Below are 53,046 nucleotides of genomic sequence, written 5' to 3' on the forward strand. Positions count from 1 at the left end.
GCTGAAGGCCGTGACCGGGCCGAGCTTGGCGACCACGCGGCGGCAGGCGCGCGGGGCCGGCTGGCTGGTTCCGCCCGTGGCGGTGCAGGTCGCGCCTTCGCAGCGCCAGGCGGCGCCGTCGACGATGACGCGGCCGGCGGGGGCCTTGGCGGCGTCGGCCAGGGTCAGGCTGGTGGCCGGGGCGTTGGCGAAGGCGGGGGTGGCCGCGAACAGAATGGCGGCGGCGAGAAGAGCACGCATGGACAGGTCTCCGGTATGGGTAGGGCGCACGCCCTTGTGACGCCATAGTCCGTTTTTTTTAAAAACTGTCAATGCAGTTTCGAGGTAACGGATCGACGTTTACTGACCCACGTTTACTTACCGACGATCATGTTTCAAGTGGGGCGTTTCCTCGGCCATTTTCATGGCGGCGACGGCCTCCTCGACCGTATCGACGCTGATGTAGGCGTCCAGGAAGCTGGCGGGCGTCATGCCTTCCTCGACGCTGTGGCGGATCAGGGCGAAATAATTCTCCCAGAAACCGTTCAGGTTCAGGAAGATGACCGGCTTGGCGTGCAGGTCCAGGCGCTTCCACGACAGCAGTTCGATGGCTTCTTCCAGGGTGCCGATGCCGCCCGGCGCCACGACGAAAACGTCGGATTGATCATACATCAGCTGCTTGCGCTCGTGCATCGAGGTGACGACCACGGTCTCGACGTCGTCGAACAGGCGTTCGCGGCTGCGCAGGAAGGCCGGCATGATGCCGACGACGCGACCACCGGCCTCGTGCGCCGCACGCGCCGAGGCGCCCATCAGGCCCACGCCGCCGCCGCCATAGACCAGCCGCCAGCCCGCCTCGGCCGTCGCCTTGCCGAAGGCGCTGGCGGCCTGGACGTACTGCGGACGGGCGCCATCGGACGAGCCGCAGAACAGGCAGACAGAGCGGCCGTCGAAGGGGGCGATGGTGGCGGGCGGCAAAGACATGGGGCCTCGATACAGGAAGGAAGACAGGGCGGCGTCAGCCACGCTATCTGAGAGACACAGGCATATCGCTACGCGGGGCAGGATGAAACGTCGGATTGTCGTCGCATGGGCCGGCGCCGCACTGGTGCTGGCGGGCTGCAACGCTCCCGTGGAGCGTTCGCAGGACGAGGAAGCCCGTCAGGACGGCGGCTGGACGGCGGCGCCGCGCATCAGCGCTGTCGAACGCCAGGGCGCCGGTCTGGTCGTCCGCGGCGATGCGTCGCCGCGCGCGCGCGTCGTGCTGCGCGGGGATCAGGAAGCGGCCTTCGCAGCTGGGGCGGACGAATCCGGGCGATTCGAGTTGCGCGTCGGCGCCCTGCCGTCGGCCATGCTGCTGACGCCCGAGGTCCAGATCGGTCAGTTTCCCGCCCCGGGGCCTGAGCAGCTCGTTCTTGCCAACGAGGAAGCGATGCTGGCGGCATTGCTGATCCAGGGTGGGGCCAGCCGTCGCCTGTCACCCGGACCAGCGCTGGATTCGGTCGACGGCGACGGCCATGGGCTGGTGGTTTCGGGAAGGGCCGGGCCAGGCGCGCGCATCTCCGTGTCGGCCGAGGGCGGCGCGGCGGTGGAAGTCGTCGCCGATTCGAGCGGGCGCTGGACGGCGGCTCTGCCCGGCGTCGGGGATCGGGCCGCGAACATCACGGTGGGCGGCGCCTCTTTCGCCTATCCGGGTCCGGCCGCGGGTGAGGGCGTCGGCCGGATCGAGCGGTCAGGCGGCGGATGGCGGCTGACGCGGCTCCTGTCGCCGTCGGCGCGGCAGACCAGTTGGTTTCCCGACGCCTGATGGAGACAGAGGCGCATCATTAACGACCAATTAACCAAACCGGTCGATCAACGGGGCGTCTTCTTTTCTTTTGAGGACACCCACCATCACCGAACGACTTCAGCCCGGCGCGAAATGCGTCGGGCTTTTTTCTGCATCCCTGAAGGGGGATGGCTTCTTATCGATGTTTGGGAAAAACCCCCGAGTGGCTCCGCGGGTAGGATTCGAACCTACGACCAGCCGATTAACAGTCGGCTGCTCTACCACTGAGCTACCGCGGAACATCCCCTCGGGGGAGGCCGCCGTATAGCAGCGCCTTTTTGATTCATGCAACGGCTAAAACGCAGAAAACGCCGAAATTTATTCAACGGGTCAGGCTAAAAGGCTCGGCATGAATTTGATCCCTGTCTCCGATCCCGCCGATCCCTGCATTTCCGCCTTTCGCGATGTAAAGGAGCGCGACCTGACCGGCCGCCAGGGCCTGTTCGTCGCGGAGGGGGAGGTGGTGCTGCGGGTGCTGGCCTCGCCCGCCTCGCGCTGCGCGCCGGTGGCCGTCCTGATCGCCGAGAAGCGGCTGGAGGCCCTGCGTGACGCGCTGGAGCGGCTGCCGGAGGATGTGCCGGTCCATACGGCGCCGCAGGCGGTGCTGGACGCCATCGCCGGCTTCCACCTGCATCGGGGGATACTGGCGCTGGGGCGCAAGCCTGAGCCCCTTGGGCTTGAGGCCTGGCTGGACGTCTTGCCCGACCGCGCCGTGGTGGTCGGGGCCTGCGGCATCGGCAATCACGACAACATGGGCGGCCTGTTCCGCAACGCGGCGGCGTTCGGGGCGGCGGGGCTGCTGCTGGACGAGACCTGCTGCGATCCCTTTTACCGCAAGGCGATCCGCGTCTCGGTCGGGGCGGTGCTGCGGACGCCCTTTGTCGAGGGCGTGACGGCGGCGGCCATGGTCGAGGCGCTGGAGGCGCGCGGATTCGAGGTCCTGGCCCTGACGCCCTCGGCGACCGAGACGCTGTCCGAACTGAAACCGGCGCCGCGCTCGGCGATTCTGTTGGGATCGGAGGGGCCGGGTCTGCCGCCCGCAGTCATCGCCCGCTGCCGGCCGCTGGCGATCCGGATGTCGGGCGGATTCGATTCGCTGAATGTCGCGACGACCAGCGCGGTGGCGCTGCATCATCTGACCACGGCCAAGGCGCGCTAAGGGCGCTTTGGCGCCCCGGAGCGGGGAGGGAGTGGATTGTAGGGTTAGCTCGCGATGGAGGCCTGACCGGGAATCGAACCCGGGTGCAAGGATTTGCAGTCCTCTGCGTCACCACTCCGCCATCAGGCCGTTGGGCCCCCAAATCTGTGGGCCGCACCATCGCGAGGGGCGTCAGCTATCAGATCGCATTGTCGGCTGCAACGCACGGACCTATAAGCGCCGCAGATTTCTTCGCTTTGCTGAACTTAAGGACCTCGGAACATGGATTTCGCCGCAGCGCGCAAGGTCATGGTGGACTCACAGGTCCGCGTGAACGACGTCACGGACCGTGACCTGCAGGCCGCCATGGGCGCGGTCGAGCGCGAGCGATTCTGCGCCGCCGACCGCGCCTTCGCCGCCTATGCCGACAATGAACCGGAAATCGCTGGCGAGCGTCGCCTGATGCTGCCGCGCGATCTGGCCAAGCTGTTGCAGGCGCTGGACGCCCGCGCGGGCGAAAAGGCCCTGGTCGTCGCCGGGCCGTACGCCGCCGCGGTTCTGGCCCGCATGGGTTTGACGGTCACGGCCCAGGAATCGGACGCCGCCGTGTTCGAGGTCACGGGCGCGGCCCTGGCCGACGAAGGCGTGGCCACGGCGGTGGCGCCGCTGAATCAGCCGCAGGGCGAGGGTTATGACCTGATCGTCAGCGAAGCCGCCGTCCCGGCGCGTCCCGAATCATGGCTGGCGGCCCTGCGTCCCGGCGGCCGCCTGGCCGTGGTCGAGCGCTCGGGGCCGGTGGGCAAGGCCGTGCTCTATGTGCGGGGTCGCGACGGGGTTTCGCGTCGGGAGCTTTTCGATGCGACGCCGCCCGTATTGACAGAACTGGTTCCGGAGCCGTCTTTTGCACTCTGACTTGTTGAGTGAACGCGACGGAGTCCTGCGTCGCGAGCGTGAAGAAAACTTAACTGGCGCGGGGCGAGAGTAGCCGCCAACTACGCCATATAGGCACTAGGGGCGCGCCGTCGGGGGCGTCAGGCAGGAACAGGTTCATGTTGAAACGCTCGCGCTCGCTCGCGTCAGTCGCTCTGGTCGCTCTCGCCATGGGGGCCGGCGCGGCTCCGGCGTGGGCCGATACGCTGCAGGAAGCGATCGGCCTGGCCTATCGCACCAATCCGACGCTGCTGGCCCAGCGGGCTAATCAGCGCGCCCTGGACGAAACCATTGTTCAGGCCCGCGCCGGCCTGCGTCCGACCATCAGCGCTTCGGGCGGCGTCAGCTACACGCGCACAGACATCGACGGTCTGGGCGTGACGGAAAGCGACGGCGCCACCGCCAGCGTCAGCCTGGCTCAGGATATCTGGACCGCCGGCCGCACGGCGCGCGGCATCGACGCCGCCGAGGCCAATGTCCGCGCCGGTCGCGAGAACCTGCGCGAGATCGAACAGCAGGTGATGACCTCGGTCGTTCAGGCCTACGCCGACGTGGTGCGTGATATGGAGATCCTGCGCATCCGCCAGGAGAACATCACCGTCCTGCGTCGTCAGCTGGATGAATCCAACGCCCGCTTCGAAGTGGGCGAGATCACGCGCACCGACGTGGCGCAATCCGAGGCGCGTCTGGCCCAGTCCGACGCCGATCTGGCCAATGCCCAGGCGCAGCTGTCGGTGTCGCGCGCGGCCTATGCCGCCGTGGTCGGCCAGGCGCCGGCGAACCTGGATGCTCTGCCGATCCTGCCGGGGCTGCCGGCCGATTTCGACGGCGCTCTGGACGTGGCCCTGGCTGAGAACCCGGGCGTGCGCGCGGCCGGTTACGCCCTGCAAGCGGCGGAAGCCAATGTGGCGGCGGCGCGGTCCGAATACCTGCCGTCGGCGCGTCTGTCGGCCTCCTATGGCGGCACGGCCAACGACCTGTCGGGCTTTGACCTGACCGACCGCACCAGCTTCACGGCCGGCGCGACTGTGTCGGTGCCCCTGTTCACCGGCGGTCTGAATCGCTCGCGCGTGGCCCAGGCTCTGGAGCGCGCCAACGCGGCCCAGATCAGCGTCGAGGGCGAGCGTCGCGACGTGCTGCAGACCGTCAGCTCGACCTACGCCCAGACCATTGCCGCCAGATCGACCCTGCAAGCGGGCCAGGAAGCGGTGCGCGCCGCCTCGGTCGCCGCCGAGGGCGTGCGTCAGGAGGCCCAGGTCGGCCTGCGCACCACGCTGGACGTGCTGAACCAGGAGCTGGAGCTGCGCTCGGCCCAGGTGACCCTGGCCAGCGCCCATCGCAACCAGTACGTCGCTCAGGCCCAACTGCTGGCCGCCATGGGGCGTCTGGGCGGGCCGAACCTGGATCCGTCGATCGACGCCTACGACGCCGAGAACAATTACAACTCGGTGCGCAACCGCGGCGGCCTGCCGTGGGACGGCGTGGTCGAGACGCTGGATCGCCTTGCTTCGCCGGGCATCACGCCCGCCGCCGACGCCGAGGACGCGCCGATCGACACCCAGCTGAAGGGCGAAATCGTCCGTACCGCGCCGGGCGCCTGAGCCGCGTTTTAGCGTGACAGGCGAAAAACGTCCGTTGATTCCGACGGGCGTTGGTGCGACGACAGGGCAGGGGTTGGGCGAGTCTGCTGGTTCGATCCCTGATCGTCGTGCGCCGCTCGGCGCCGGCCCGGCGGTCGTTGAGTTCAAGCTCCAAAGTCGCCCCCAAGGTTCGCCCAAGGTTCGCCATGACCGATCAGACCGCTCAAGAACCGACGATGGAAGAAATCCTGGCGTCGATTCGCCGGATCATCTCCGAGGACGACGCGCCGGCCGAGGCCGCTGCTGCTGCGCCGGAACCCTTCGTGGAAGCTGCGCCCGAGCCAGAGCCGGTCGTCAGCGTCGCCGAACCCGAGGCGCCCCTCATCGTCGAGGATGACGTTCTGGAACTGAGCGAACCCTATGAAGCGCCGGCCGCTGAGCTGATCGGCGATCTGGACGTCGCCGAGGCGGCGCCGTTCCCGGCCGTCGTCGAGCCGGAACCCGCGCCCGCCCTGGAATACGACTCCCTGGTCGGAGAAAGCGCCGCCGCCAGCGCCGCCTCGGCCTTCGCCGGCCTGGCCGCCACCTTCCAGAAGCCGGAAGCGCCCGTCGCTGCCGCGCCGCAGGACCTGCCTTTCGTCAGCGGCAACACGGTCGAAGCCATGGTTCAGGCCATGCTGCGCCCGATGCTGAAGGATTGGCTGGACGCCAACCTGCCGGGCATCGTCGAGGCCCAGGTACGCAAGGAAGTAGAACGCATCGCCCGCAACGCCGGCTAGCCCTTCGCTTCACCAGACACTAAGTCACAGAGGGCGGCTCCGGCGGGGCCGCCCTTTCGCGTTCAAAAATCACCCTCAAGCAGCGACGCGCCGCGCGTGGAGCGCTAGGGAAAGAAAAACAGACGCCCTCATGCAGCGACGCACCGTGTGCGGAGCGGTAGGGCCACAAGAATGATGATGACCATGCTCGAGAAGACTTTCGAACCCCAGGCCGCCGAACCGCGCCTCTACGCCCTGTGGGAAGAGAGCGGCCTGTTCGCGCCGCGCGCCGCCAAGGCCACCGACGGCGCCGCCGACGCCTATTCGATCGTCATTCCGCCGCCGAACGTGACCGGTTCGCTGCACATCGGCCACGCGCTGAACAATACGCTTCAAGACATTTTGGCCCGCTATCACCGGATGAAGGGCAAGGCCGTGCTGTGGCTGCCCGGCACCGACCACGCCGGCATCGCCACCCAGATGGTGGTCGAGCGCCAACTGGCCGCCGCGGGCAGCCCCGGACGTCGCGACATGGGCCGCGACGCCTTTGTCGACAAGGTCTGGGAGTGGAAGGCGGAATCGGGCGGCACCATCGTGCGCCAGCTGCGCCGGCTGGGCTCGTCCTGCGACTGGTCGCGCGAGCGCTTCACCCTCGACGAGGGGCTGAACGCCGCTGTCCGCAAGGTCTTCGTCAAGCTGCATCAGGATGGCCTGATCTATCGCGACAAGCGGCTGGTGAACTGGGACCCGCATTTCCAGACCGCCATTTCCGATCTGGAAGTCGAGCAGCGCGAGCAGGACGGCCACTACTGGCACTTCGCCTATCCGCTGGCCCCCGATGAAGACGGAAAGCCCGTCACCTATGAGCATCCGGTCGCCTTCGACGAGGACGGCAAGGCCACCGAGTTCGAGACCCGCGGCTTCATCGTCGTGGCCACGACCCGGCCTGAAACCATGCTGGGCGACACCGGCGTGGCGGTTCACCCCGAGGATGAGCGCTATGCGGATCTGGTCGGCAAGGACGTCATCCTGCCGATCACCGGTCGTCGCATTCCCATCGTCGCCGACGACTACGCCGATCCGACCAAGGGTTCGGGCGCGGTGAAGATCACCCCGGCGCACGACTTCAACGACTTCGGCGTCGGCAAGCGCGCCGGTCTGGCCGCGCTGAACGTGATGGACGCCTTCGCGCGCATCACCAATGACGACGTGCCGGAAATCCCCGCCGATCTGGTCGGTCTGGATCGCTTCGCCGCGCGCAAGGCCATCATCGCCCGCGCGGAGGAAGAGAACTGGCTGCGCGAGATCGAAAAGACGAAGCACGTCGTTCCGCACGGCGACCGCTCGGGCGTGGTCATCGAGCCGTGGCTGACGGACCAGTGGTACGTCGACGCCCACACCCTGGCCCAGCCGGCGCTGAAGGCGGTGGAGGAGGGCGCGACCGTCTTCGAGCCCAAGAGCTATGAGAAGATCTATTTCGAATGGCTGCGTAACATCGAGCCGTGGTGCATCTCGCGCCAGCTCTGGTGGGGACACCGCATTCCGGCCTGGTACGGCCCAAACGGCGAGATCTATGTCGCCGAGACGGAAGAAGACGCCCGCGAACAGGCGATGTCGGACTATGATTCCGAGGTCGTGCTGCATCAGGACGAGGACGTTCTCGACACCTGGTTCAGCTCGGCCCTGTGGCCCTTCTCGACCATGGGCTGGCCCGAGAAGACCGAGGATCTGCAGCGCTTCTATCCGACCAGCGATCTGGTGACGGCGGCGGACATCATCTTCTTCTGGGTCGCCCGGATGATGATGATGGGCCTGCACTTCATGGACGGCGAAGTCCCGTTCAAGCGGGTCATCATCAATGGTCTGGTCCGCGACGAGAAGGGCCAGAAGATGTCGAAGTCCAAGGGCAACGTCATCGACCCTCTGGGCATCATCGACGAGCTGGGCACCGACCCGCTGCGTTTCACCATGGCCATTCTTTCGGGCACGCGCGACATCAAGTTGTCGAAGCAGCGTATTGAAGGCTATCGCAATTTCGGCACCAAGCTGTGGAACGCCGCGCGCTTCAGCCAAATGAACGAGGCCAAGCGGGTCGAGGGCTTTGATCCCGCGACCGTCGAGCAAACCATCAACCGCTGGATCTGCGGCGAACTGACCAAGGCCGAACGCGCCGTGTCGGACGCCATTGAGGGCGGCCGCTTCGACGACGCGGCGGGGGCGCTCTACCGTTTCGTCTGGAACGTCTTCTGCGACTGGTATCTGGAGCTGGCCAAGCCGGTGTTCAACGGCGCCGATGAGGCCGCCAAGGCCGAGACACGCGCCATGACCGCCTGGACCATCGACCAGACGCTGAAGCTGCTGCACCCGGTCATGCCCTTCATCACCGAAGAGCTGTGGGCCGAACTAGGCAAGGAAGGCCCGGCGCGCGACAGTCTGCTGATCGGCGCCGAATGGCCCATCCTGCCGGACGCCTTCATTGACAAGGCTGCGGAAGGCGAGATCGGCTGGCTGGTCGATCTGGTCGGTGAAATCCGCGCCCTGAGGGCCGAGATGAACGTGCCGCCGTCGGCCAAGCCGCCACTGGCCTTCGTCGCGCCCGACGCCGTGAACGCCGAGCGCATCGCGCGTCACCGCGACCTTCTGCTGACCCTGGGCCGCGTGTCCGAGATCGCGACGGCCGAGACCGCGCCCGCCGGGGCCGTGACCTTCGTCTCGGGCGGAACCACGGCGGCCCTGTCGCTGGCCGGGATCATCGACCTGACCGCCGAACGCGCACGTCTGGAGAAGGAGATCGCTGTCTTCGAGAGCGATATCGGCCACGTGAACAAGAAGCTGGGCAACCCCAACTTCGTGTCGCGCGCCGCGCCGGAAGTCGTCGACGAGCAGCGCGCCAAGCTGGCCGAAGCCGAAGAGGGCAAGGCGAAGCTGCAAGCCGCCCTGGCCCGTCTGGACGCGATGGCCGGGGCGTGAGGAAGGTCCGTCTGGATCAACTGCTGGTCACACGCGGCCTGGCCGAAAGCCGGGCCAAGGCCAAGGCCGCTGTCGAGGCGGGCGGCGTCACCGTGGACGGCGCGCCGGCCAAGTCGGCGTCGCAGACCGTCAGCGACGACGCCGAGATCGGCTATGCCGCCGCCCACCGCTGGGTCGGGCGCGGGGCGCTGAAGCTGGAACGCGCGCTGGACCTGTGGCCGGTCGCGGTTGAGGGGCGGACGGTGCTGGATGTCGGGGCCTCGACCGGCGGCTTCACCGAGGTCTGTCTGGATCGTGGGGCGGCCAAGGTCTTCGCCGTGGATGTCGGCTACGGCCAGATGCACCCCAAGGTCGCGGCCGATCCACGCGTGGTCAATCTGGAACGAACGGATGCGCGGAACCTGACGTCCGCCGTCATTCCCGAAGCGCCGTCGCTGATCGTCTGCGACGCCAGCTTTATCGGTCTGTCGAAGGTGTTGCCCGCCGCGCTTGAGTTGGCGACGCCGGACGCGGACCTGATCACCCTGGTCAAGCCGCAGTTCGAAGGGGCCGGTCCCAAGGACGCCGGCAAGAAAGGCGTAGTCAAGGATCCCGAAGCCCGTGCGGCGGCGGTGGAAGGCGTCCGCGTCTGGCTGGAAAGCGTCGGCTGGTCCGTGCGGGAAACGGCCGAAAGTCCGATCACCGGGGGCGACGGCAATGTTGAGTTCCTGATGTGGGCGCGACGGGCATAGCGCCAAAAATATAGAGGGCCGCCGGATCACCCGGCGGCCCTCTTCACGTCGTGGATCGACAGGGGGGCTGAAACTTAATCCACGACGCGATAGCGGCCGTTCTGGTCGGGGCAGGTGCGCACGTAGCGCGTCTCGCTGCGACCGTCGGGCAGACGAATGACGCTCTCGGCGAGGCGGCATTGGTCGTTGTTCTGATTTTGGTAGCGATAGTCCGGGGCGGGTTGGGTGTAGCCCTGATCGTACTCACGGTAGTCCCGGCCATAGCCGTCGTCATAGCGACGGTCGTAGCCGCGGTTGTCGTAGCCGTAGGCCGGCGGGACATAGGTGCCGCCATAGGGCTGGCTGTAGCCGGACGAACGATAGCGGCTGTCGCAGTTGGCCGAGCTGTTGCCCACGCCGGCGCCGATGGCCGCGCCGAGCACGCCGCCCAGGACGCTGCCTTCGGTGCGGCGGCCGCGCGCCGCCAGTCGCGAGCCGGCGACGGCGCCGATGGTGGCGCCGAGCACGCCGCCCGTCGTCGCCCGATTTCGCTGATCGCCGACGCAGGGATCGTTGTAGCGACCCTGCGAGCCGTAGCTGTTGTAGGCCGGAGGATAGCCGTAGCCATAGGTCTGGGCGCTGACGACACCCGGAGCCACCAACGAGCCGGCAACCGCGAGGGCGGCGACAGCGGAAGCTTTTTTGGACAGATGACCGATCATCTTATTCGTTCCCTGTGACAGAGCCTGCAGCTGAACGGCTTCGGTGCGCTGTCTGTTGCACCGAGAGATAGACGGGCGAAGCTGAACGGCTTTTGATCGGCCTGTTCATCTTCGTTCAGGTTTCAGATTCTGCGCGAGAGCGGGTAGAAGCCGCGCCATGACGCAAACGCTGAAGATAGCCCGCATGGGCCACCAGGGCGACGGGATCGCCGAAACGCCCAACGGCCTCGTCTTCGTGCCGGGCGCCCTGCCGGGTGAAACGATCTCGGCCGAGGTCAAGGACGGGCGGGTCGAGCAGTTCGACCTGATCGAAGCCAGCCCTGACCGCCGCCCGATCCATTCGGAAACCTATGCCGAGTGCGGCGTCGCGCCGCTGCAGCACTGGGCGGACGAACCCTATCTGGCGTGGAAGCGCGAGGTGGTGATCCAGACGCTGGCGCGTGAAGGTATAGAGACCGAGGTCGAGGCCACCGTCGCCGTGCCACAGGCCAGCCGCCGCCGGCTGGCGCTGCACGCGCGCAGCGGCCCGGGTGGCCGCGTCCTGCTGGGCTTCAAGGCGCGCCGGTCGTGGCGGCTGGTCGAGTTGACCGACTGCCCGGTGTCGGACCCCGCGCTGACGGCGGCCTTGCCGGCGCTGGCCAAGGTGGCGGCGCCCTTCCTGGGGCATCCCAAATCGGCGCCGACCCTGCATGTGACCCTGACCGACACTGGGTTGGACGTGGACGTGACCGGCGTCGAGAAGAGGTCGGGCGGACTGACGGCGGATGTGACGGCGCGGGCTATTGCAGCGGCGGCGGAGGCCGGTCTGGCAAGGCTTAGCCTGGACGGCGACACCCTGGTCATGGCGCGCCAGCCGCGCATCACTTTCGGCCGGGCGACCGTGCCCCTGCCGCCCGGCGCCTTCCTGCAGGCGGCCCCTGCGGCCGAGGCGGCCATGGTCAGCCGGGCTGTGGAAGCGGTGAGGGGGGCCAAGAAGGTCGCTGACCTGTTCTGCGGCGCCGGCACATTCACCTTCCCCCTGGCCGAGGTGGCCAGCGTCTTGGCCGCGGATTCGTCGGCGGCGTCGATTGCGGCGCTGAAGGCTGGCGTTTCCACGGCTCAAGGCCTGAAGACCATCGAGGCCCAGGCGCGCGACCTGTTCCGTCGGCCGCTGTCGCCCTACGATCTGAAGGGCTGCGAGGCCATCGTGATCGACCCGCCGCGCGCCGGGGCGCTGGAACAGACCCAGCAACTGCCCGGGACCAAGGCCGGCGTCGTCGTCGGGGTCTCCTGCAATCCTCAGACCTTCGCCCGCGACGCCCGCGTCCTTATCGACGGCGGCTTCCGGCTGGAGAAGGTCACGCCCATCGACCAGTTCCTGTGGTCCACCCACGTCGAACTGGTGGGCGTTTTCCGCCGCTAGGCGTCAGGACGCCAGGTCGAACAGGTCCATCTGCGGCCTCATGTCGGGCGGGACGCGGAACCGGGTCACGTCCAGCGGCGTGCGAGGGGCGTCGAGGCCGTAGCGTCTGATCGCCGCCTTGAAGCGGGCGGCGATCAGTTCGGCGACGGGGCCCGTCCCTTTCATGCGCTGGGCCCAGTCGGGGTCGTAGTCCTTGCCGCCGCGCGTCTGGCGGATCAGAGACATGACGCGGGCCGCGCGCTCGGGTCGGGCGTCGGCCAGCCACTCGCGGAACAGGTCCTTGATCTCGAGCGGAAGGCGCAGGGTCACGTACATGGCCGACGCAGCGCCGGCCTTCTGGGCCGCCTCGAGGATGGATTCCATCTCATGGTCGTTCAGGCCGGGGATGACGGGGGCGAAACCGACGCCGACCGGCACGCCCGCGTCAGCCAGACGGCTGATCGCCTCCAGCCGCTTGGCGGGGGTGGAGGCGCGCGGCTCCATCGCCCGGGCCAGGCCGCGATCCAGGGTGGTGATGGAGACGAAGGCGGAAGCCAGTCCGTCGCGGCCCATAGGCCCCAGAATGTCCTCGTCGCGGGCGATCAGCACCGACTTGGTGATGATGCTGAACGGCTGGTTGAACCGCTGCATGACTTGCAGGATCGAGCGCGTCGATTGGGTCTCGCGCTCGACCGGCTGATAGGGATCGGTGTTGCCGCCTATGTGGATGCGTTTGCAGACGTATCGGGGCCTGGCGAGCTCCTGTTCCAGCAGACGCGCGGCTTCGGGCTTGAAGAAGATCCGGCTCTCGAAATCCAGACCCTGGGATAAGCCCATCCAGGCATGGGACGGACGGGCGTAGCAGTAGATGCAGCCATGTTCGCAGCCCTTGTAAGGGTTGATGGAGCGATCGAAGCCGACGTCGGGACTGGTGTTACGGGCGATGATGGTGCGCGCGTGTTCGGGCGAGAGGGTGGTGCGAAGCGGCGCGGCCGCTTCGTCCTGATCCGTCCAGCCGTCGTCGAATTCCTCGCGCCGGTCGGCTTCATACCGGCCCGAGTCGTTGGAGCGTGCGCCGCGTCCTTTCATCGCCGTTCTCATGCCGGGAGCATGGCACGAGTTTGGAACAAATCAAGAACAAAATAGACGCCGCCATGGGTGAGGTCCGGCGCGGGCCGCAATCAGGCTGCTGTAGCTGCCGCTGCGAGCGCGGTTTCGTGGGGCGTTGGAACCTGAATGGCGTGAGCGACCGGGCGGCCGGTGGCCTCGGCGATCAGTTCGGCGGTCTTGCCTTCGATGGCGGCTTCGAGACGGGCCAGGAACTCGTCCTTGGCCAGACCGGTCGGGATGGAGTCGAGGAACTCCAGCGTGGCGGTCCCGGGCGTCTTGCGGGAGGCTTCCTGCGGCCAGAACAGGCCGAGGTTGGTGGCCAGGGGCACGACCGGCATGTCGAAGTCGCGGTACATGTGCCAGACGCCCGAGCGATAGCGGAACTTCTCGCCGATCTTGGCCAGATGGCCCTCGGGATAGATCAGGATCTTGCGGCCTTCGCGGTGGGCGTCGGCGGCGCGTTCCTTGAGCGCGGCGCGGGCCGTGTGGCCGCCGCAACTGTTGACGACGATGGCGCCCAGCTTGGTCAGCACCGTGCCGAGCAGCGGGAATTTCTCGAGGTGGTCGCCGGTGACGAAGGCCAGGTCGTCGAACTGGTCATAGGTGGCGAAGCCGTCGCCCCAGCTCTGGTGCTTGGAGGCGACGATGAAACCGCCTTGCGGCAGGCGCTCCCTGCCGCGCACCTGCAACCGGATGCCGGCGAACAGGGCCATGGCCTGCACCATGCGGCGCACATAGCGGCGAATGATCCAGCTGGTCGCGCGGCGACCGGGCGCGAGGGCGGCGAAGGCCGCCGCCAGGCAATAGACGATCGAGAGGGCCCAGTAGGCGAGGTTGAAAGCGAAGCTTCTCATCCCGCCGTTATGACACGGTCGGGGGGCGGTTGGGCAACCGCTTAGGCGGCGGCTTGGGCCATGAGCTCGGCGTTGGTGACGCAGTTCCGGCCGCCGCGCTTGGAGGCGTAGAGGGCTTCGTCGGCGCGCTCCAGCACGCTCAGGGCGGTTTCACCGGGACGACGTTCGGCGAAGCCGACCGAGATGGTCACGGCGCCCAGGTCGTCGTTGGTGGAGCGGCGGCGCAGCGAACGCGAGGCGATCTCTTCGCGGATGGCGTTCAGCGCGGCCTCGACCGTGCCGGGCGTCTCGCCGGGGAAGATGACTGCGAACTCCTCGCCGCCATAGCGGGCGGCGACGCGCGGGTTGCGCGCGATGCGCCCCAGGACGCTGGCGACGTAGCGCAGCACCTGATCGCCGGTCTGGTGTCCCCAGGTGTCGTTGAAGCGTTTGAAATGGTCGATGTCGACGATGGCCAGGGTGACGGGTTTTCCGCCCGCTTCCGCTTCTTCGCAGATGCGGGCCAGCTGTTCGTCGAAGGTCTTGCGATTGGCCAGATTGGTCAGGGCGTCGGTCATGGCGTCGCGGCGCACCTGTTCCAGGTGTTCGCGCAGGCGGACGACTTCGCGGTTGGAGGACTCCAGCCGTTTTTCCAGCGCGGAGGTGTGGCGCTGGACCTTGCGGGTGGCGCTGGACAGGGTGCTGACGATTTCCGTGAGGTCAGTCGGTCCTGCTGCGTCCTGCATCTTGGCCGAGGCGTGGCTCAGAGTTTCGCCATAGGCGGTCTGGGTCTTGCGCGCATTGTCGATGGCTTCGGCCACGGCGGCGAGTTCGCGGTTCAGCACGGCCCCGACGTCACGGATTTCCTCGGACAGGCGGCCGCGCGGCAGGAATTCGGCGGCCAGCATTTCAGCCGTGGCGTCCGTGAAGGGCGCGTCGCCCGACAGCAGCCGCTGAAGCTCGCGCCCCAGCGGCCCCTCGGAATCGCTGACGTAGTGCAGCCACAGCTCGAAATTCAGCGGGGTCGGCCAGACTGAAGCTTGCTGCATCGCATCCACGACGCGGTGCGCGAGCGCATATGCCTCCGGTCCCCGAAGGGCGGTTTCGACCTGCGCCGTCATTCTGTTCCTCGCCCCCTGGTTCCAGTAGGGGAAATCTCTAGGACAGCGATCCGTAATGAGCAGTTAAGCTGGCCGCTGAAACGGCCGTTTCACCGTCTCAGTCCGAGAAGACCACTGGCCGGCGCAGGAAGGCGGGAATGTCGTCGCCGAAACCACCGCGAGCGGCCTGGACGGGCTGCTCCCTGGGCTGTTCGGGCTTCTTCGCTTCGCGGGGAGCATGGTCGCGGGTGCGCTCGCGGCGCGAAGGCGTGGCCTTGGCGGGAGCGGCCTCGGCTTCGGGCGCCGTTGCTGCGGCGACGATTTCCGCAGCCTCGACGGCGGCTTCGGGCCGGGTCGAACGACGGCTGCGCGAACGGCGCGGGGCCTCCTCGGCGCTGTCGGCTTGCGGCGCCGCGCGGGCGATCGGTTCCATCGAGGCGATGTTGTCGCTCTTGGAGATGGGGCGCGGGCGGTCGCTGCGGCTGCGGCCGCGGCCCTTGGAATCGTCGCTGCGGGGACGGTCCTTGATGGCGGCGAAGTCGATGCCTTCCAGCGTCAGCTCCTGCGGCGCCATCTTGATCAGCTTCAGCACCTTATCCAGCGACTTGTCGTCGGACGGAGTGACGATCATGAAGGCCTCGCCCTTGCGGCCTGCGCGGCCCGTGCGGCCGATGCGGTGCACATAGTCGTCGGCGTGGTGCGAGACGTCGTAGTTGAACACGTGGCTGACGTCGGGGATGTCCAGGCCGCGCGCGGCGACGTCCGAGGCCACCAGAATCTTCAGGTCACCGGCGCGGAAGTCGGCCAGGGTCTTCATGCGCAGCGACTGATCCAGGTCGCCGTGGATCGGCGCGGCGTCGAAGCCGTGCGTCTTCAGCGATTTGGCGACGATGTCGACTTCCGACTTGCGGTTGCAGAAGACGATGCCGTTCTTGACCTCGGCCCTTTCGATCAGGGCGCGCAGCGCCGTGCGTTTGGCCTTGGGGTCGCTGGTCGGGATGCGGACCAGATACTGGGTGATGGTGTCGGCGGTCATGGCCGGACGCGAGGCCTCGATCCGGGTCGGATCCTTGAGGAACTGCGTGGTCAGGCGCGTGATCTCAGGCGGCATGGTGGCCGAGAAGAACAGGGTCTGACGGCGCGGCGGCGTCAGCTTGAAGATGCGCTCGATGTCGGGGATGAAGCCCATGTCGAGCATACGGTCAGCCTCGTCGACGACCATCATCTCGACGCCGGTCAGCAGGATCTTGCCGCGTTCGAACAGGTCCAGCAGACGGCCAGGCGTGGCGATCAGGACGTCGACGCCCTTGTTCAGCAGGGCGACCTGGTCGCCCATGGACACGCCGCCGATCAGCAGCGCCCAGTTGAGCCTGGTGCCCTTGGCGTATTTGGCGAAGTTCTCGGCGACCTGGTCGGCCAGTTCGCGGGTCGGGGCCAGGACCAGGGCGCGCGGCATACGGGCGCGGGCGCGGCCGGAGCCGAGCCGGTCGATCATCGGCAGGGTGAAGGCGGCGGTCTTGCCGGTGCCGGTCTGGGCGATGCCCAGAACGTCGCGGCCGGCCAGGGCCACCGGAATGGCGGAGGCCTGAATGGGGGTGGCTTCGGTGTAGCCCGTATCGGCGACCGCTTTCAGGGTCGTGGCCGAAAGGCCCAGCTTGGTGAATTCTGTCATGTAACCTTGAGGACGGAGGAAACGTCGTAACGTCTTCGACTTACGGAACCGCCCCTCGTGGGCGAGTGGGCGGCGCGCATCGCCAGTCCTATCCCGAGCCTGCGGCGGTATATGGAAACCCCTACGCCTCAGTCAAGTATTTCCGTTCGGGAACCAGACGGTTGGCAAAACCTTACTGGCCTGTAATGTCGCCTGTGGGGAAGGGAAGGGTTGTCGTATGCGTATGAAAACGCTTGCGTTCGCCTTGGCTGCCAGCTGCGCGATCGCGCTGCCGGCCCAGGCGGAGATGGAGTCAGCTTTCGGAAACACCGTGATCTCCCACTATCCGGATGGAGCGTGGGTGAAGCACTGGTTTGACCGGGACGGCAGCTATCGGGCGCTGTTTTCCGATGGGCGTCGGTTGACGGCGCGCTGGGCCGTCGAGGGCGAACGAGTCTGTCTGAACGGAATTCGACCGAGGATGCTGCTATCGCGGTTCTGCACGACGCTGGTTGAAGCGTCGATCGGCCATACATGGCCAGGGCGCGATCCGCTGGGGCGCCGGGTTCGCAACGAGCTGGTGGCCGGGCGCTAGATGCGCTCCCGGTCCGCTGGGCGAACCGGGAGGCGTCATCACGATCTTACTCGGCGGCTGCCTTCTTGGGTGCGGCCTTCTTCGCAGCCGGCTTCTTGGCGGCGGGTTTCTTGGCCGCTGCGGGCTTTTTCTCGGCGACGGCCTTGGCCGGAGCCTTCTTCGCGGCGGGCTTCTTGGCGGCCGTCGCCTTCTTCTTCGGCGCCGCGCCGGCCTTGGCGGCCAGCAGGGGCAGGGCGGCTTCCAGCGTCAGGTCTTCCGGCGTCATGCCCTTGGGCAGGGTGGCGTTGACCTTGCCCCATTTGACGTAGGGGCCGAAGCGTCCGGCCATGACCTGAACGGGGGCTTCGTCTTCCGGGTGGGCGCCCAGTTCCTTCAGCGGCGCCGTGGCCGAGCCGCGACCGGGACGACCGGCGCGCTTTTCAGCCAGCAGGGCGACAGCGCGGTTGATCCCGACCTCGAACACCTCGTCGATGTCCGAGACATTGGCGTAGGTGCCGGCGTGCAGGACGAATGGGCCGTAGCGGCCCAGACCCGCCGTGATCATCTTGCCGTCCTCGGGGTGAGGGCCGACTTCGCGCGGCAGAGCCAGCAGGCGCAGGGCCTGTTCCAGCGTCAGCGACGCCGGGCTCCAGCCCTTGGGCAGGGACGAGCGCTTGGGCTTTTCCTCGCCGGGCGGCGTGGTTTCGACATAGGGGCCGAAGCGACCGATCTTGAGCTGCACGGGCTGGCCGGTCGACGGATCGACGCCCAGTTCGCGGTCGCCGCCGTCCGCGCCGCCTTCGGCGCCGTCAGGCGAGGCCACGGGGCGGGTGTACTTGCAGTCGGGATAGCGCGAGCAGCCGATGAAGGCGCCGAAGCGGCTGGTCTTCAGGCTGAGTTGGCCCTGATGGCACAGGGGGCATTCGCGCGGGTCCGAACCATCGCCCTTGTCCGGGAAGATGTGGGCGCCTAGGGCGTCGTTCAGATGATCGAGGATCGCCGTGGTGCGCAGTTCGCCGGCGGCTTGCGTCGCGGCGTGGAAGTCGGTCCAGAAGCTGCGCAGCAGCGCCTTCCAGTCCAGTTCGCCTGCCGAGACCTCGTCCAGCTGCGTCTCCAGCGCGGCGGTGAAGTCGTATTCGACCCAGCGAGTGAAGAACTGCTCCAGGAAGGCCGTGACCAGCCGTCCCTTGTCCTCGGGATAGAAGCGGTTCTTGTCCATGCGGACGTATTCGCGGTCGCGCAGGGTCGTCAGGATCGAGGCGTAGGTCGAGGGACGACCGATGCCCAGCTCTTCCAGCTTCTTGACCAGGGTGGCTTCCGAGAAGCGCGGCGGCGGTTCGGTGAAGTGCTGGTCGGTGCGGATGGCTTCGACCTTGGCCTTGGCGCCTTCCTTCAGCGCGGGCAGGCGACCGCCTTCGTCCTCGTCGTCCTCGGCCCCCTTCTGCTTCTCGTCGCGGCCTTCTTCATAGGCGGCGATGAAGCCGTCGAAGACCACGACCTGGCCGGTGGCGCGCAGGCCGGTCTGGCCGTCGGGGGTCTCGATCTCGACCGTGGTGCGGTCCAGACGCGCGCTCTCCATCTGCGAGGCGACCATGCGCTTCCAGATCAGCTCGTAAAGGCGCTGCAGGTCGCCTTCGAGGCGCAGGCTGTCAGGGTGGCGCGCGATGTTGGTCGGGCGGATGGCTTCGTGCGCTTCCTGAGCGTTCTTGGCCTTGGTCTTGTAGTAGCGCGGCTCGGCCGGGACGTAGGCGGGGCCAAAGCGGTCGGCGATGACTTCGCGCGCCTGGGCGATGCCCTCGGGACTGACGAACAGGCCGTCGGTACGCATGTAGGTGATCAGGCCGCCGGTGTCGTCGACGCCTTCATACAGCTTCTGCGCCGCCTGCATGGTGCGCTGGGCGGTGAAGCCCAGCTTGCGCGAGGCTTCCTGTTGCAGGGTCGAGGTGGTGAAGGGCGGGGCGGGCGAACGCTTGGCGGGCTTCTTCTCAACCGACTTGATGGTGAAGTCGCCAGCCTTGATGGCGTCGCGCGCGGCGAAGGCCATCTCCTCGGTCGGGATGTCCAGGCGCTGGATGCGCTTGCCGGCGTGCTTGACCAGGCGGGTGGTGAAGGGCGGGCTGTCAGCGACCAGATCGGCCTCGACCGACCAGTATTCCTGGGCCTTGAACTTCTCGATCTCCATCTCGCGATCGACGACAATGCGCAGGGCGACCGACTGCACCCGGCCCGCCGAGCGGGCGCCGGGCAGCTTGCGCCACAGCACGGGCGACAGGTTGAAGCCCACCAGATAGTCCAGCGCGCGGCGGGCCAGATAGGCCTCGACCAGCTCCATATCCAGCTGACGCGGATTGGCCATGGCCTCCAGCACGGCGGCCTTGGTGATGGCGTTGAAGGTGACGCGCTGGACCTCGGTGTCCTTCAGCGCCTTCTTTTTGTTCAGGACTTCCAGAACGTGCCAGCTGATCGCCTCCCCCTCACGGTCGGGGTCGGTCGCGAGGATGACGCGGTCGGCGCGCTTGGCCGCCTCCGCGATTTCGGACAGGCGCTTGGACGCCTTGGCGTCGACCTCCCACTGCATGGCGAAATCTTCGTCGGGCAGGACGGAGCCGTCCTTCGACGGCAGGTCGCGGATATGGCCGTAGGAAGCCAGCACCTCGTAGCCGGAGCCCAGGTATTTATTGATGGTCTTGGCCTTGGCGGGGCTCTCGACGATGACGAGATTCATGGCGCTCTGTTCGGGAAATCGGGGCGCGAACGTGGTTGGCGTCGCGAGGGAAGTCAATCGCATGGATGCAGGGCGACTACCTGAAGGCGTTTATTCACCTTGTCGCGCTATTAAAGGTTGTGCATTAATCATGAGCACAATCAGGAGCGAGACGATGTCGAGCCAAAGCGCCCAGGGACCGCTGCAGCAACGTGTTTCGACGGCCAGGCGGGCCGCGCAGCCTGCCCCGGACCTGACCGATTATCCCGTGCGAGAATATGTCACGGCCATGGCGCTGGAGCTGGCCCGGATGGCGCGCTGGGACGGGGATGAGGCTCTGGCCGGAGCGCTGGAAGCTGCATCGACGATGGCTTCGGCCGCGACGGCGAAATAGCTCGCCTGTAGCTGCCGTCAGGCGGAGGCCAGGCCTCCGGGCAAGAGCGTCGCTCGACCGGAAAGGCTCAACTCCAGCAGGGCGGCGGCGACGACGCCAATCGGCAGGGCCAGCGCTCGGGCCAGTTCGTCGCGCGGCGCGGGCGTGGGGGACAGCAGGGCCGCGACCTGTTCGATGAGGACTTCGTCCAGATCGTCCGGCGCGCCGTTGAAGGGCGAATCAGCCGGCGGCTCGCGCAGGGTCCGCAGAGTGCTGAAGGCGCGCTCCACGTCCTCAAGTCCCTCGCACAGGATGGCGCCCTGACGTAGCAGTTCGTTGGGGCCTTTGGAGCGCGGGTCCAGCGGCGAACCCGGCACGGCGAAGACGTCGCGCCCCTGTTCATTGGCCAGACGGGCGGTGATCAGGGAGCCCGAGCGGATTTCCGCCTCGACCACGATCACCCCGCGCGACAGGCCCGAGATGATGCGGTTGCGACGGGGGAAGTCGCGGGCCTGGGCGCGGGCGCCGACGGGGCTTTCCGAGACGATGCAGCCCTGTTCGGCGATCTGGCGATAGAGGTCGGCGTTGTCGGAGGGATAGACGTCGTCCACGCCGCCGCCGAGGACCGCGACTGTGCCGGTCGGCAGGGCGCCTTGGTGGGCGGCCGCGTCGATGCCGCGCGCCAGACCCGAGATGACGACGTGGCCCGCTTCGCCCAACTGTTGCGACAGGCCGCGCGCGATGCGCTGGCCGCCCGCCGAGGCGATGCGGGCGCCGACCACGCCGACGCAGGGACGCGACAACAGACTGGCGTCGCCGCGCGTCCACAGCAGGGGCGGCGGCGGATCGACGGCGGCCAGCATGTCGGGATAGGCGGCGTCGCCCAGCAGGATCAGCCGCGCGCCGATGCGCTCGCCCGCCGCCAGTTCGGCTTCGACGCGCTCGACGGCGGGCAGGGCGTAGCCGTCGCGGCCGCTGCGACGCACCAGATCAGGCAGGGCCTCGATAGCGCGGGCGGCCGAGCCGAAGCGTTGCAGCAGTTGGGAAAAGGCCACGGGGTCGACGCGGTCGGTGCGGGCCAGCCGAAGCCGGGCGAAACGCTCGGCGTCGGAAAGCGGGCTCAAGCCTTTTTGGCCCCGATCTTGGGCTCAGCGCCTTTCAGCAGCCGGCCGATGTTTTCGTGATGGCGGATATAGATCAGGACGGCGGTGAAGACGGCCAGGATCAGAATGGGCGCGGGGGCGGGCAGGCCCAGCATTGGCAGAGGCAGCAGGGCGTAGAGCGGGGCCGCCGCCGCCGCGATCAGGGCCGCCAGCGAGGAATAGCGCAGGGCGAAGGCCACGATCAGCCAGGTCGCCGCCGCCATCAGGCCCAAGGGCCAGCAGGCGGCCAGGATCAGGCCGAAGAAGGTCGCGACCCCTTTTCCACCCTTGAAGCCCAGCCAGACGGGAAAGAGGTGCCCCATGAAGGCCGCGCCGCCGGCGATGGCGCCCGCGGCTTCGCCGCCGAACAGGTGTCGCGCGATCAGCAGGGCGACCGCGCCCTTGCCGGCGTCGAGGATCAGGGTGGCGATGGCCAGATCCTTGCGGCCGGTCCGCAGGACGTTGGTCGCGCCGATATTGCCCGAGCCGATCTTGCGAACGTCCCCGGCGCCCGCGGCGCGCGTCAGGATGACCCCGAACGGAATCGAGCCGAGCAGGTATCCGCCGATAGCCACAAGCCCGAGCGTCAAAAGCGCCGGCGCCGCCAGATCCTGCAAGTGATTCGCTCCCGTTTAGCGTGCGTCGTGGACGATGCGTCCCCCGACGACCGTGAGCAAGACCTTCCCTTGCAGACGACGGCCGTCAAAGGGCGAATTCTTCGATTTGGAGCGAAGCGTGGCCGCATCGACCACAACCGGAGCATCTGCGTCGAACAGGACGAGGTCGGCGGGCGCGCCCTGGGCCAGAACGCCAGCGTCCAGACCCAGAAGGCCGGCGGGGCCCTGTGTCAGCGGACGCAGCACGTCCAGCAGGTCCAGCCCATGCTCATGATGCAGCATCAGGGCGGCGGGCAGCAGGGTCTCCAGCCCCACGGCGCCGGGCGCGGCCTCGGCGAAGGGGCGGCGCTTGTTCTCGGCGGGCTCGGGGGCGTGGGCCGAGGTGATGGCGTCGATCAGGCCGTCGCGAACGGCCTCGACCAGGGCCTGACGATCGCTCTCGGCGCGCAGCGGCGGGTCCAGCCGATAGAAGGTCCGGTAGTCGCCGATGTCGATCTCGTTGAAGCAGAGGTGGTTGATCGACACCGAGGCCGAGACCTCGAGCCCACGCGCGCGGGCTCTCGCCAGGGTTTGCAGCGCGCCCTCGGTCGAGATCTGATCGACCAGGAAGCGGGCGCCGGTCTGTTCGACCAGGGCCAGGTCGCGCTCCAGCTGGATGCGCTCGGCGATGGCGGGGGCGCCGGACAGGCCGAGGCGCGTCGCCAGTTCGCCCGAGGTGGCGACGGCGCCCTCCGACAGCCAGGGCTCGGCCGGGCGGCAGGCGATCAGGGCGTTGAAGGCGGCGGCGTAGCTCATCGCCCTTTGCAGGGTGCGGGTGTTGACGATGACCCGGTCGCCGTCGGTGAAATAGAGGGCGCCCGCTTCGTGCATCAGGCCGATCTCGGCCATGCGCTGACCATCGCGGCCTTGCGTTGCGGCGCCCGCCGCACGGACGTTGACCAGTTCGAGCGCCGCACCGCGCCGCTGGATGTGGTCGATCAGGGCGGGATCGTCGATGGCCGGGTCGGTGTCGGGCTGGACCACGATCGTGGTGACGCCGCCCGCCGCCGCCGAGAGGCTGGCTGACTTGAGCGTCTCCTTGGGCTCGTTGCCCGGCTCGCCGGTCTTGACGCGAATGTCGATCAGGCCGGGGGCCAGGCAGCGGCCTTGCGCGTCGATGACGGTGACGCCTTCGGGACGCTGGGTCGCCTGACCGTGGACGACCTCGACGATGCGGCCGTCCTGGATCAGGATCGCGCCGGGGCCGTCATAGTCGGTCGCGGGGTCCAGCAGGCGGGCGTTGACGATGGCGAGCGTGTTCGGAGCGGCGGTCATGCGGCGGCTCCGGCGCGGCGGTGGGCGAGGGCGGCCAGAACGGCCATGCGGGCGGCGACGCCCATCTCGACCTGATCCTGGATCAAGGAGACGCTGAGGTCGTCGGCCACGTCGGAGTCGATCTCGACGCCCCGGTTCATCGGGCCCGGGTGCATGACCTTGGCGTTGGGGGAGGCCCAGGCCAGCTTCTCGCGGTCCAGACCCCAGAAACGGAAATACTCGCGGGTCGAGGGGATCAGGGCGCCGGTCATGCGTTCCAGCTGAAGACGCAGCATCATGACCACATCGCAGCCGGCCAGGCCTTCCTTCATGTCGTGGAAGACCTCGCAGCCCCAGCGGTCGGCGTCGCCCGGCACCAGGGTCGGCGGACCGATCAGGCGCACGCGCGCGCCCATCATCGACAGCAGGGCGACGTTGGAACGGGCCACGCGGCTGTGGGCGATGTCGCCGCAGATGGCCACGGTCAGACCGCCGACGTCGCCGAAGGCGCGGCGTAAGGACAGCAGGTCAAGCAGGGCCTGGGTCGGGTGTTCATGACGACCGTCGCCGGCGTTGACGACGGCGCAGCCGACCTTTTGCGACAGCAGGTCCACGGCGCCCGACGACGAGTGGCGGACCACCAGGATCTCGGGCTTCATCGCGTTCAGCGTCACCGCCGTGTCGATCAGGGTCTCGCCCTTGGCGACCGAGGAGGCCGAGACCGGCATGGTCACCACGTCGGCGCCCAGGCGCTTGGCGGCGATCTCGAACGAGGAGCTGGTGCGGGTCGAGTTCTCGAAGAAGAGGTTCACGACCGTCTGGCCGCGCATCAGGTCGATGCCCTTGGCCGACTGTCGATTGAAATCGACGAAGGCGTCGGCGAGATCCAGCAGCGCCAGAGCGGCGGGCGGGTTCAGATCGCCAGCGGCGAGGAAGTGATCGCGAGGGAACGGCAGCAGCCGTTCCTCGATGGTTTCGGTGACGGAAGCGGCATGGGTCATCGAGACGCCGCTATAAGCCCGACTCTCTCCGAGGGGAAGGTCAGGCGCGCAGTCGGTCCAGCGCGCCCTGCAGAATCCAGGCGGCGGCGGTGCGGTCCACCACGTCGGCGCGGCGTTTGCGGGTCAGGTCCAGTTCTTCGATCAGGAAGCGCTCGACCGCCGTGGTCGACAGACGCTCGTCCTGGAAGGCGACGTTGACCGGGCGCAGGCGCTCCAGATTGCGGGCGAAGGCGCGGCAGGACTGAGCGCGCGGCCCCTCGGTGCCGTCCATGTTCAACGGCAGGCCGATGATCAGGGCCGAGACGTTGCGGCCGTTCATCAGCTTGATCAACTGCTCGGCGTCCTGGGTGAATTTCGTCTTGCGGATCAGCTGTAGCGGACTGGCGATCATGCGGCTGGTGTCGGACACCGCCACGCCGATGGTGTTCTCGCCCAAATCCAGCCCGATCCACGGGGTGTCGGGCGGGCAGGCGGCGGGCAGGTCGGTCAGGTCGAATACGGGCACGGCCTCCCCATATTGCAATGCGGAACGCTTGTCGAAGCCGCATCGGGCGGTTAACCCACGACAAGAGTCAGTCTGGGCGACTCCCTTGCGCCCGGGCCGGATGAATTTCGGAGATTTCCATGGCTATCGACGCCGCGACGGTGAGGCGTGTCGCCCACCTCGCCCGCATCAAGACCCCCGAGGACCGCCTGGAGCCGCTGGCCCAGGAGCTGAACGGCATCCTGAACTGGATCGAGCAGCTGAACGAGGTCGACGTGCAGGGTGTCGAGCCGATGACCTCCAACGTCGCCCAACCGCTGCGCCTGCGCGAAGACGTCGTCACCGACGGCGGCAAGGTGGACGCGGTCCTGTCGAACGCCCCGAAGTCGGCTGACGGCTTCTTCGTCGTGCCCAAGGTGGTCGATTAAGCCATGACCGATCTGACCAAACTTACGCTCAAAGACGCCGTCGACGGCCTGAAGGCCAAGACCTTCTCGTCGGAAGAGCTGACCCGCGCCTTCCTGAGCAACATCGAGGCCTCCAACCCGGCGCTGAACGCCTATGTCGAGGTGACGGCGGACAAGGCGCTGGAACAGGCGCGCGCGTCTGACGCCCGCATCGCCGCCGGGACGGCTGGCGCGCTGGAAGGCGCGCCGCTGGGCATCAAGGACCTGTTCTGCACCGAGGGCGTGCAGACGACCGCCGGCTCCAACATGCTGCGCGGCTTTGTGCCGCCATATGAATCGACCGTCACCGCCAATCTGTGGCGCGACGGCGCGGTCATGCTGGGCAAGCTCAACATGGACGAGTTCGCCATGGGCTCGGCCAACGAGACCTCGGCCTTCGGTCCGGTGAAGAACCCGTGGAAGGCCAAGGGTTCGGACGCCGAACTGACGCCGGGCGGTTCGTCGGGCGGGTCCGCCTCGGCTGTGGCCTCGGATCTGTGCCTGGCCGCGACGGCCTCGGACACCGGCGGCTCGATCCGCCAGCCCGCCGCCTTCACCGGCACGGTTGGCATCAAGCCCACCTATGGCCGCGCCAGCCGCTTCGGCATGGTGGCCTTCGCTTCCTCGCTGGATCAGGCCGGCCCGATCACCAAGACGGTGACAGACGCCGCCATCCTGCTGAAGTCCATGTGCTCGTTCGACGCCAAGGATTCGACCAGCCTCGACATCCCGACCCCGGACTGGACGCAATCGGTCGGCCAGTCGGTCAAGGGCCTGCGCATCGGCGTTCCGGCGGAATACCTGATCGACGGCATGTCCGAAGAGATCAAGGCGCTGTGGGAGCAGGGCGTGGCCTGGCTGAAGGCCGCCGGTTGCGAGATCGTCGAGATCAGCCTGCCGCACACCAAATACGCCCTGCCGGCCTATTACATCGTGGCCCCGGCCGAGGCGTCGTCGAACCTGGCCCGTTATGACGGCATGCGCTTCGGTCACCGCGCCGAGGACTTCTCGTCGCTGGACGATCTCTACGCCGCTTCGCGCGCCGAGGGCTTCGGCAAGGAGGTCCAGCGCCGCCTGACCATCGGCACCTATGTGCTGTCGGCGGGCTTCTATGACGCCTACTACGTCAAGGCGCTGAAGGTGCGTCGCCGTATCGCCGAGGACTTCGACAACGTCTGGGGCAAGGTGGACGCCATCCTGACCCCGTCGACCCCGACGGCGGCGTTCAAGCTGGGCGACAAGCAGATCGACCCGCTGACCATGTACCTGAACGACGTCTTCACGGTGACGACCAACCTGGCCGGTCTGCCGGGCATCTCGGTGCCCGCCGGCCTGAGCAGCGACGGTCTGCCGCTGGGCCTTCAGGTCATCGGCAAGGCCCTTGATGAGGCGACCGTCTTCCAGGTCGCGGCTGCGCTGGAAGACTCCGCCGGCTTCGTGGCTAAGCCGGAGAAGTGGTGGTGACTGATTGGCGGCTGGTTCTTCGAAACTGGCTGTTGATCGCTTTCGGAGCGCTGCTTTTGGTTTGGGGACTCGGAAACGAGTTGGTCTTTCCTGTGCAACACAGCATTGAGATAGACGAAGTTGAAAGCAGCCGACGCGTGTTCGGCGTTGAATCGGCTCTCTGGCTTGCTTTGCCAGCTCTGCTGATCGCCATCGTCGGGTTGTGGCGCTCCTACGATGCTTGGGCGACCGAGCTTTCTCCCTCTCATCGAGGGAAGGACAAGAGATAGAGATGACTGAGGCTCACACGTCCAAACTGATCAAAGGTCGCACCGGCGACTGGGAAATCGTCATGGGGCTGGAAATCCACGCCCAGGTGGCGTCGAACGCCAAGTTGTTCTCGGGCGCGGCCGTGGGCTTCGGCGCGGGGCCGAACGAGCAGGTGTCGCTGGTCGACGCCGGCTTCCCCGGCATGCTGCCGACCCTGAACAAGCACTGCGTCGAGCAGGCGGTGAAGTCGGGTCTGGGCCTGAAGGCGCAGATCAATCTGCGGAGCCAGTTCGACCGCAAGAACTACTTCTATCCCGACCTGCCGACCGGCTATCAGATCAGCCAGCTGTATCACCCGATCGTGGGCGAGGGCGTGGTCGAGGTCGAGGCCGAGGACGGCAGCTTCTTCAACGTCGGCATCGAGCGCCTGCACCTGGAGCAGGACGCGGGCAAGCTGATCCACGACCTGTCGCCAACCGAGTCCTATGTCGACCTGAACCGGGCCGGCACGGCGCTGATGGAGATCGTCTCGCGTCCCGACATCCGTTCGCCGGAACAGGCGGTCGCCTACGTCAAGAAGATCCGGACCATCCTGATCTATCTCGGCACCTGCGACGGCGACATGGAGAAGGGCAACCTGCGCGCCGACGTCAACGTCTCGGTCTGCCGCGTCGGCAACTACGACAAGTTCAAGGAAACGGGCGACTTCGGCTTCCTGGGCACGCGCTGCGAGATCAAGAACGTCAACAGCTTCCGCTTCATTTCTCAGGCGATCAATTACGAGGCGCGCCGCCAGATCGAGATCCTCGAGGACGGCGGTTCGATCGTTCAGGAAACCCGCCTGTATGATCCGACGGCGGGCGAGACGCGCTCGATGCGCTCCAAGGAAGAGGCGATGGACTATCGCTACTTCCCCGACCCCGACCTGCTGCCGCTCGAGATCGAGCAGGCCTGGATCGACGCGATCAAGGCCGATCTGCCGGAGCTTCCGGACGAGAAGCGCCGTCGCCTGATGGCGGACTACGGCCTGTCGCAGTACGACGCCGTGGTGCTGATCTCGGAACAGGCCAAGGCCGACTACTTCGAGGCCGCCGCCAAGGGCCGCGACGCCAAGCTGGTGTCCAACTGGGTCACCAACGAGGTCTCGGCGCGTCTGGCCGCGGACGGCAAGGACTTCAGCGAGAACCCGCTGCCGGCCGCGCACGTGGCCCAGTTGGTCGAACTGATCGAGACTAACGTCATCTCGTCCAAGATCGCCAAGGAAGTCTTCGACTACGTCTGGAACGGCGAAGGCTCGCCCGCCGAGGTCGTTGAGAAGCACGGTTTGAAGCAGGTGACCGACACCGGCGCCATCGAGCAGGCGGTCGACGACATCATCGCCGCCAACCCGGACAAGGCCGCCGCCGTTGCCGAGAAGCCCCAGGCCCTCGGCTGGTTCGTCGGTCAGGTCATGAAGGCCACGGGCGGCAAGGCCAACCCGGCTGCCGTCAACGACATCCTCAAATCAAAGCTTGGGCTTTGATCTGAGCGTTCTTCCTGGGGGCTTCGGCCCCCATACCCCCGTGGGCTAACGCTCGCGATGCGGTCGCTCGCTGCATGAGCGAGCGCGAAGCGCCAGGCCGCGTCGGGTCGAAAAGGCGGAGCCTTTTGACCGCGGACCACAAGAAAGGCCCCGGAGATCGCTCTCCGGGGCCTCTTTCGTTTCGACGCCGGCTACTAGTTCCAGGCGTCTCGGACGACTTCGATGATGTAGCCGTCGTACTCGTCGATCAGATAGATGGTGTTGTCGACATAGACCCAGCGGGTCCCCGGAGGCGGGTAGCCGAGGCCATAGGTCCGCCAGTCGTTGACCTGATAACGCCAGAAGATGTCCGGCAGGTACTGGCCGACGTAGTACTGACGGTTCCAATAGCTGCGCGGCACGCTGTAGTAGCCGTAGCCCGGCGCGAAATAGAAGCCGAGCCGCACGCCGTTCCAGCCCCGGAAGCGCCGGTCGTGGCGCCACCAGTCGCCGCGGTGCCGCTGGTTCCAGTCACGCCGCCACTGGTCGCGGTTCCAGCGGTTGTGGAAGTCGCGATAGTCGCGGTCCTGGTTCCAGTTCGGCCGATCCGGACGGTTGGGGCGGTCGGGCCGATCAGGGCGGTCAGGCCTGTTCCAATCCGGCCGGTTCGGGCGGTTCGGTTGCTGCGAGCCTGGCCGCTCGGGGCGATCCCAGTCCGGACGGTCAGGTCGATCAGGGCGTCCGGGCCGATCGGGGCGGTTCGGACGATCCGGGGCTCCCGGTCGGTCAGGCCTGTTCTGTTCAGGAGCATCAGGACGGTCCGGGCGGTTGGGACGCTCAGGCCGATCCGGCCGGTTGGGGCGACCTTCCCCGCCCGACCACTGGGGTCGTTCGGGACGGGAAGCACGGGGTTCATGCGCGCGCTGTTGCGGCGACACGGATTGATCGCCGCTCTCGGCCCGCCTTTGTGCGCGTGACGCGCGCGGGGCGTCTTCCTGCACCTCTTGCGCCTGCTGATCCTGAGCCAGCGCCGCCATGGGGGCGACGGCCGGGAGGACAAAGCCGGCGATGGCCGTGAACACCATCAGGGAACGTTTCATGGTCGTGTTCCTCGCACGCCGAGAATGGCGGCTTGATCGCAAATCTGATCCCGTCGCCATGAACCGCGGCTGAACATCGGTCGATGGAGACTTGCAGGTTTCCATGAAAAAGCCCCGCAAAGCCAAGCTCTGCGGGGCTTTCTGAAGGCGATGCACAAGACCTAGTAGATGTCGTGCAGCACGCTGGCGATCAGGCCGCTGGCGACCGCGATCAACAGGATGTCGTTGTTGGCGTGGACATAGCGATAGCCGCGCGGCGCGGGGCGCAGGCCGTAATAATAGGGATCGTCGACGTAGTAGCCGCGATAGGCCGACGGCAGATAGCCGCCCTGGCGCCAGCGATAGTCATGGTAGCGCGGCTCGACGCGATAATAGCCGCGGCCGGGCGCATACCAGTAGCCGTTGCGGGCGCCGCGATAGTCGCGGAACTCGGGTCGGCCGCGCCACCAGTCGCGATTGTTGCGGTCCCAGCGATCATGGCGGCGATCATGGCGATAGTCGCGGCGGTCGTCCCGCCGATCCTCGCGCCAGTCACGACGGTCTTCGCGGCGGTCCTCGCGCCATTCACGGTGATCATCGCGACGATCGCGGCGGTCCTCGCGGCGCTCCTGGCGCCATTCGCGATAGTCCTCGCGGCTCTGGGCCTGGGCGGCCAGCGGGGCGGCCGTGGTGGCCAGCGCCAGGGCGACGACGGCGGCCTTGGTCAGGCGGTTCATCGGATGCCTCCATACTCTGGGCGCCGGGGGAAGCTGCGGACGGCCCGTTGAAACAGGAGGCCAAGGTCGGGCCCGACGCATGAACCCGTCCTGAACGGTCGCGTCAGGTTTCAGCCGCGAGCTTAGCCGCGAAAATTGAAGCGCCGGTTGGCCGTTAACTCTAATTTCAAACCGGCGGTATTTGAATGAGGCTCGAAAGGCAGGGTCAGAATGACCAACGCCCGGAGGACTGGCTATGACCGCGCACGAAACCGCGCCTGAGGCTATCGAAACCGCGGCCCTGCCGCTGCCGACCGTCGACATGGACGGTGACGCCCTGTTCCGACTGGGACTGGCCTACTCGGCCGGACTGGACGGCTGCCCCATAGACCGGGTCTCGGCCCACATGATCTTCAACCTGGCGGCCATGAAGGGCTCGGTCGAGGCGCGCGTCTATCGCCGCGAGATGAGCCAGGAGATGGAGCACGACGAGATCGCCGAGGCCCAGCGCGCCGCGCGCCGCTGGATCGACGCCGGTTCGACCACGCTCGCCGCCTGAAGCTTATAGGCCCGGACGCTGGACCGGGCGGCGACGTCGGGTTATGGACCCGGCAAGACACGTCGCCGAAGGATTCCCGCCCATGCTCGCTCGCATCTATCGCCCGGCCAAGACCGCGATGCAGTCGGGCAAGGCCAAGACCAACGACTGGCGGCTGGAGTTCGAACCGGCCTCGGCGCGCACCCAGGACCCACTGACCGGCTGGACCAGCTCCAACGACATGAACGGCCAGGTCCGCCTGAGCTTCGAGACCAAGGAAGAGGCGGTCGAATACGCCGAACGGCACGGCATCGCCTTCCGCCTGCACGAGCCGCAGGACGCACCGCTGATCCTCAAGGCCTACGCCGACAACTTCGCCACCAACCGCAAGCAGTCCTGGACGCACTGAGTCCAAGGAAGCGCGGTTTCGGCTCCGGCGCCCTTAGCTCAACCGGATAGAGCACCCGCCTTCTAAGCGGGATGTTGCAGGTTCGAGTCCTGCAGGGCGCGCCATTTTCTCGACAATTCCTGCTGCCTGCGGCCTCAAAGCGGAACGTCTGTGTGTCCGCCTAGGGGGAGCGGGCTTGACGGTACCATATTTCACATTGGGAGGGTGATCGTTGCAGTTCTTAAAAGGGCGATTCAACAGGGCCACTTACTGGACCGGAATTGCAATCATCGCTGCGATGCTCATCGCTGCCCGGCTTCTGGGGTTCAAATCCACGATCTCCGAGTTCCTTCTCGTCCTCGTTTGTATCCCAAGAATGCATGACATGGGGTGGTCCGGGCGATGGGTGTTTCTCCCTGTCGCCATAGAGGTGATCGGTGTCTTCTGGGCCGTTACATTGCCTCCCGAACAGGCTGTCATCGTGATGGGCACGATAACCTTGATGATAGCAGCAACAATGGTTTGGCTCGGATGCCTGAAGGGGCAAGCAAAGTGGAACCAGTATGGCGATCCACCCCCGCCTGGTCTCGCTTTCAGAAGCAGGGCAGCTTCGACCCATTAAGGCCCGCTACGGGACGAAAGCCGCCAGTCCGTTCTTCAGATCGGCAATCAGGTCCGCCGGGTCTTCCAGCCCGATATGCAGACGCAGAAGCTGACCCGACAGGGCTGGGGCGTGCTGGCGGTAGGCCAGTTGCGGGGTTTCGTGGGTGATCAGGCTTTCGAAGCCGCCCCAGGAATAGCCCATGCCGAACAGGGTCAGCGCCCGCATCAGGGCGTGGGCCGCCGCCTTGTCGCCGCCCTTCATGACGACGCCCATCAGGGCCGCGCCGCCGGAATAGTCGCGCCGCCACAGGTCGTGGCCGACCGAGCCGGGCAGGGGCGGGAACAGGACGCGCTCGACCTCTGGCCGGGCTTGGAGCCATTCGGCGACCTGAAGCGCGGACTTGAGCGCCTCGTTGTAGCGCAGCGGCAGGGTCCGCAGGCCGCGCAGGGCCAGCCAGGCGTCGTCGGGCGAGACGTGCCAGCCCATGTCCTCGATGGTGTGCAGGACGGCGCGGGCGACCTCAGCGTCCTGAACCGCGACGGCGCCCATCAGCAGGTCGGAATGGCCGGCGGCGTACTTGGTCACGGCCTGGACGCTGACGTCGACGCCGTGATCCAGCGGGCGGAAGGCCAGGCCCGCCGCCCAGGTGTTGTCCATCACCGTCAGCACGCCGCGCGCCTTGCAGGCCTCGGCCAGGGCGGGAACGTCGACGATCTCGAACGTCAGGGACGACGGGGATTCGATCAGCAGCAGACGGGTCTGTTCGCCGCACAGCGACAGGATGTCCGACGTCGTGGCGCCCGCCGGATGGAAATGCGTGGCGATCCCTCGCGCGGCCATGTGGCGGGTCAGGAAGCGGCGGGTCGGGCCATAGACGGCGTCGCTGGCCACCACCTCGTCACCCGGACGCAACAGGGCCAGCAGGGGGACGGTCACGGCGGCGAGGCCCGACGGGACCAGGAAGGCGTCGCTCGCCCCCTCCAGATCGGCCAGGGCGGCGCGCAGTTCGCGGGCGGCGCTGGTCCCATCCAGGCCATAGACCGGCCCCGGCGTCGAATCCTGCATCGAGGCCGGGTCGTCGCTGAGCATGGTGGAGGCGCGCTCGACCGACGGATTGACCGGCCGCCGCCCCTGGCCGCGTCGCGTGGCGGAAGCGATCAGGCGAGTGCGGTCGGAAAGGCGAGGCATGAGAGCTCCGGCGGGTTGCGGTTCCGGGCCTAGAGGGCTCTAAAGAAGCCGGGGGCGCAAGCTGGCGAGGGTGACGGAATGCGGGCGGCGAGGATCGTGACGGGAATATCGCTGGCGCTGTTGCTGGCGACGGGCGCCTGCGAGCGCCGGGCCAAGACCGATCACACCGAGACGACGCCGACCTCGCGACCGACCACGACCGCCATGCCGGCGGACGTCGCCAGCCCCACTTTGGCGGCGATCAAGCAACGTGGTCACCTGAACTGCGGGGTCAATCAGGGGCTGGTCGGCTTCGCCTTCACCGACAATCGCGGCGCCTGGCGGGGCTTTGACGTCGATTTCTGTCGGGCCACGGCGGCGGCGATCTTCGGCGACCCGGACGCGGTGCGCTTCGTGCCCCTGACCGCCGAACTGAGGTTCGACGCCCTGCGCGACGGGCGCGTCGACGTGTTGTGGCGCAATACGTCCTGGACCATGAGCCGCGACACCGGCGGCGACCTGAGCTTCGCCGGGGTCAACTATTACGACGGCCAGGGTTTCCTGGTGCGCCGCGCCTTGAATCTGAGCAGCGCGTCCGAGCTGAACGGGGCGCGAATCTGCGTCCAGTCGGGCTCGACCACCGAACTGAACGTAGAGGACTATTTCCGCACGCGCGGGATCGAATACCGCCCCGTCGTGGTCAAGACCGAGGAGGAAGCCCGTCAGGCCTATGCGCGCGAGGAATGCGACGCCTTCACCGCCGACATCTCGGCCCTGGCGGCGGCGCGGACGACGCTGGCCAATCCTCAGCAGCACGCCATCCTGCCCGACGTGATCTCCAAGGAGCCGTTGGGGCCAGTCGTGCGGCGCGGCGATGACCAGTGGACGGCGGTGATCCGCTGGACGCTGAACGCCCTGATCCTGGGCGAGGAGTTGGGAGTCACCAGGGCCAATGTCGCCGCTTTGGCTCGCGACAGCCAGGAACCGCGCATCCGCCGCCTGTTGGGGATCGAGGGCGAGTTCGGGCCGTCGCTGGGCCTGCCTCGCACCTGGGCGCGCGACGCCATCGCGGCGGGCGGCAACTATGGCGAGGTCTTCGAGCGGAACCTTGGCCAGCAATCGACGCTAAACTTGGCCAGAGGGCTGAACGCGCAATGGAGCGCCCGGCCCAGTGGTCTGATCTACGGCCTGCCGATCCGGTAGTCCGTCGTCGAGCGGAGATTGGAGGGCGTATGGATCCGGCGAGAAAACGCGGCCTTCCTCTCCATACGCTGATGCTGATCGGCTTCCTCGTGGGGCTGGGCGGAGGGTTGATCGTCAATCTGACCATCGGCAGCGATGCGCCCTGGGTTCAGTGGCTGACCGCCAGCATCACGGGGCCGGTCGGGCAGATATTCCTGCGTCTGCTGTTCATGCTGGTGCTGCCGCTGCTGTTCTCGGCCCTGGTGATCGGCGTGGCCGAAATGGGCGACCTGAAGACCCTGGGAAGGGCAGGGACCAAGAGCCTGGTCTTCACCGTCTTCATCTCCGCCATCGCGGTCCTGATCGGCTTGGCCATGGTCAATATCTTCCGGCCCGGCGACGGGGTCGATCCCGCCCTGGCCCAGCAACTGCTGGAGCAGGGTCGCGGCGGCGCCGCCTCCATCGTCGGCAGCGCGCCTGAATCGGTGAAGGCGGGGGAATTCTTCCTCGACCTGGTGCCGACCAATGTTTTCACCGCCGCCGCCGAGAACCAGATCCTGCCGGTCATGGTCTTCGCCCTCTTCTTCGGTGTCGGCCTGGTGATGACCCGAAGCCCGGCGACGGAGCGGCTGCAACAGGCCATCGAAGGTCTGTTCGAGGTGATGATGAAGCTGATCAACATCGTCATCCGGATAGCGCCCGTGGCCATCGCCTGTCTGATGTTCAACCTGGCGGCCCTGTTCGGCTGGGAGCTGCTGGTGCGGTTGGCGGCCTATGTCGGCGTGGCCGTGGGGGCGATGGCGATCCATATGTTCGTCGTCTATCCGATCTGCGTCGCAACGCTCGGAGGGATGTCGCCGCTGAAGTTCTTCCGAGGCATCCGCGAGGCCATGGTGGTGGCCTTCTCGACCGCTTCGTCCAACGCCACCCTGCCGGTATCGCTGCGCATCGCCGAACAGAACCTGGGCCTGCCGCGCAAGATCGCCCGCTTTGTCCTGACCGTCGGGGCCACGGCCAACCAGAACGGCACGGCCCTGTTCGAGGGGGTGACAGTGCTGTTCCTGGCCCAGTTCTTCGGCGTGGATCTGAGCCTGGGTCAGCAGTTCGTGGTCATGCTGGTCTGTATTCTGGGCGGGGTCGGCACGGCGGGCGTGCCGGCGGGGTCTCTGCCGGTCATCGCCATGATCCTGGCCATGGTGGGCGTGCCGCCGGAAGGCATAGGTCTGATCCTGGGCGTCGACCGCTTCCTGGACATGTGCCGCACCACGCTGAACGTGACCGGCGATCTGGTCGTGGCGACCGTGGTGTCGCGCGGCGAGGAAGACACGGACGCGACGGCGCCGGTGACGGTCGCGACCGCCTGAAAGGACTACCCGACCGCAACGGGCGCGTCCTCGCGCGCGCCCCATTCCGCCCATGAGCCGTCATAAAGCCGCGAGGACCGACCCAGTTCGGCCAGGCCCAGGCTGAGGATGGCGGCGGTCACGCCGGACCCGCAACTGGTGATGACAGGGCGGTCAAGATCAAGCCCGGCGTCGCGGAAGGCGCCTTCTAGCGCGGACCCTCGCTTCATCGTTCCATCAGCATTCAGCACCTGGCCGAAAGGCAGGTTGATCGCGCCCGGCATATGGCCGGACCGCAGACCCGCGCGTGGCTCTGGGGCCTCGCCGCGAAAACGCGGGGCGGCGCGCGCGTCGAGCACTTGAATCGGCTCATTCAAGGCCTGTCGCACTTGATCCAGATCGACCACGGCTGCGGCATCGAGTTGAGGCTGGAACTGCGCCGGCGTCGCTGGCGTGGAGGGTGTCTGTGCCAGCGGCCGGCCTTCGGACCGCCATTTCGGCAGACCCCCGTCCAGCACCTGAACATGCGTCGCCCCCATCGAGCGCAACATCCACCACACCCTTGGCGCGGAGCGAATTCCCATGGTGTCGTACACCACGATATGGTCGGTCTCGGCTAGCCCCAGGGCTCCCATGCGGGCGGCGAAGGCTGCTGCGCCAGGCATCATGTGGGGAAGGCTGGAGCCCTGATCGGAACTGGCCTCAAGGTCGAAGAAGACGGCGCCGGGCAGGCGGCTCGCTTCGAAATCGGGCCGTCCGTCTCGCCCGTCCAAATGCCAACTGCCGTCAACTATGCGGAGGGTCGGATCGTCAAGGCGGGTCTCTAGTTCCGCGGTTGAGATCAGAGGTGAGGCCAGCGGCGAAAAGGGGGTCATAGGAGCAGACTATCACATTGCGCGGTATGCAGGGCTCTGCGGGCCTGTGGTCAGGCGGTGAGTCGCCCTGTAGGTTGCGCAGCCGAGGGTCCGACGCCACCTGTCGGACGCAAAGTCGCGGCATAGGCCCGCGAACATATCGATTCAAACAGCCGAAAGCGCCGCCGTGAACCGTCCCAACGCCGTCATCGAACTGTCTGCAGGTCTCAAGAAGCCCGTCGTGATCGGCGGCGGCCGTCGTATCGTCTTCATCGCCGGTCCCTGCCAGATGGAAAGCCGCCAGCACGCGCTGGAAACGGCGCATCGGCTGAAGGAAATCGGCGACCGGCTGGACGTCGGCATCATCTACAAGACCAGCTTCGACAAGGCGAACCGCACCAGCGCCACTGCCGCGCGCGGCATCGGCCTGAAGGAAGCCCTGCCGATCTTTGCTGAAATTCGCGAAGTCACCGGCCTGCCGACCCTGACGGACGTCCACTCCGAGGCGCAGTGCGAAGGCGTGGCTGAGGCCGTCGACGTGCTGCAGATTCCGGCCTTCCTGTCGCGCCAGACCGACCTGCTGCTGGCCGCCGCCGCCACCGGCAAGGCGATCAACATCAAGAAGGGTCAGTTCCTGGCCCCCTGGGACATGAAGAACGTCATCGCCAAGGTGGTCGGCGCGGGCAACCCCAACGTCATGGCCTGCGAGCGCGGGGCCAGCTTCGGCTACAACACTCTGGTCAGCGATATGCGGTCCCTGCCGATCATGCGCGAGATCGGCTGCCCGGTCGTCTTCGACGCGACCCACAGCGTGCAGCAGCCGGGCGGGCAGGGCACGTCCTCGGGCGGGCAGCGTGAGTTTGTGCCGGTGCTGGCACGCGCCGCCGTGGCCGTGGGCGTGGACGCGGTCTTCCTGGAGACGCACGAAGACCCCGACAACGCGCCGTCGGACGGCCCCAACATGGTGCCGCTGGACCAGTTCGAAGCCCTGGCCGCCGAACTGATCGCTTTCGACGACCTGGCCATCAAGGTTGGCGCCAAGGCGCCGATGGCGAACCTGGCCTGAATCCGGTAGTTCGGCGGCATGGCTGAACGATCACTGGATTTGGGCGCGCTGCAAGGGTTGCTGGCGCAGGTGCATGAGCTGAAGGTCGCCTGCGTGGGCGACCTGATGCTGGATCGCTATGTCTATGGCGAGGTCAGCCGCATCTCGCCCGAGGCCCCGATCCCCGTCCTGCGCGCGCGCCGCACCGTGGCCATGCCCGGCGGCGTGGGCAATGTGGCGCGCAACGTCGCGGCCCTGGGCGGTCATGCCCGGCTGGGCGCTGTGGCGGGTCAGGATGCCGCGGGCGCCGAACTGACCGATCTGATCGCCGCAGAGGTCCGGGTCGAGGACGCCCTGGTCCGCCCTGAGGGCGCGGCCACCATCGTCAAGACGCGCTTTGTCGCCGCCGGTCAGCAACTTCTGCGTCTGGACGACGAACAGCCCGCCACCGGCGCCTATGGCGACAAGTCCGTGTTCAAGGGCGCCAAGTCCATCCTGTTGTCGGACTACGCCAAGGGGGTGGTGGACGACGCCCTGATCGAGGCGGCGCTGTGGGCCGGTCGCGAATACGGCGCGCCGGTCATCGTGGACCCCAAAGGGCGCGACTTCGCCCGCTATGGCGCGGTCGACCTGATCAAGCCGAACGCCAGCGAACTGGCCGGGGCCACCGGCCTGCCGGTCGATACGGACGCCGAGGTCGAGGCGGCGCTGGCGGCCCTGCTGGCCGCGACGACGGCCAAGGCGGTCGTCGTCACCCGCGCGGGGAAGGGCATGACCCTGGCGCGCCGCGACGGGGCCGTCGTGCATTTCCCCGGTCGGGCGCGCGAGGTCTATGACGTGTCCGGCGCCGGCGACACCTCGCTGGCGGCGTTGGGTCTGGCGCTCGGCGCGGGCGCGTCGTTGGAGACAGCGGTGCAGTTCGCCATCCTCGCCTCGGGCGTGGTGGTCGGCAAGAGCGGCACGGCGGTCGTGACGCCTGCCGAACTGATCGAGGCCGAGATGAGCCAGCATGCGGCCCTGGCCCAGTCCAAGGTCACGCCGCTGGACGAACTGTCGGATCAGGTCGAGGCGTGGAAGCGCCAGGGCCTGAAGGTCGGCTTCACCAACGGCTGCTTCGACATCCTGCACCGCGGCCACGTCGCCTATCTGGCCCAGGCGCGCAGCTGGTGCGACCGGCTGGTGGTGGCGCTGAACACCGACGCCTCGGTGCGTCGTCTGAAGGGCGAGGGGCGGCCGGTCAATGATCTGGACAGCCGCGCCGCCGTCATCGGCGGTCTGGCCAGCGTGGATCGGGTGACGGCCTTTGACGATCCGACGCCGATGGCTCTGATCGAGCGGCTGCGGCCCGATGTCCTGATCAAGGGCGCGGACTACACCAAGGACAAGGTGGTCGGCGCCGCCGAGGTCGAAAGCTGGGGCGGCGTGGTTCGTCTGGCTGATTTCGCCGACGGCTATTCCACGACCAAGACGATCGAGAAGATGACGACCGGAGCTGCCGAATGATCCCTCGCATGATCGTCGTCACGGGCGGCGCGGGCTTCATTGGCTCCAACATCGTCGCCCGCCTGTGCGAGAGCGAGGCCTGGGACGTGGTCGTCTGCGACCGGCTGGAGACGGCCGACCTCGCCAAGTGGAAGAACATCGCCAAGCATCCGATCGCCGACCTGTGGGCGCCGGAAGAACTGTTCGAACAACTGGAGCGCCACGCCGAGCGGATCGAGGCCGTGGTGCACATGGGCGCCATTTCCTCGACGACCGAGCCGGACGCGGACCTGATCCTGCGCACCAACTTCAGCCTGTCGCGCGACATCTGGGACTGGTGCGCGCTGCGCGACGTGCGGATGATCTACGCCTCCTCGGCGGCGACCTACGGCGACGGCGAGACGGGTTTCGAGGATCGCGACGATCCTGAGAGCCTGAATGCGCTTCGACCGCTAAACGCCTATGGTTATTCGAAATATCTGTTCGACCAGTATGCGGTGCGTCAGGCCGATCGCGGTCAGGCGCCGCGCCAGTGGGCCGGGCTGAAATTCTTCAACGTCTATGGCCCCAACGAGGGTCACAAGGGCGGGATGAAGTCGGTCGTGGCCCAGATCTGGCCCAAGGTGCAGGCGGGCGAGACGGTCAGCCTGTTCCGCTCGCACAACCCCAACTATCCCGACGGCGGGCAGCTGCGCGACTTCGTCTACGTCGACGATGTGGTGAACATCATCGAGTGGCTGCTGCAGACGCCGGGCGTGTCGGGCGTGTTCAACGCCGGGTCGGGTCAGGCGCGGTCCTTCGCCGATCTGGCGCGGGCGACCTTCGCGGCGGCGGGCAAGGAGCCGTCGATCGCCTATGTCGATATGCCCGAGACGATCCGCGACCGGTATCAGTACTTCACCGAGGCCAGCATGGACCGCATCCGCGCGGTCGGCTTCGGCGGCCAGTCGACCCCGCTGGAAGAAGGCGTGCGCCGTTACGTCCAGGACTTCCTGTCCCAGCCGGACCCCTATCGATGAAGGCGCCCAGCCTGACCTTGCGCCAATGGGTCGGCTATACGGGCTTTGCGCTGGTCTTCATTCTGGTGGCCGCAGTGGCCGTCTGGCGAGGAGATATCCTGAAGGCCGGGCTGGATCCTCAGGTCCCGTTCCAGACCTATGAGCCGCCGCCCGCGCCCGACTATGGGCTGGCCTCGGCCTGGGCCCTGCGCGATGCGCGCGCGCCGGGGGCGGGCGTCGCTCACGTCTTCTTCGTTCACGCGACGACCTATGAAGGCGGCAGCGACTGGAACGGCCCGATCGATCATCGCGACGCTGCGACCGATTTGCGGCGCAGCGTGTTGCCCAACTACGCGGGGCCGTTCGCCCGCGCCGGCGACGTCAGCGCGCCGCGCTATCGTCAGGCCAGCCTCTACACGCGACTGACCCTGCGCGAAGACGCGCGTGAGGCTAGGGCGTTCGCCTATCGGGATATTGACGCGGCCTTCAGCGCCTGGTTGCAGGCCCACCCCACCGGCCCGATCGTCCTGGTCGGGGTGGAGCAGGGCGCGGATCTCGTTGATCGGCTGCTTCATGATCGGGTGGTCAAGAGCGCTGAGCTAAAACAGAGACTTGCGGCGGCCTACCTCATGGAGGGGTTGATCCCCGCTACACGTTTCGAGGTCGTTCAACTCTGTCAGAGCCGCGATCAGGTGGGGTGCGTCCTGGCCTGGAAGTCGGTGGAAGAAGGCGACGACACCGAGGCGAACCGGGTGCTGCGGCGAGCCCTTGTCTGGGACGAACGCGGCGCCCTGGTCGGCGCCGACGGCGCGCCGACCGCTTGCGTCAACCCGGTGACGGGATCGGTGAAGCAATCGGCCTCGGCCATGCGCGACAGCCGTGGCGCGACCAATGCGACCAATCTGGAATGGGACGCGCGGCCCGCCTTCCAGAGCCGCATCGTGGCGGCGGAGTGCCGCGATGGAATCCTGTGGCGGTCGCCGCTGAACTCGGAATCCTTCCGAGCGCGCGGGTCGTGGGCGGATCGCCGCAAAATTCCGCCCTTCAACCTGTTCTTTGCGGACATCGAGGCCGATGTCCTGAATCGTACCGCTGCGTGGGAAAGATCTCGTGGGGCCTGAAGGCGTGAAGTCGGAATGGGGCGTCGACGGCGTCATCGTGGTGAACCTGGACCGCCGCCCTGACCGCTGGGCGGCGTTCCAGGAGGCCTGGCGGGATATCCTGCCGTGGGATCGGGTGGTTCGCCTGTCGGCTTCGGACGGTCAGCAACTGCCGGGATATGGTCAGAAGCCGTGGTTCCGGGGCCGCAAGCGCGACCGCACCTGGGCGGGCCGTGCGGGCTGCACACTGTCGCACGCCCGCGCCTTGAGGGAGGCGCATCGGCTGGGCTGGGGGCGCGTTCTGGTCATGGAGGACGACGCCATCCCCTCCGGACCGGCCGAGGCCTTGCCCGTCGTCCTGTCCTCGACCGACTGGGACCTGCTGTATCTCGGGTGCCGCGAACCGGTCGGCGTCGAGGATACGGTCGGCGGGCTCATGGCGATCCATGGCGGCCACGACACCCATGCCTATGCGGTCAACGAGCCGCTAAGGGATTGGTTGATCGCGCAGCTGCCCGACGAGACCAATGTCTGGGGCTGGATCGCCCGCGAACGCGCGGTGGATCGCTGGATGCGCCGCGAGATCGGCCGGCGATTTTCGGTCAAGCTGTGCCAGCCGCAACTGGCGATCCAGGCGGACGACGTGTCCGACATCACCCAGCGTCGCGAAGGCGCCTATTCATCGCCGGCCGAAGCGAAAAGATCGGCCCGGCGCCCGTCTGAAATGGGGCGGATCATCGAGATGGCTGGGGACCGCGTTCGTGCGGCCGTGAAGCGGATGGTCGGCTTCTAGTCCACGCCCGGCCGGTCGTTGCGCCAGTCGAACAGGGATTCCAGCACCCGCACGGCCTGACCGCGCGGGCTGGTCAGGTCGGGATCGCGGCCCAGGATCAGGCGCGCGTCGTCCGACGCCGCCAGCATCAGCGAGCGGTGCTTGATCGGGTCGGCGAAGCGATAGACGGGGAAGCCGCTCTGCTTCAGGCCCAGGGGGTCGCCGCCGCCGCGCAGGCGGAAGTCTTCCTCGGCGATCTCGAAGCCGTCCTCGGTGCGGCGCAGGGTCTCGAGCCGCTCGCGCGCGGTCTCGCCCAGCGCGCCGTCCTGGCCGCCGTACAGCAGGATGCAGGAACTGGACTTGGCCCCGCGTCCGACGCGTCCGCGCAGTTGGTGCAACTGAGCCAGACCGAAGCGGTCGGCGTGTTCGATGACCATGATCGAGGCGTTGGGCACGTCGACGCCGACCTCGACGACCGTGGTGGCGACCAGCAGCGGGATGCGGCCCTCGGCGAACTCGGCCATCACGGCTTCGCGCTCGGCGCCGGGCATCTGGCCGTGGGCCAGTCCGACCTCGACCTGCAGGATGCGGCGCAGGTCGTTGGCGCGCTCCTCGGCGGCGGCCAGATCGATGGCTTCTGACTCGGCCACCAGAGGACAGATCCAGTAGGCCTGAGCCCCGCTGTCAATCGCCGCCTTCAACCGTTTGGCGACTTCGCCGATGCGGACCAGTGGCACGACGGCGGTGGCGACCGGGGTGCGGCCCGGCGGCTTCTCCATCAGGCGGCTGACTTCCAGTTCGCCGTACTGGGTCAGTTCCAGCGTGCGCGGGATCGGGGTGGCCGACATGGTCAGCAGGTGGACGCCGTTTTCGCCCTTGGCCTGCAGCCGCTGGCGTTCGTTGACGCCAAAACGATGCTGTTCGTCGATGACGGCCAGGGCCAGGCGATGGAACTGGACCGCGTCCTGGAACAGGGCGTGAGTGCCGATGGCGACCTGGGCCTCGCCCGAGGCCAGGGCCGCCAGCCGCTGACGTCGCTCGCTCTGCGTGTCGCGGCCGGTCAGCAGGATGGTCGAGACGCCGGCTTCCTCCAGCATCGGGGCCAGCCGCTGATAATGCTGGCGGGCCAGGATCTCGGTCGGGGCCATCAGGGCCGACTGGAAGCCGCTGGAAGCCGCATCGGCCAGAGCCAGGGCGGCGACAGCGGTCTTGCCCGAACCCACGTCGCCCTGCAGCAGCCGCCCCATCTGCTCGCCCGAGGCCAGATCGGCGCGAATCTCCTCGATGGCGCGGGCCTGGGCGCCGGTCAGGGTGAAGGGCAGGGCGGCCAGCATCCGCTGCGAGGCCTCGCCTGCCGTGATGCGTGGGGCGGGCGTGGCGTGGCGGGTGCGGCGACGACGGGCCAGCGCCAGTTGGTGGGCAAACAGCTCGTCATAGGCCAGGCGCTGACGCGCCGGGGCCTCGGGCGTCAGGTCCATCTCCGAGGTCGGGGCGTGCAGCACCTCCAGCGCCGCGCGCCAGCCGGGCCAGCGCCGCGCCGACAGCCAGGCGGCGTCCTGCCATTCCTCCAGTTCCGGGGCCGCCGCCAGCGCGCCCTGCGCCAGCTTGCGCACCACGCGCGAGGTCAGGCCCTGGGTCGCCGGATAGACAGGCTCGGACAGGGGAATCTCGTCCGCCTTTTCCAGCGGCAGGATGTAGTCGGGGTGCGCGATCTGCACCTCGTTGTTGAAGCGCTCGACCTTGCCCGTCACCAGCCGCCGCTCGCCACGCGGTGCCAGGCTCTCGATGTGGCGCGGCGAACCTGCAAACCAGATCAGGTGGACGAAGCCGGTGTCGTCGGACGCCCGCATCTTCAGCGGCGCGCCGATCTTGTGCGGCGGGATCAGACGGTCGATCAGGACCTCGAAGACGCCGATCTCGCCCTCGACGGCGGCGGCGGCGGTCGTGCGGCGGCGCTGGATGATGCCGGACGGCGACAGGAACAGCACGTCGCGGACCAGCGGACCCGCCAGCTTGTGCACCAGAGGCGCGCTTCGAGGCCCCACGCCCTTCAGGGTGGAGACGTCCGCAAACAGGGGAAAGAGAATCTCGGGCCGCATTAGCCTCAGCATAGCTGGCGAAAACGGAACGGGAACGCTATCTGATCGAACTCTTCACATGAACGGACCGGGCAAGGAACCGCGTGGCCGATATTGATGCACGTCCAGAGGACGCCCGGAAACAACGACTCGGTCGGATTTCCTATCGCGCCTGGCGACGCGGTTTCCGCGAAGCCGACATGGTGCTGGGGCCGTTCGTCGATCAGGTCGGGCCGACGCTGAGCGACGAGGAACTGGATCAGCTGGAGCACCTCCTGAACGAGGAGGACCAATACCTCTACGCCTGGATCATCGAGAAGGAGCCGACGCCGCCGGAGTTCGACGGGCCGATGCTGGCGCGCATCCGGGCCTTCATGCGTGAACACGTCGCCGCGGAAGTGGCCAAGGGTATCGGTTGATGAGTGAGGCGATGGCGCGGCGTGACGTCGAACTGGGCGGCGCGCCCGAGGGGCTGGACGCGCTGGTCGTCGCCGAACGGCTGAAGGCCCAGGGCGGCGTCGGTCTGCTGGTGGCGCGTGATTACCAGCGCTCCGGTAATTTCGTGCAGGCGCTGAGCTTTTTCTCCAAGGAACTTGAAGTTCTTGAGTATCCTGCCTGGGATTGCCTGCCCTATGACCGGCTGAGCCCGACGGCTTCGGTCGCGGCCCAACGCATGGCGACCCTGACCCGGCTGGCCCAGCGCGATCCGTCAGACGTCAGGCCGCTGTTGGTCGTCGCCACCATCGCCGCCGCGACCCAGCGCACGCCGCCGCGTCAGGCCGTCACCGGCGCCGGGTTCGAGGCCAGGGTCGGCCGTGATCTGGATACGGCGGCGCTTGAACGCTACGTCGCGGCCAACGGCTATGTGCGCGCCTCGACCGTGTCGGAGCGCGGCGAGTACGCCATTCGCGGCGGCGTCATCGACGTCTTCCCGCCGGGCTTCGATGAGCCGGTGCGTCTGGACCTGTTCGGCAGCGAACTGGAATCCATCCGCGCCTTTGATCCCGAGACCCAGCGCTCGACCAAACAGCTGAAGCAGGTCGCCCTGCTGCCGGTGTCGGAGGTCCTGCTGGACGCCGAGAGCATATCCCGGTTCCGCAGCGGCTATCTGAACCTGTTCGGCGCGGCGGGCGACGAGCCCATGTACGCCGCCGTCAGCGAGGGCGCGCGCCGTCAGGGTCTGGAGCACTGGTTGCCGCTCTTCTACGAGCGGCTCGACACCCTGTTTGACTTCCTGCCGGATGCGGCTCCGGTCTTCCTCGACAGCCAGGTGGAACAGGCTCGCGCCGAACGCTGGAGCCTGACGACCGACGCCTATGAGGCGCGCAAGGAGGCCGCCAAGGGCAAGGGCGGCGCGGCCTATCGCGCCCCGGCGCCGCAGCGCCTCTATCTGGACGAAGGCGACTGGAACAGCGCCCTGGCCGGACGCGCCGTGCGCCGCCTGTCGCCGCTGTCGGGAGGCACGGGCGAGGACGCCGGCGGGCGGCTGGGCCGCAGCTTCGCCGCCGAGCGTTCACAGGACAGCGTCAATCTGTTCGCCGCCGTGGCCCAGCACGCCGAGACGCTGAAAGGCGAAGGCAAACGGGTCCTGTTCGCCTCCTGGACCGAGGGCTCGGCCGAGCGTCTGGCGGCCATGCTGGGCGACCATGGCCTCACGCACGTTCTGCCGGTGCGCGACTGGAACGATGTTCTGGCGGCGCCCAAGGACATCTATCTGCGCGCCGTCCTGCCGGTCGAGCATGGCTTCGTCACCGACGACGTGGCGGTGATTTCCGAGACCGACATCCTGGGCGACCGTCTGGCGCGGCCCAAGCGCAAGCGTCGGGCCTCCAACTTCCTGGCCGAGGCCTCGGCCCTGACGGCGGGCGATCTGGTCGTCCACCTGGATCACGGCATCGGACGGTATGAGGGCCTGAAGACGCTGGAGATTCAGGAGGCGCCGCACGACTGCCTGGAACTGCTCTACGCCGGCGACAGCAAACTCTATTTGCCGGTTGAGAATATCGACCTTCTGACCCGCTACGGCACCGACGCCGACGGGGTTCAACTGGACCGTCTGGGCGGCGCCGGTTGGCAAGGCCGCAAGGCCAAGGCCAAGGAGCGACTGCGCGCCATGGCCGAGGGGCTGATCGCCCTGGCCGCCAAGCGCGCCCTGCGCGTGTCCGACGCCGTCACGCCGCCGTCCGGCCTGTTCGACGAGTTCTGCGCCCGCTTTCCCTACGAAGAGACGGACGACCAGTTAAACGCCATCGGCGACGTGCTGGAAGATCTGGGCAAGGGCACGCCGATGGATCGCCTGATCTGCGGCGACGTCGGCTTCGGCAAGACTGAGGTCGCGCTGCGCGCCGCCTTCGTCGTGGCCATGACGGGGCAACAGGTGGCCGTCGTCTGCCCGACGACCCTGCTGGCGCGTCAGCACTTCAAGACCTTCAGCGAGCGCTTCGCCGGCTGGCCGATCACGGTGCGGCACCTGTCGCGCATGGTTACGGCCAAGGACGCCAACGAGACGCGCGCGGGCCTGAAGGACGGCACGTTCGAGATCGTCGTCGGGACCCACGCCGTGCTGGCCGAACAGGTCGGCTTCCGCGATCTGGGGCTGGTGATCGTCGACGAGGAGCAGCACTTCGGCGTCAAGCACAAGGAGAAGCTGAAGTCCCTGCGGGCCGATGTTCACCTGCTGACCCTGACGGCGACGCCGATCCCGCGCACCCTGCAGATGGCGCTGTCGGGCATCCGCGAGATGTCGATCATTGCCACCCCGCCGGTCGATCGCCTAGCGGTGCGGACTTATGTGACGCCGTGGGACCCGGTGCTGGTGCGCGAGGCCCTGCTGCGCGAGAAGTATCGCGGCGGTCAGGCCTTCTATGTCGCGCCGCGCCTGAAGGAACTGCCGGAAATCGAGAAATTCCTGCGCGAGCAGGTGCCCGAGGTGAAGTTCGTCGTCGGCCACGGCCAGATGAGCCCGACCCAGCTGGAAGACGTGATGAGCGCCTTCTACGACGGCAGCTATGACGTCCTGGTCTCGACCACCATCGTCGAGAGCGGCATCGACATTCCCACGGCCAACACCCTGATCGTGCACCGCGCCGACATGTTCGGTCTGGCCCAGTTGCACCAGATCCGGGGCCGCATCGGTCGGTCCAAGGCGCGGGCCTTTGCCTATCTGACCACCGATCCCAAGCGCCCGTTGAGCCTGTCGGCGGAGCGGCGGCTGCAGGTGCTGCAGTCGCTGGACAACCTGGGCGCCGGCTTCCAGCTGGCTAGCCACGATCTGGATCAGCGTGGCGGCGGCAATCTGCTGGGTGACGAACAGTCGGGCCACATCCGCGAGGTCGGGGTCGAGCTGTATCAGCAGATGCTGGAAGACGCCGTCGCCGAACTGCGAGAGCAGGGCGAGGAAGTGGCCGATCGCGGCTGGTCGCCGTCGATCAATGTCGGCGCGGCTGTCCTGATTCCAGAGGCTTATGTGCCGGACCTGAACGTTCGCCTCAGCCTCTATCGCCGTCTGTCGGACGCCGAGAAGATGGAAGATCGCGAGGCCATGGCGGCGGAATTGATCGATCGCTTCGGGCCGCTGCCTGACGAGGCGCAGCAGCTTTTGCGGATCGTCGGCATCAAGGCCAACTGTCGCACGGCCAGCATCGAGAAGATCGACATCGGGCCCAAGGGCGCGGTTCTGACCCTGCGCAACAACAGCTTCCCCAATCCGATGGGATTGGTGGGCCTGATCCAGAAGAACCAAGCATTCTGGAAGATCCGTCCGGATCAGAAGATCGTGGTGAAGGGCGACTGGCCCACGCCCGACGACCGTCTGAAGGTCGCCGAGCGGATCACCGCGGATCTGGCGCGGGTGGCGGGGGCGGCCTAAGCGAAATCGGCTCGAATGCGATCGCATTCGAGCTCAGATATTCGCTCAAGAACCAGCGACGAGCCTGATCCCGCTTCTGTGGATCAGGCTCTAACCCCGCCCCTTCATCTGCCGGATCAGGGCGCCGAACAGGTTGACGTAGTCGTCGGTCCACGGCCGCACCTCGGTCGGGGCCAGCTTGCGCCAGCGCCCGTCGGCCTTGAAGTCGGCCAGCCCCTCGGGGGTCGGTGAGATGGCCAGGGCCTCGGTCGAGGCTTCGGACATTTCCGGCGCGTTCGGCTGTTCAACATAGATCTGATGCAGGTCCGCCGCGCCCAGCTGACGCGCGGCGGCGACGGCCGGCATGGTGATCTCGAGATTGCGGTTCGACAGGTGCAGCACCACCACGCCATCGGGCTTCAGCAGCCGTAGATAGCCCTGGATGGCCTCGACCGTCAGCAGATGGGTCGGCACGGCGTCTGACGAGAAGGCGTCGATGACCAGCAGATCGTAGGCGCCTGGCGTCTCCTTGGCCATGGTCAGTCGCGCATCGCCCAGAACGGTGCGAATGGGGCCGTCGGCGCAATTCGAGATGTAGGTGAACCAGGACGGGTCGCGCGACACGCGGTCCACCATCGGGTCGATCTCGAAGAAGGTCATTTCGTCTTCGGCGCGCTTGTAGGCGGCCATGGCGCCCGAGCCCTGTCCAACGATGCCTATTTTGGCCGCCGGAGTGCGTTGCTGGATACGCATGGCGGCCTGACCCAAGGGGGTGGAGGGTGCGTAATACATGGTCGGGCCGCAGGCGAAGCCGCGCGCGCGCGCCTGAGCGCCGTGCAGGGTGGTGCCGTGCATCAGGACATGAACGTCGCCGCCCATGCCGTCGTCACGCGTGACCGCGACCCGCATGACGCCGAAGAAGCTGCGCTCCGTCAGGCTCCAGTCATAGCCGCGACCGACGTGATGCGCCGACAGGGTGATGACGCCGATGATGATGGTGAAGAGAACCGCGCGGTCTCGGACCAGGAAGGCGCAGATCGCGGCGCCGCCCAGAATGAACTGAACCATCTGCAGCCGCGCCTGATCGCTGAGCAGCGCCCGGAAGTCGGGGTTGTAGCGCATGAACTCAAGCACGATCGGCGGCGCAGCGGCGACGCCGATGCCGATCAGCAGGATGACGATCTCGCGGCGCGACAGGGCGCCTTCGCCCCAGGGCCGGGCCAGCCCGACCAGCACCATAACCAGAGGGTATTCCCAGACTCCGTTGAAGATGACCGGCGCGATCAGGGCGTTGAAGGCCCCGCCGACGACGCCGCCCAGCGACAGCAGCAGGTAGAATTCGGTGAGCCGATCAGGCGCGGGCCGCCGGGCCGCCAATCGCTGATGGCACATCAGGGCTGTGATGAAGAAGGCCGCGAGGTGCCCCAGCAGCAGCAACAGCCACTGGCCTGTGTTCATCCCCACCAGGCTGACGACGACGGCGCCGAGTGCGGCTTGCAGCACGAGCGTCGTGGGAAGGCTGATCCACGGCCTGGCCTGGAAGGCGATCACGAAGGTCAGCAAATAGAGGGCTAGCGGCGCGACCCAGAGGAAGGGGGCGGAGGCCACGTCGGTCGACAGGTGGGCGGTGACGCCCAGCATCAGGCTGGACGGGGCGGCAGCCAGCAGGACCAGAATGCCCTTTTCGCGCCAGGGGATGGGTGCGCTGACGGCCAGGGGCGCCGGCTCGGGCGCGTCCTGAACCCGCCGGCGCCAGACCACGACGGCCAGGCCGATCACCAGCAGGACGAACAGGCCGTAACCGCCGGTCCAGCTCGTCCTCTGGCCTGACAGGGACATCAGCGGCTCGATCAGGGCGGGGTAGGCGAGCAGGGCCAGGAAGCTGCCGAGGTTGGAGGCGGCGTAGAGGACGTAGGGGTTTTGACCATCCTCATGATCGGCTCGAACCCGCGCATACCAGGCTTGCAATAGCGGTGCAGTGGCCGACAGGAGGGCGAACGGCGCCCCGACGGACAAGGCCAGCGTCGCCAGCAACCAGGCGGTGGGTGCGGCGGGGTTCGGCTCGCCCAGCAGGCCGCTGATCTGCAAGGGCAGGAACAGGGCCGCCGCCAGCAGCAGGGTCAGGTGAATGGCGGCCTGCCACTTCAGCGAGCGAACCCGTTGCAGCAGGTGGGCGTAGCCGTAGCCGACCAGCAGCGCGGTCTGGAAGAAGACCATCGAGGTGTTCCACACCGACGGCGATCCCCCCAGCATGGGCAGGACCAGCTTTGTCACCATGGGTTGAACGACAAAAACCAGCGACGCCGACGTGAAGATGGCGACGGCGAACAGCGCGGGTGTTATCGCATCGGCCTTGCGAAAGGCCGTCGTCATGGTGGAATCGGTCATTCGCGATCCGCTGGCATCGGCATGGTCGTCTGACCCGCCCCCTGTCGGCAGGTTTAGACCGACTCGCAGACGGAGCGCATAGCCATGTTCCCGGACGACATTCAGACCTCCGCCGCCGCCGTGATCCAGGCCGCGTTGAAGGCCGGCGTCATGGTCGCCACGGCGGAAAGCTGCACCGGCGGCCTGGTGTCGGGGGCCCTGACGGCGATCGCCGGATCATCCGCGGTGCTGGACCGAGGTTTCGTCACCTACAGCAACGAGGCCAAGACCGATCTTCTGGGCGTCTCAGACGACTTGCTGGCGCGGTTCGGGGCGGTGTCGGAACACGTGGCGCGAACGATGGCGCTGGGAGCGGTCCATCGATCGCGGGCCTCGGCGTCTGTCTCCGTTACCGGGGTGGCTGGTCCAGGTGGAGGCTCGGCGGAGAAGCCGGTCGGCCTGGTGCATTTCGCCGCCGTCGGCCCCAGCGGCGCCGTTGTTCACGTTGAGCGCCGGTTCGGCGACATAGGGCGAGAGGCGGTTCGGCTGGAGAGCGTCCGGGTTGCTCTGGGTATGCTTTTGGACGCGGTGACGGCGTGAGCGAGCCGATTCTGGTCGATGCGCGCGGCCATCGCTGCCCGGTGCCCAGTCTGCGGCTGCGCAAGGCGATGGAGGGCGCGCCCGGCGGCGCGCGCCTGACCCTGCTGGCCACCGATCCGATGGCGCGGATCGACGTGCCCTATCTGATGAGCGAGCAGGGCGGGCGGGTCTGCGAGATCGTCGAGGTCGAGGGGACCTTGCGGATCACTGTCGAGACTGGCGCCGCTCCGACAGGCTGACGACCGAGCCGCCGGTTTCGATTTCCGGCTCCTCCGGCTTCCAGGCGATCTCAAGTTCCGTGGCGAAGGCGCCGCCGTAGAAGATGGCGTTGACGTTCCACGACAGCCAGATGAGCAGCACCACCACCGCGCCGACCGAGCCGTAGGTGGCGCCGAGTTGGGCGATCTGTTCGACATAGATGACGCACAGCCATGAGAAGACCGACGACATGATCGTCGCCGTCAGTCCGCCCAGCAGGGCCGGGGGCCAGGCCACCCGCGTCTTGTGGGACATGGCGTAGCGATAGAGCATGGTCAGCCCCAACCAGAGGCCAAGCGAGGGCCACAGCCCGTCCAGAGGCATCGTCAGCCAGGCCAGCGGCCGCGCTTCTTGAGTATGTTCCAGCAGTCTGGAGGTCACGACCGCGCCCGAGACCACGGTGAAAAGCGCAAAGGCGAACAGGGCGACGAAGACCGCCAGAAGGTTGAATTTGAAGAAGCCGTGTGGCTCGGTTTCATCATGGATTAGGTTAAGACCCGCCAGTAATGCCTTGAAACCTCGGTGCGCGGCATAGCCGCCAATCACCAGGGCCAGGGCGCTTTGCGCCGAGACGGTTCTGGCCGAGGTATGGGCCAGGCGGTCGATCTCGCCGACGAAGATGGCGCGGGCGGCGTGGGGCAGGACGTCGGCCAGCGCCGTCGCCTGCTCGCTGACCTGAGCGATGGACAGGACCGCCTTGTAGAAGCCGATCAGGATGGCGATGGCCGGAAACACGGCCAGCAGCGCAAAGAAGGACACGCCGCCCGTATAGAGCATGACGTCGCGCCCCCAACTGCGAGCGAAGGCGCGCACCGCCAGGCGACCCCAGAACAGGGGGTGGGCCAACAATCGGGTGGGCTGATCCAAGCTTGAGCCTCGGCAGACGTCAAAGCGACCGATTAACCTCATTCGGCCTATGGTGAAACCCTCTGAGAGCGGCGTTGATTTTGCAGCGCTCTCCGACGCGGTTCCCATTGCTAGATCGGGGGCGTGATCAGTATCATGAGCCGGCCTGGAGCGTCGGCGTCGGGGGCGAGCCGTCCAGGCCAAGGGGAGAGAAGTTTGGATTCCGATCCGCGCGTACTGGTCGTCGCAGTTGATGACGCCCTGATCGGCCCCCTGTGCGAGGGGCTGGACCAGTTGGGATGGCCCACGATGACGGCGCGGACGCTGGACGCCGCCGTTCTGGTGCTGAAGGACATGACGGTCGACGCCGCTGTCGTCGAAGCTCGCGGGCTCGAGGGCCAGGCGGCCGCCGCCCGACTGCGCGAGGCCGCCGCGCCGCGCTATCTGCCGATCCTCATGATCGCCGGCGAAGGCGAGAGCGGCGACGTCGATCTGATGATGTCTTCGCCGCCGCATCCCGCCCAGGCCGCCCTGCGGCTGGAGCAACTGACGCGGGCTGGCATAGCGGAAGAAGAATTCCGGTTGAGGCAGGCGACTTTCGCCGCCCACGGCGTGACCCTGAACGCGCCGGACGTGGGCGAAACCCCGTTGCAGATCCTGACGGCGGGCGCCGCGGACCGTCGTTTCCTGGCCATGTCCAACGCCCTGTCGGCGGCGGGCGCCGAGGTGGTCGCCGCGCCGACGCCCTATACCGCCTTCGACTATCTGCATGAGCGGGCGTTTGACGCCGCCGTGCTGTGGGGCGGCCAGGATCATGCGCCGGCCCTGTCCATCGCCTCGGGCATGAAGCGGAACACCCGCCTCTATCATATCCCCCTGATCCTCTATCTGCGCGGCGCGGGCGAGGTCGAGCTCGCTGACCTTTTCCGCCGGGGCTTCGCCGATGTGGCCGCAGCCGAAACGCCGGAAGACGAGACCGCCGAGCGGGTGCTGGCCTTGGCCCGCAACCATCGCCGCCGTCAGGCTATTCGGCGGGCGCTCGATTCTGTGCGCGGCTCGGACCTGATGGATGCGGCCACGGGCCTGTTCACCCGCGACCTGTTCGCCTCGCATCTGGCGCGGGTGGCCGAGGGCGCGCGGTCGCGCAATCGCGACCTGTCGGTCTGTGTCCTGCGGGTGGCCGAGAGCGAAGCCGTCGTGCAGTCGCGTGGCGGCGGCTGGCTGGACCGGGCGATGCCGCAGAT

Annotated in this window: 49 protein-coding genes and 3 tRNA genes; 30 read left to right on the forward strand and 22 right to left on the reverse strand. The window is 67.4% G+C overall.

Annotation, left to right across the window (positions count from 1 at the left end; genetic code table 11):
- Together ACREEF_RS05645 and ACREEF_RS05650 are read right to left on the reverse strand one after the other, a co-directional pair.
- The coding region (locus ACREEF_RS05645) for a CC_3452 family protein (RefSeq protein WP_431564622.1) at positions 1 to 240 on the reverse strand (240 nt) is incomplete at its 3' end.
- A gap of 117 nt (positions 241 to 357) precedes the next feature.
- Positions 358 to 963, reverse strand: a complete 606-nt coding sequence (locus ACREEF_RS05650) for a TIGR00730 family Rossman fold protein (protein ID WP_431564623.1) — start codon at positions 961 to 963, stop codon at positions 358 to 360.
- 82 nt (positions 964 to 1,045) lie between these two features.
- Between ACREEF_RS05650 and ACREEF_RS05655 the strand changes: the two genes are divergently transcribed.
- On the forward strand, positions 1,046 to 1,786 hold the full coding sequence (locus tag ACREEF_RS05655) for a hypothetical protein (RefSeq protein ID WP_431564624.1): 741 nt from the start codon (positions 1,046 to 1,048) through the stop codon (positions 1,784 to 1,786).
- Between the two features lie 185 nt (positions 1,787 to 1,971).
- On the opposite strand, the gene ACREEF_RS05660 is transcribed toward ACREEF_RS05655, so the two are convergent.
- A tRNA-Asn gene (locus ACREEF_RS05660) sits at positions 1,972 to 2,046 on the reverse strand.
- 110 nt (positions 2,047 to 2,156) lie between these two features.
- On the opposite strand from ACREEF_RS05660, the gene ACREEF_RS05665 reads away from it, so the two are divergent.
- Positions 2,157 to 2,966 (forward strand): TrmH family RNA methyltransferase, encoded by an 810-nt coding sequence (locus tag ACREEF_RS05665; RefSeq protein ID WP_431564625.1) that lies wholly within the window; start codon positions 2,157 to 2,159, stop codon positions 2,964 to 2,966.
- Positions 2,967 to 3,021: 55 nt separating this feature from the next.
- On the opposite strand, the gene ACREEF_RS05670 is transcribed toward ACREEF_RS05665, so the two are convergent.
- Positions 3,022 to 3,095, reverse strand: a tRNA-Cys gene (locus ACREEF_RS05670).
- Positions 3,096 to 3,227: 132 nt separating this feature from the next.
- Here ACREEF_RS05670 and ACREEF_RS05675 point away from each other — a divergent pair.
- The 5 genes from ACREEF_RS05675 to ACREEF_RS05695 all read left to right on the forward strand — a co-directional run bounded on the left by ACREEF_RS05675 (position 3,228) and on the right by ACREEF_RS05695 (position 9,914).
- Positions 3,228 to 3,857 (forward strand): protein-L-isoaspartate O-methyltransferase family protein, encoded by a 630-nt coding sequence (locus ACREEF_RS05675; RefSeq protein WP_431564626.1) that lies wholly within the window; start codon positions 3,228 to 3,230, stop codon positions 3,855 to 3,857.
- A gap of 137 nt (positions 3,858 to 3,994) precedes the next feature.
- Positions 3,995 to 5,476: a TolC family outer membrane protein gene (locus ACREEF_RS05680; RefSeq protein WP_431564627.1), complete on the forward strand. Its 1,482-nt coding sequence runs from the start codon at positions 3,995 to 3,997 to the stop codon at positions 5,474 to 5,476.
- 185 nt (positions 5,477 to 5,661) lie between these two features.
- Positions 5,662 to 6,234 (forward strand): DUF2497 domain-containing protein, encoded by a 573-nt coding sequence (locus ACREEF_RS05685; RefSeq protein ID WP_431564628.1) that lies wholly within the window; start codon positions 5,662 to 5,664, stop codon positions 6,232 to 6,234.
- A 183-nt stretch (positions 6,235 to 6,417) separates the two neighbouring features.
- Positions 6,418 to 9,183, forward strand: a complete 2,766-nt coding sequence (locus ACREEF_RS05690; protein WP_431564629.1) for a valine--tRNA ligase — start codon at positions 6,418 to 6,420, stop codon at positions 9,181 to 9,183.
- A complete protein-coding gene (locus ACREEF_RS05695) occupies positions 9,180 to 9,914 on the forward strand; it encodes a TlyA family RNA methyltransferase (RefSeq protein ID WP_431564630.1) in 735 nt (244 codons plus the stop codon). Before ACREEF_RS05690 ends, ACREEF_RS05695 begins: the two co-directional genes overlap by 4 nt.
- Positions 9,915 to 9,988: 74 nt before the next feature.
- Here the strand turns inward: ACREEF_RS05695 and ACREEF_RS05700 are convergent, their stop codons facing one another.
- Positions 9,989 to 10,615, reverse strand: a complete 627-nt coding sequence (locus ACREEF_RS05700; RefSeq protein ID WP_431564631.1) for a glycine zipper 2TM domain-containing protein — start codon at positions 10,613 to 10,615, stop codon at positions 9,989 to 9,991.
- Positions 10,616 to 10,772: 157 nt separating this feature from the next.
- On the opposite strand from ACREEF_RS05700, the gene ACREEF_RS05705 reads away from it, so the two are divergent.
- Complete coding sequence (locus tag ACREEF_RS05705; protein WP_431564632.1) at positions 10,773 to 12,017, forward strand: class I SAM-dependent RNA methyltransferase; 1,245 nt, start codon at positions 10,773 to 10,775, stop codon at positions 12,015 to 12,017.
- A 3-nt stretch (positions 12,018 to 12,020) separates the two neighbouring features.
- On the opposite strand, the gene ACREEF_RS05710 is transcribed toward ACREEF_RS05705, so the two are convergent.
- From ACREEF_RS05710 to ACREEF_RS05725, 4 genes are all read right to left on the reverse strand, one after another.
- Positions 12,021 to 13,097 carry a PA0069 family radical SAM protein gene (locus ACREEF_RS05710; protein WP_431564633.1) on the reverse strand — a complete coding sequence of 359 codons (1,077 nt, stop codon included), beginning with the start codon at positions 13,095 to 13,097 and terminating at the stop codon, positions 12,021 to 12,023.
- 80 nt (positions 13,098 to 13,177) lie between these two features.
- Complete coding sequence (locus ACREEF_RS05715; RefSeq protein ID WP_431564634.1) at positions 13,178 to 13,960, reverse strand: lysophospholipid acyltransferase family protein; 783 nt, start codon at positions 13,958 to 13,960, stop codon at positions 13,178 to 13,180.
- Between the two features lie 41 nt (positions 13,961 to 14,001).
- A complete protein-coding gene (locus tag ACREEF_RS05720; RefSeq protein ID WP_431564635.1) occupies positions 14,002 to 15,060 on the reverse strand; it encodes a diguanylate cyclase in 1,059 nt (352 codons plus the stop codon).
- 97 nt (positions 15,061 to 15,157) lie between these two features.
- On the reverse strand, positions 15,158 to 16,711 hold the full coding sequence (locus tag ACREEF_RS05725) for a DEAD/DEAH box helicase (RefSeq protein WP_431564636.1): 1,554 nt from the start codon (positions 16,709 to 16,711) through the stop codon (positions 15,158 to 15,160).
- Positions 16,712 to 16,928: 217 nt separating this feature from the next.
- Between ACREEF_RS05725 and ACREEF_RS05730 the strand changes: the two genes are divergently transcribed.
- Positions 16,929 to 17,285, forward strand: coding sequence for a hypothetical protein (locus tag ACREEF_RS05730; protein ID WP_431564637.1), 357 nt, complete (start codon positions 16,929 to 16,931; stop codon positions 17,283 to 17,285).
- Between the two features lie 46 nt (positions 17,286 to 17,331).
- On the opposite strand, the gene topA is transcribed toward ACREEF_RS05730, so the two are convergent.
- Positions 17,332 to 19,989 carry a type I DNA topoisomerase gene (topA, locus tag ACREEF_RS05735; protein ID WP_431564638.1) on the reverse strand — a complete coding sequence of 886 codons (2,658 nt, stop codon included), beginning with the start codon at positions 19,987 to 19,989 and terminating at the stop codon, positions 17,332 to 17,334.
- Between the two features lie 154 nt (positions 19,990 to 20,143).
- Here topA and ACREEF_RS05740 point away from each other — a divergent pair, with 154 nt between their 5' ends.
- A complete protein-coding gene (locus ACREEF_RS05740; RefSeq protein WP_431564639.1) occupies positions 20,144 to 20,362 on the forward strand; it encodes a hypothetical protein in 219 nt (72 codons plus the stop codon).
- A gap of 17 nt (positions 20,363 to 20,379) precedes the next feature.
- On the opposite strand, the gene dprA is transcribed toward ACREEF_RS05740, so the two are convergent.
- Genes dprA through ruvX form a run of 5 tightly spaced genes read right to left on the reverse strand, consistent with a single transcriptional unit; the run spans position 20,380 to position 24,899 of the window.
- Positions 20,380 to 21,465 carry a DNA-processing protein DprA gene (gene dprA / locus ACREEF_RS05745; RefSeq protein ID WP_431564640.1) on the reverse strand — a complete coding sequence of 362 codons (1,086 nt, stop codon included), beginning with the start codon at positions 21,463 to 21,465 and terminating at the stop codon, positions 20,380 to 20,382.
- Positions 21,462 to 22,100, reverse strand: coding sequence for a glycerol-3-phosphate 1-O-acyltransferase PlsY (gene plsY / locus ACREEF_RS05750; RefSeq protein WP_431564641.1), 639 nt, complete (start codon positions 22,098 to 22,100; stop codon positions 21,462 to 21,464). The genes dprA and plsY overlap by 4 nt, the downstream gene beginning before the upstream one ends.
- A gap of 15 nt (positions 22,101 to 22,115) precedes the next feature.
- Positions 22,116 to 23,414: a dihydroorotase gene (gene pyrC, locus ACREEF_RS05755; protein WP_431564642.1), complete on the reverse strand. Its 1,299-nt coding sequence runs from the start codon at positions 23,412 to 23,414 to the stop codon at positions 22,116 to 22,118.
- Positions 23,411 to 24,394 (reverse strand): aspartate carbamoyltransferase catalytic subunit, encoded by a 984-nt coding sequence (locus ACREEF_RS05760; RefSeq protein WP_431564643.1) that lies wholly within the window; start codon positions 24,392 to 24,394, stop codon positions 23,411 to 23,413. Before ACREEF_RS05760 ends, pyrC begins: the two co-directional genes overlap by 4 nt.
- Positions 24,395 to 24,434: 40 nt before the next feature.
- A complete protein-coding gene (ruvX, locus tag ACREEF_RS05765; protein WP_431564644.1) occupies positions 24,435 to 24,899 on the reverse strand; it encodes a Holliday junction resolvase RuvX in 465 nt (154 codons plus the stop codon).
- 119 nt (positions 24,900 to 25,018) lie between these two features.
- Here ruvX and gatC point away from each other — a divergent pair, with 119 nt between their 5' ends.
- The 4 genes from gatC to gatB are packed head-to-tail and all read left to right on the forward strand — an operon-like array spanning position 25,019 to position 28,559.
- On the forward strand, positions 25,019 to 25,306 hold the full coding sequence (gene gatC / locus ACREEF_RS05770) for an Asp-tRNA(Asn)/Glu-tRNA(Gln) amidotransferase subunit GatC (RefSeq protein ID WP_431564645.1): 288 nt from the start codon (positions 25,019 to 25,021) through the stop codon (positions 25,304 to 25,306).
- Positions 25,307 to 25,309: 3 nt separating this feature from the next.
- Entirely contained in the window at positions 25,310 to 26,788 is a 1,479-nt protein-coding gene (gene gatA, locus ACREEF_RS05775; RefSeq protein ID WP_431564646.1) for an Asp-tRNA(Asn)/Glu-tRNA(Gln) amidotransferase subunit GatA, read from the forward strand.
- Positions 26,782 to 27,057, forward strand: coding sequence for a hypothetical protein (locus ACREEF_RS05780; protein WP_431564647.1), 276 nt, complete (start codon positions 26,782 to 26,784; stop codon positions 27,055 to 27,057). The genes gatA and ACREEF_RS05780 overlap by 7 nt, the downstream gene beginning before the upstream one ends.
- Positions 27,058 to 27,059: 2 nt before the next feature.
- Entirely contained in the window at positions 27,060 to 28,559 is a 1,500-nt protein-coding gene (gene gatB / locus ACREEF_RS05785; RefSeq protein WP_431564648.1) for an Asp-tRNA(Asn)/Glu-tRNA(Gln) amidotransferase subunit GatB, read from the forward strand.
- A 194-nt stretch (positions 28,560 to 28,753) separates the two neighbouring features.
- Here gatB and ACREEF_RS05790 read toward each other — a convergent pair whose 3' ends face one another.
- Together ACREEF_RS05790 and ACREEF_RS05795 are read right to left on the reverse strand one after the other, a co-directional pair.
- A complete protein-coding gene (locus ACREEF_RS05790) occupies positions 28,754 to 29,638 on the reverse strand; it encodes an RcnB family protein (RefSeq protein ID WP_431564649.1) in 885 nt (294 codons plus the stop codon).
- A gap of 161 nt (positions 29,639 to 29,799) precedes the next feature.
- Positions 29,800 to 30,354, reverse strand: coding sequence for an RcnB family protein (locus ACREEF_RS05795; protein WP_431564650.1), 555 nt, complete (start codon positions 30,352 to 30,354; stop codon positions 29,800 to 29,802).
- A gap of 235 nt (positions 30,355 to 30,589) precedes the next feature.
- On the opposite strand from ACREEF_RS05795, the gene ACREEF_RS05800 reads away from it, so the two are divergent.
- The 4 genes from ACREEF_RS05800 to ACREEF_RS05815 all read left to right on the forward strand — a co-directional run bounded on the left by ACREEF_RS05800 (position 30,590) and on the right by ACREEF_RS05815 (position 31,881).
- Positions 30,590 to 30,892, forward strand: a complete 303-nt coding sequence (locus ACREEF_RS05800) for a sel1 repeat family protein (protein ID WP_431564651.1) — start codon at positions 30,590 to 30,592, stop codon at positions 30,890 to 30,892.
- Positions 30,893 to 30,974: 82 nt separating this feature from the next.
- Positions 30,975 to 31,280, forward strand: a complete 306-nt coding sequence (locus ACREEF_RS05805) for an ETC complex I subunit (RefSeq protein ID WP_431564652.1) — start codon at positions 30,975 to 30,977, stop codon at positions 31,278 to 31,280.
- A gap of 27 nt (positions 31,281 to 31,307) precedes the next feature.
- A tRNA-Arg gene (locus ACREEF_RS05810) sits at positions 31,308 to 31,384 on the forward strand.
- Between the two features lie 173 nt (positions 31,385 to 31,557).
- Positions 31,558 to 31,881, forward strand: coding sequence for a DUF805 domain-containing protein (locus ACREEF_RS05815; protein WP_431564669.1), 324 nt, complete (start codon positions 31,558 to 31,560; stop codon positions 31,879 to 31,881).
- Positions 31,882 to 31,887: 6 nt separating this feature from the next.
- On the opposite strand, the gene metC is transcribed toward ACREEF_RS05815, so the two are convergent.
- The gene (gene metC, locus ACREEF_RS05820; RefSeq protein WP_431564653.1) at positions 31,888 to 33,051 is read right to left on the reverse strand and encodes a cystathionine beta-lyase; all 1,164 of its coding nucleotides are present in this window, start codon (positions 33,049 to 33,051) and stop codon (positions 31,888 to 31,890) included.
- A 96-nt stretch (positions 33,052 to 33,147) separates the two neighbouring features.
- On the opposite strand from metC, the gene ACREEF_RS05825 reads away from it, so the two are divergent.
- Complete coding sequence (locus ACREEF_RS05825) at positions 33,148 to 34,233, forward strand: amino acid ABC transporter substrate-binding protein (RefSeq protein ID WP_431564654.1); 1,086 nt, start codon at positions 33,148 to 33,150, stop codon at positions 34,231 to 34,233.
- Between the two features lie 29 nt (positions 34,234 to 34,262).
- Positions 34,263 to 35,576 carry a dicarboxylate/amino acid:cation symporter gene (locus ACREEF_RS05830; protein ID WP_431564655.1) on the forward strand — a complete coding sequence of 438 codons (1,314 nt, stop codon included), beginning with the start codon at positions 34,263 to 34,265 and terminating at the stop codon, positions 35,574 to 35,576.
- A gap of 5 nt (positions 35,577 to 35,581) precedes the next feature.
- Here ACREEF_RS05830 and sseA read toward each other — a convergent pair whose 3' ends face one another.
- Positions 35,582 to 36,430: a 3-mercaptopyruvate sulfurtransferase gene (gene sseA / locus ACREEF_RS05835; RefSeq protein ID WP_431564656.1), complete on the reverse strand. Its 849-nt coding sequence runs from the start codon at positions 36,428 to 36,430 to the stop codon at positions 35,582 to 35,584.
- Between the two features lie 166 nt (positions 36,431 to 36,596).
- Here sseA and kdsA point away from each other — a divergent pair, with 166 nt between their 5' ends.
- Genes kdsA through ACREEF_RS05860 form a run of 5 tightly spaced genes read left to right on the forward strand, consistent with a single transcriptional unit; the run spans position 36,597 to position 41,827 of the window.
- Positions 36,597 to 37,475, forward strand: coding sequence for a 3-deoxy-8-phosphooctulonate synthase (kdsA, locus tag ACREEF_RS05840; protein ID WP_431564657.1), 879 nt, complete (start codon positions 36,597 to 36,599; stop codon positions 37,473 to 37,475).
- A gap of 18 nt (positions 37,476 to 37,493) precedes the next feature.
- The gene (gene rfaE2, locus ACREEF_RS05845) at positions 37,494 to 38,957 is read left to right on the forward strand and encodes a D-glycero-beta-D-manno-heptose 1-phosphate adenylyltransferase (RefSeq protein WP_431564658.1); all 1,464 of its coding nucleotides are present in this window, start codon (positions 37,494 to 37,496) and stop codon (positions 38,955 to 38,957) included.
- The gene (gene rfaD, locus ACREEF_RS05850) at positions 38,954 to 39,955 is read left to right on the forward strand and encodes an ADP-glyceromanno-heptose 6-epimerase (RefSeq protein WP_431564659.1); all 1,002 of its coding nucleotides are present in this window, start codon (positions 38,954 to 38,956) and stop codon (positions 39,953 to 39,955) included. Before rfaE2 ends, rfaD begins: the two co-directional genes overlap by 4 nt.
- Positions 39,952 to 41,055: a DUF3089 domain-containing protein gene (locus ACREEF_RS05855; protein ID WP_431564660.1), complete on the forward strand. Its 1,104-nt coding sequence runs from the start codon at positions 39,952 to 39,954 to the stop codon at positions 41,053 to 41,055. Before rfaD ends, ACREEF_RS05855 begins: the two co-directional genes overlap by 4 nt.
- On the forward strand, positions 41,045 to 41,827 hold the full coding sequence (locus tag ACREEF_RS05860) for a hypothetical protein (protein WP_431564661.1): 783 nt from the start codon (positions 41,045 to 41,047) through the stop codon (positions 41,825 to 41,827). The genes ACREEF_RS05855 and ACREEF_RS05860 overlap by 11 nt, the downstream gene beginning before the upstream one ends.
- On the opposite strand, the gene recG is transcribed toward ACREEF_RS05860, so the two are convergent.
- Positions 41,824 to 43,905: an ATP-dependent DNA helicase RecG gene (gene recG, locus ACREEF_RS05865; RefSeq protein WP_431564662.1), complete on the reverse strand. Its 2,082-nt coding sequence runs from the start codon at positions 43,903 to 43,905 to the stop codon at positions 41,824 to 41,826. The genes ACREEF_RS05860 and recG overlap by 4 nt on opposite strands.
- Before the next feature lie 83 nt (positions 43,906 to 43,988).
- Here recG and ACREEF_RS05870 point away from each other — a divergent pair, with 83 nt between their 5' ends.
- Both ACREEF_RS05870 and mfd read left to right on the forward strand, forming a co-directional pair.
- The gene (locus ACREEF_RS05870) at positions 43,989 to 44,303 is read left to right on the forward strand and encodes a succinate dehydrogenase assembly factor 2 (RefSeq protein WP_431564663.1); all 315 of its coding nucleotides are present in this window, start codon (positions 43,989 to 43,991) and stop codon (positions 44,301 to 44,303) included.
- Positions 44,304 to 44,314: 11 nt separating this feature from the next.
- Positions 44,315 to 47,752: a transcription-repair coupling factor gene (mfd, locus tag ACREEF_RS05875; RefSeq protein WP_431564664.1), complete on the forward strand. Its 3,438-nt coding sequence runs from the start codon at positions 44,315 to 44,317 to the stop codon at positions 47,750 to 47,752.
- Between the two features lie 90 nt (positions 47,753 to 47,842).
- Here mfd and ACREEF_RS05880 read toward each other — a convergent pair whose 3' ends face one another.
- Entirely contained in the window at positions 47,843 to 50,119 is a 2,277-nt protein-coding gene (locus tag ACREEF_RS05880) for a spermidine synthase (protein ID WP_431564665.1), read from the reverse strand.
- An 84-nt stretch (positions 50,120 to 50,203) separates the two neighbouring features.
- On the opposite strand from ACREEF_RS05880, the gene ACREEF_RS05885 reads away from it, so the two are divergent.
- A complete protein-coding gene (locus tag ACREEF_RS05885; protein ID WP_431564666.1) occupies positions 50,204 to 50,698 on the forward strand; it encodes a CinA family protein in 495 nt (164 codons plus the stop codon).
- The gene (locus ACREEF_RS05890) at positions 50,695 to 50,937 is read left to right on the forward strand and encodes a sulfurtransferase TusA family protein (RefSeq protein WP_431564667.1); all 243 of its coding nucleotides are present in this window, start codon (positions 50,695 to 50,697) and stop codon (positions 50,935 to 50,937) included. The genes ACREEF_RS05885 and ACREEF_RS05890 overlap by 4 nt, the downstream gene beginning before the upstream one ends.
- Here ACREEF_RS05890 and ACREEF_RS05895 read toward each other — a convergent pair.
- The gene (locus tag ACREEF_RS05895) at positions 50,903 to 51,733 is read right to left on the reverse strand and encodes a YihY/virulence factor BrkB family protein (protein WP_431564670.1); all 831 of its coding nucleotides are present in this window, start codon (positions 51,731 to 51,733) and stop codon (positions 50,903 to 50,905) included. The two genes, ACREEF_RS05890 and ACREEF_RS05895, sit on opposite strands and share 35 nt — an antisense overlap.
- A 285-nt stretch (positions 51,734 to 52,018) precedes the next feature.
- On the opposite strand from ACREEF_RS05895, the gene ACREEF_RS05900 reads away from it, so the two are divergent.
- Positions 52,019 to 53,046 (forward strand): GGDEF domain-containing protein (locus tag ACREEF_RS05900; protein WP_431564668.1); only part of this gene is annotated, 1,028 nt, incomplete at its 3' end.

Source organism: Brevundimonas sp., from assembly GCF_050729455.1.
Lineage (GTDB): Bacteria > Pseudomonadota > Alphaproteobacteria > Caulobacterales > Caulobacteraceae > Brevundimonas.

Bases quoted from the DNA above. Each gene is read 5' to 3' on its own strand.
- gatB (WP_431564648.1), top strand. From the start codon at position 27,060: ATGACTGAGGCTCACACGTCCAAACTGATCAAAGGTCGCACCGGCGAC.
- ACREEF_RS05715 (WP_431564634.1), bottom strand. From the start codon at position 13,960: ATGAGAAGCTTCGCTTTCAACCTCGCCTACTGGGCCCTCTCGATCGTC.
- ACREEF_RS05740 (WP_431564639.1), top strand. From the start codon at position 20,144: ATGTCGAGCCAAAGCGCCCAGGGACCGCTGCAGCAACGTGTTTCGACG.
- ACREEF_RS05650 (WP_431564623.1), bottom strand. From the start codon at position 963: ATGTCTTTGCCGCCCGCCACCATCGCCCCCTTCGACGGCCGCTCTGTC.
- ACREEF_RS05665 (WP_431564625.1), top strand. From the start codon at position 2,157: ATGAATTTGATCCCTGTCTCCGATCCCGCCGATCCCTGCATTTCCGCC.
- recG (WP_431564662.1), bottom strand. From the start codon at position 43,905: ATGCGGCCCGAGATTCTCTTTCCCCTGTTTGCGGACGTCTCCACCCTG.
- mfd (WP_431564664.1), top strand. From the start codon at position 44,315: ATGGCGCGGCGTGACGTCGAACTGGGCGGCGCGCCCGAGGGGCTGGAC.
- ACREEF_RS05885 (WP_431564666.1), top strand. From the start codon at position 50,204: ATGTTCCCGGACGACATTCAGACCTCCGCCGCCGCCGTGATCCAGGCC.
- ACREEF_RS05800 (WP_431564651.1), top strand. From the start codon at position 30,590: ATGACCGCGCACGAAACCGCGCCTGAGGCTATCGAAACCGCGGCCCTG.
- ACREEF_RS05730 (WP_431564637.1), top strand. From the start codon at position 16,929: ATGCGTATGAAAACGCTTGCGTTCGCCTTGGCTGCCAGCTGCGCGATC.
- ACREEF_RS05805 (WP_431564652.1), top strand. From the start codon at position 30,975: ATGCTCGCTCGCATCTATCGCCCGGCCAAGACCGCGATGCAGTCGGGC.
- sseA (WP_431564656.1), bottom strand. From the start codon at position 36,430: ATGACCCCCTTTTCGCCGCTGGCCTCACCTCTGATCTCAACCGCGGAA.
- ACREEF_RS05700 (WP_431564631.1), bottom strand. From the start codon at position 10,615: ATGATCGGTCATCTGTCCAAAAAAGCTTCCGCTGTCGCCGCCCTCGCG.
- pyrC (WP_431564642.1), bottom strand. From the start codon at position 23,414: ATGACCGCCGCTCCGAACACGCTCGCCATCGTCAACGCCCGCCTGCTG.
- ACREEF_RS05720 (WP_431564635.1), bottom strand. From the start codon at position 15,060: ATGACGGCGCAGGTCGAAACCGCCCTTCGGGGACCGGAGGCATATGCG.
- gatA (WP_431564646.1), top strand. From the start codon at position 25,310: ATGACCGATCTGACCAAACTTACGCTCAAAGACGCCGTCGACGGCCTG.
- rfaD (WP_431564659.1), top strand. From the start codon at position 38,954: ATGATCCCTCGCATGATCGTCGTCACGGGCGGCGCGGGCTTCATTGGC.
- ACREEF_RS05795 (WP_431564650.1), bottom strand. From the start codon at position 30,354: ATGAACCGCCTGACCAAGGCCGCCGTCGTCGCCCTGGCGCTGGCCACC.
- ACREEF_RS05685 (WP_431564628.1), top strand. From the start codon at position 5,662: ATGACCGATCAGACCGCTCAAGAACCGACGATGGAAGAAATCCTGGCG.
- ACREEF_RS05680 (WP_431564627.1), top strand. From the start codon at position 3,995: ATGTTGAAACGCTCGCGCTCGCTCGCGTCAGTCGCTCTGGTCGCTCTC.
- ACREEF_RS05760 (WP_431564643.1), bottom strand. From the start codon at position 24,394: ATGACCCATGCCGCTTCCGTCACCGAAACCATCGAGGAACGGCTGCTG.
- topA (WP_431564638.1), bottom strand. From the start codon at position 19,989: ATGAATCTCGTCATCGTCGAGAGCCCCGCCAAGGCCAAGACCATCAAT.
- ACREEF_RS05815 (WP_431564669.1), top strand. From the start codon at position 31,558: ATGCTCATCGCTGCCCGGCTTCTGGGGTTCAAATCCACGATCTCCGAG.
- metC (WP_431564653.1), bottom strand. From the start codon at position 33,051: ATGCCTCGCCTTTCCGACCGCACTCGCCTGATCGCTTCCGCCACGCGA.
- ACREEF_RS05790 (WP_431564649.1), bottom strand. From the start codon at position 29,638: ATGAAACGTTCCCTGATGGTGTTCACGGCCATCGCCGGCTTTGTCCTC.
- ACREEF_RS05675 (WP_431564626.1), top strand. From the start codon at position 3,228: ATGGATTTCGCCGCAGCGCGCAAGGTCATGGTGGACTCACAGGTCCGC.
- ACREEF_RS05705 (WP_431564632.1), top strand. From the start codon at position 10,773: ATGACGCAAACGCTGAAGATAGCCCGCATGGGCCACCAGGGCGACGGG.
- ACREEF_RS05710 (WP_431564633.1), bottom strand. From the start codon at position 13,097: ATGAGAACGGCGATGAAAGGACGCGGCGCACGCTCCAACGACTCGGGC.
- ACREEF_RS05690 (WP_431564629.1), top strand. From the start codon at position 6,418: ATGCTCGAGAAGACTTTCGAACCCCAGGCCGCCGAACCGCGCCTCTAC.
- ACREEF_RS05880 (WP_431564665.1), bottom strand. From the start codon at position 50,119: ATGACCGATTCCACCATGACGACGGCCTTTCGCAAGGCCGATGCGATA.
- gatC (WP_431564645.1), top strand. From the start codon at position 25,019: ATGGCTATCGACGCCGCGACGGTGAGGCGTGTCGCCCACCTCGCCCGC.
- rfaE2 (WP_431564658.1), top strand. From the start codon at position 37,494: ATGGCTGAACGATCACTGGATTTGGGCGCGCTGCAAGGGTTGCTGGCG.
- ACREEF_RS05655 (WP_431564624.1), top strand. From the start codon at position 1,046: ATGAAACGTCGGATTGTCGTCGCATGGGCCGGCGCCGCACTGGTGCTG.
- ACREEF_RS05895 (WP_431564670.1), bottom strand. From the start codon at position 51,733: ATGCTCTATACGGGCGGCGTGTCCTTCTTTGCGCTGCTGGCCGTGTTT.
- ACREEF_RS05855 (WP_431564660.1), top strand. From the start codon at position 39,952: ATGAAGGCGCCCAGCCTGACCTTGCGCCAATGGGTCGGCTATACGGGC.
- ACREEF_RS05725 (WP_431564636.1), bottom strand. From the start codon at position 16,711: ATGACAGAATTCACCAAGCTGGGCCTTTCGGCCACGACCCTGAAAGCG.
- ACREEF_RS05830 (WP_431564655.1), top strand. From the start codon at position 34,263: ATGGATCCGGCGAGAAAACGCGGCCTTCCTCTCCATACGCTGATGCTG.